The sequence below is a fragment of the Acidisphaera rubrifaciens HS-AP3 genome, assembly GCF_000964365.1.
Lineage (GTDB): Bacteria > Pseudomonadota > Alphaproteobacteria > Acetobacterales > Acetobacteraceae > Acidisphaera > Acidisphaera rubrifaciens.
This window is the reverse complement of record NZ_BANB01000165.1, coordinates 1-49852: the sequence shown is the minus strand read 5'-3', so window position 1 is coordinate 49852 and position 49852 is coordinate 1. Positions and strand designations below refer to the sequence as shown.

General features: G+C 70.5%; 42 protein-coding genes, 1 pseudogene and 1 riboswitch. Of the genes and pseudogenes, 21 read left to right on the top strand and 22 right to left on the bottom strand.

Annotated elements, in window-relative coordinates; genetic code table 11:
* Positions 1–161 precede the first annotated feature (161 nt).
* Positions 162–1481 carry a cobyrinate a,c-diamide synthase gene (locus B8460_RS06240; RefSeq protein ID WP_048860715.1) on the bottom strand — a complete coding sequence of 440 codons (1320 nt, stop codon included), beginning with the start codon at positions 1479–1481 and terminating at the stop codon, positions 162–164.
* Between the two features lie 50 nt (positions 1482–1531).
* Between B8460_RS06240 and B8460_RS06235 the strand changes: the two genes are divergently transcribed.
* Positions 1532–2641 (top strand): cobalt-precorrin-5B (C(1))-methyltransferase, encoded by a 1110-nt coding sequence (locus B8460_RS06235; protein ID WP_241771124.1) that lies wholly within the window; start codon positions 1532–1534, stop codon positions 2639–2641.
* Here the strand turns inward: B8460_RS06235 and cobM are convergent.
* Genes cobM through cbiE form a run of 3 tightly spaced genes read right to left on the bottom strand, consistent with a single transcriptional unit; the run spans position 2608 to position 4951 of the window.
* Positions 2608–3372, bottom strand: coding sequence for a precorrin-4 C(11)-methyltransferase (gene cobM / locus B8460_RS06230; protein WP_048860713.1), 765 nt, complete (start codon positions 3370–3372; stop codon positions 2608–2610). The genes B8460_RS06235 and cobM overlap by 34 nt on opposite strands.
* Complete coding sequence (locus B8460_RS06225; RefSeq protein WP_052945150.1) at positions 3369–3761, bottom strand: cobalamin biosynthesis protein; 393 nt, start codon at positions 3759–3761, stop codon at positions 3369–3371. The genes cobM and B8460_RS06225 overlap by 4 nt, the downstream gene beginning before the upstream one ends.
* Positions 3740–4951, bottom strand: a complete 1212-nt coding sequence (gene cbiE, locus B8460_RS06220) for a precorrin-6y C5,15-methyltransferase (decarboxylating) subunit CbiE (RefSeq protein ID WP_048860712.1) — start codon at positions 4949–4951, stop codon at positions 3740–3742. Before cbiE ends, B8460_RS06225 begins: the two co-directional genes overlap by 22 nt.
* Before the next feature lie 23 nt (positions 4952–4974).
* On the opposite strand from cbiE, the gene B8460_RS06215 reads away from it, so the two are divergent.
* Positions 4975–5730 (top strand): cobalt-precorrin-6A reductase, encoded by a 756-nt coding sequence (locus B8460_RS06215; RefSeq protein ID WP_048860721.1) that lies wholly within the window; start codon positions 4975–4977, stop codon positions 5728–5730.
* On the opposite strand, the gene cobJ is transcribed toward B8460_RS06215, so the two are convergent.
* Genes cobJ through B8460_RS06180 form a run of 7 tightly spaced genes read right to left on the bottom strand, consistent with a single transcriptional unit; the run spans position 5706 to position 13519 of the window.
* Positions 5706–6458, bottom strand: coding sequence for a precorrin-3B C(17)-methyltransferase (gene cobJ / locus B8460_RS06210; protein WP_048860711.1), 753 nt, complete (start codon positions 6456–6458; stop codon positions 5706–5708). The two genes, B8460_RS06215 and cobJ, sit on opposite strands and share 25 nt — an antisense overlap.
* On the bottom strand, positions 6455–7183 hold the full coding sequence (locus tag B8460_RS06205) for a precorrin-2 C(20)-methyltransferase (protein ID WP_048860710.1): 729 nt from the start codon (positions 7181–7183) through the stop codon (positions 6455–6457). The genes cobJ and B8460_RS06205 overlap by 4 nt, the downstream gene beginning before the upstream one ends.
* The gene (locus tag B8460_RS06200; protein ID WP_048860709.1) at positions 7180–7803 is read right to left on the bottom strand and encodes a precorrin-8X methylmutase; all 624 of its coding nucleotides are present in this window, start codon (positions 7801–7803) and stop codon (positions 7180–7182) included. Before B8460_RS06200 ends, B8460_RS06205 begins: the two co-directional genes overlap by 4 nt.
* Positions 7800–8876: a hypothetical protein gene (locus B8460_RS06195; protein ID WP_148360402.1), complete on the bottom strand. Its 1077-nt coding sequence runs from the start codon at positions 8874–8876 to the stop codon at positions 7800–7802. The genes B8460_RS06200 and B8460_RS06195 overlap by 4 nt, the downstream gene beginning before the upstream one ends.
* A complete protein-coding gene (cobN, locus tag B8460_RS06190) occupies positions 8873–12112 on the bottom strand; it encodes a cobaltochelatase subunit CobN (RefSeq protein WP_048860707.1) in 3240 nt (1079 codons plus the stop codon). The genes B8460_RS06195 and cobN overlap by 4 nt, the downstream gene beginning before the upstream one ends.
* 4 nt (positions 12113–12116) lie before the next feature.
* Complete coding sequence (cobW, locus tag B8460_RS06185) at positions 12117–13154, bottom strand: cobalamin biosynthesis protein CobW (protein ID WP_048860706.1); 1038 nt, start codon at positions 13152–13154, stop codon at positions 12117–12119.
* Positions 13151–13519, bottom strand: a complete 369-nt coding sequence (locus tag B8460_RS06180; RefSeq protein ID WP_241771123.1) for a DUF1636 family protein — start codon at positions 13517–13519, stop codon at positions 13151–13153. Before B8460_RS06180 ends, cobW begins: the two co-directional genes overlap by 4 nt.
* 128 nt (positions 13520–13647) lie before the next feature.
* Positions 13648–13861, bottom strand: a riboswitch (cobalamin riboswitch).
* Position 13862: 1 nt separating this feature from the next.
* On the opposite strand from B8460_RS06180, the gene cobU reads away from it, so the two are divergent.
* From cobU to B8460_RS06165, 3 genes are read left to right on the top strand one after another with little or no spacing between them, the layout of a single operon-like run.
* Positions 13863–14381, top strand: coding sequence for a bifunctional adenosylcobinamide kinase/adenosylcobinamide-phosphate guanylyltransferase (gene cobU / locus B8460_RS06175; protein ID WP_048860705.1), 519 nt, complete (start codon positions 13863–13865; stop codon positions 14379–14381).
* Positions 14378–14977, top strand: a complete 600-nt coding sequence (gene cobO, locus B8460_RS06170) for a cob(I)yrinic acid a,c-diamide adenosyltransferase (protein WP_048860704.1) — start codon at positions 14378–14380, stop codon at positions 14975–14977. The genes cobU and cobO overlap by 4 nt, the downstream gene beginning before the upstream one ends.
* Positions 14977–16371: a cobyric acid synthase gene (locus B8460_RS06165; RefSeq protein ID WP_048860703.1), complete on the top strand. Its 1395-nt coding sequence runs from the start codon at positions 14977–14979 to the stop codon at positions 16369–16371. The genes cobO and B8460_RS06165 overlap by 1 nt, the downstream gene beginning before the upstream one ends.
* Here the strand turns inward: B8460_RS06165 and cbiB are convergent.
* Positions 16355–17341, bottom strand: coding sequence for an adenosylcobinamide-phosphate synthase CbiB (cbiB, locus tag B8460_RS06160; RefSeq protein ID WP_048860702.1), 987 nt, complete (start codon positions 17339–17341; stop codon positions 16355–16357). The genes B8460_RS06165 and cbiB overlap by 17 nt on opposite strands.
* Positions 17342–17358: 17 nt before the next feature.
* Between cbiB and cobD the strand changes: the two genes are divergently transcribed.
* Positions 17359–18372, top strand: a complete 1014-nt coding sequence (gene cobD / locus B8460_RS06155; RefSeq protein WP_048860701.1) for a threonine-phosphate decarboxylase CobD — start codon at positions 17359–17361, stop codon at positions 18370–18372.
* Here cobD and metH read toward each other — a convergent pair.
* Together metH and B8460_RS06145 are read right to left on the bottom strand one after the other, a co-directional pair.
* Entirely contained in the window at positions 18341–21826 is a 3486-nt protein-coding gene (gene metH / locus B8460_RS06150; RefSeq protein WP_048860700.1) for a methionine synthase, read from the bottom strand. The two genes, cobD and metH, sit on opposite strands and share 32 nt — an antisense overlap.
* A 17-nt stretch (positions 21827–21843) precedes the next feature.
* Positions 21844–22818, bottom strand: a complete 975-nt coding sequence (locus tag B8460_RS06145) for an ArsR/SmtB family transcription factor (RefSeq protein WP_048860699.1) — start codon at positions 22816–22818, stop codon at positions 21844–21846.
* A 90-nt stretch (positions 22819–22908) separates the two neighbouring features.
* Between B8460_RS06145 and B8460_RS06140 the strand changes: the two genes are divergently transcribed.
* Positions 22909–23220: a hypothetical protein gene (locus B8460_RS06140; protein WP_148360400.1), complete on the top strand. Its 312-nt coding sequence runs from the start codon at positions 22909–22911 to the stop codon at positions 23218–23220.
* A gap of 153 nt (positions 23221–23373) precedes the next feature.
* Complete coding sequence (locus tag B8460_RS06135) at positions 23374–23604, top strand: hypothetical protein (protein ID WP_048860698.1); 231 nt, start codon at positions 23374–23376, stop codon at positions 23602–23604.
* Positions 23605–23707: 103 nt separating this feature from the next.
* Here B8460_RS06135 and B8460_RS06130 read toward each other — a convergent pair whose 3' ends face one another.
* Positions 23708–24400: a FadR/GntR family transcriptional regulator gene (locus B8460_RS06130; protein WP_048860697.1), complete on the bottom strand. Its 693-nt coding sequence runs from the start codon at positions 24398–24400 to the stop codon at positions 23708–23710.
* A 176-nt stretch (positions 24401–24576) separates the two neighbouring features.
* On the opposite strand from B8460_RS06130, the gene B8460_RS06125 reads away from it, so the two are divergent.
* From B8460_RS06125 to B8460_RS06070, 12 genes are all read left to right on the top strand, one after another.
* A complete protein-coding gene (locus tag B8460_RS06125; RefSeq protein WP_241771122.1) occupies positions 24577–25440 on the top strand; it encodes a fumarylacetoacetate hydrolase family protein in 864 nt (287 codons plus the stop codon).
* On the top strand, positions 25437–26213 hold the full coding sequence (locus B8460_RS06120; protein WP_241771121.1) for an alpha/beta fold hydrolase: 777 nt from the start codon (positions 25437–25439) through the stop codon (positions 26211–26213). Before B8460_RS06125 ends, B8460_RS06120 begins: the two co-directional genes overlap by 4 nt.
* A gap of 81 nt (positions 26214–26294) precedes the next feature.
* Entirely contained in the window at positions 26295–27638 is a 1344-nt protein-coding gene (locus B8460_RS06115) for a metal-dependent hydrolase family protein (protein WP_048860695.1), read from the top strand.
* Positions 27639–27663: 25 nt separating this feature from the next.
* Positions 27664–28662: a branched-chain amino acid ABC transporter permease gene (locus B8460_RS06110; protein ID WP_048860694.1), complete on the top strand. Its 999-nt coding sequence runs from the start codon at positions 27664–27666 to the stop codon at positions 28660–28662.
* The gene (locus B8460_RS06105; RefSeq protein WP_048860693.1) at positions 28659–29681 is read left to right on the top strand and encodes a branched-chain amino acid ABC transporter permease; all 1023 of its coding nucleotides are present in this window, start codon (positions 28659–28661) and stop codon (positions 29679–29681) included. The genes B8460_RS06110 and B8460_RS06105 overlap by 4 nt, the downstream gene beginning before the upstream one ends.
* Positions 29682–29716: 35 nt before the next feature.
* Entirely contained in the window at positions 29717–30961 is a 1245-nt protein-coding gene (locus tag B8460_RS06100) for an ABC transporter substrate-binding protein (protein ID WP_048860692.1), read from the top strand.
* Positions 30962–30968: 7 nt separating this feature from the next.
* Complete coding sequence (locus B8460_RS06095; RefSeq protein ID WP_048860691.1) at positions 30969–31751, top strand: ABC transporter ATP-binding protein; 783 nt, start codon at positions 30969–30971, stop codon at positions 31749–31751.
* Positions 31744–33945 carry an ABC transporter permease gene (locus B8460_RS23690; protein WP_048860690.1) on the top strand — a complete coding sequence of 734 codons (2202 nt, stop codon included), beginning with the start codon at positions 31744–31746 and terminating at the stop codon, positions 33943–33945. The genes B8460_RS06095 and B8460_RS23690 overlap by 8 nt, the downstream gene beginning before the upstream one ends.
* 2 nt (positions 33946–33947) lie before the next feature.
* The gene (locus B8460_RS06085) at positions 33948–34781 is read left to right on the top strand and encodes a phosphoenolpyruvate hydrolase family protein (RefSeq protein ID WP_048860689.1); all 834 of its coding nucleotides are present in this window, start codon (positions 33948–33950) and stop codon (positions 34779–34781) included.
* Between the two features lie 25 nt (positions 34782–34806).
* Positions 34807–37005 carry a flotillin domain-containing protein gene (locus B8460_RS06080; RefSeq protein WP_048860688.1) on the top strand — a complete coding sequence of 733 codons (2199 nt, stop codon included), beginning with the start codon at positions 34807–34809 and terminating at the stop codon, positions 37003–37005.
* 10 nt (positions 37006–37015) lie between these two features.
* Positions 37016–37459, top strand: a complete 444-nt coding sequence (locus B8460_RS06075) for an SRPBCC family protein (protein WP_048860687.1) — start codon at positions 37016–37018, stop codon at positions 37457–37459.
* The gene (locus tag B8460_RS06070; protein ID WP_052945147.1) at positions 37444–37896 is read left to right on the top strand and encodes an SRPBCC family protein; all 453 of its coding nucleotides are present in this window, start codon (positions 37444–37446) and stop codon (positions 37894–37896) included. Before B8460_RS06075 ends, B8460_RS06070 begins: the two co-directional genes overlap by 16 nt.
* Positions 37897–37930: 34 nt before the next feature.
* Here the strand turns inward: B8460_RS06070 and B8460_RS06065 are convergent.
* The 4 genes and pseudogenes from B8460_RS06065 to B8460_RS06050 all read right to left on the bottom strand — a co-directional run.
* Positions 37931–40294, bottom strand: a pseudogene (locus B8460_RS06065) (phosphoketolase family protein); the annotation flags it as partial.
* Positions 40295–40409: 115 nt separating this feature from the next.
* The gene (locus B8460_RS06060) at positions 40410–42347 is read right to left on the bottom strand and encodes an acetyl/propionyl/methylcrotonyl-CoA carboxylase subunit alpha (RefSeq protein ID WP_048860685.1); all 1938 of its coding nucleotides are present in this window, start codon (positions 42345–42347) and stop codon (positions 40410–40412) included.
* Positions 42348–42353: 6 nt separating this feature from the next.
* Entirely contained in the window at positions 42354–43955 is a 1602-nt protein-coding gene (locus B8460_RS06055) for an acyl-CoA carboxylase subunit beta (RefSeq protein ID WP_048860684.1), read from the bottom strand.
* Positions 43952–45880, bottom strand: a complete 1929-nt coding sequence (locus B8460_RS06050) for an AMP-binding protein (RefSeq protein WP_048860683.1) — start codon at positions 45878–45880, stop codon at positions 43952–43954. Before B8460_RS06050 ends, B8460_RS06055 begins: the two co-directional genes overlap by 4 nt.
* A gap of 161 nt (positions 45881–46041) precedes the next feature.
* Between B8460_RS06050 and B8460_RS06045 the strand changes: the two genes are divergently transcribed.
* A complete protein-coding gene (locus tag B8460_RS06045) occupies positions 46042–47229 on the top strand; it encodes an acyl-CoA dehydrogenase family protein (protein WP_084623281.1) in 1188 nt (395 codons plus the stop codon).
* Between the two features lie 10 nt (positions 47230–47239).
* Here B8460_RS06045 and B8460_RS06040 read toward each other — a convergent pair whose 3' ends face one another.
* The 3 genes from B8460_RS06040 to B8460_RS06030 all read right to left on the bottom strand — a co-directional run.
* Positions 47240–47737, bottom strand: coding sequence for a PaaI family thioesterase (locus B8460_RS06040; protein ID WP_048860682.1), 498 nt, complete (start codon positions 47735–47737; stop codon positions 47240–47242).
* 26 nt (positions 47738–47763) lie between these two features.
* Positions 47764–49308, bottom strand: coding sequence for a DHA2 family efflux MFS transporter permease subunit (locus B8460_RS06035; protein WP_048860681.1), 1545 nt, complete (start codon positions 49306–49308; stop codon positions 47764–47766).
* Positions 49305–49852: HlyD family secretion protein (locus tag B8460_RS06030; protein WP_048860680.1), on the bottom strand; the 548-nt coding region annotated here is incomplete at its 5' end. The genes B8460_RS06030 and B8460_RS06035, both read right to left, overlap by 4 nt.

The following is a 49852-nucleotide window of genomic DNA, read 5'->3' as shown; positions in this document are numbered from 1 at the left end:
CGCCAGCGTCTCCAGCCGCCCCAGACTGCCGGGCGGCTTCGTCAGTCGTCCCTGCCGCGCTGCCACGGCCGCCGCCGCCGCCTCGTCACCCGGCGGCAAGTACGCGCAGAGGCGTCGCAGGTCGGCGAGCGATCGGATCGTGAGGGGGGTGGGGCCGGCCGTCATGTGTCGCTCTCCGCCGCAATGACGTGGAAGTAGCTGCCGCTCACCCCGCCGCGCCGGCTGCCGGCAGGCCCGAGGGCATTGCAGGCCGCGTCGTACAGGTCGGCGAGCGGGGCATCGTCGCCGCGATGGGCCAGCGTGGAGTAATGAAACTCGTGTCCGCGGAGCACGCACCCTGCCGCGCCGAGCACGCCGCCGGCCCGGAGGCGGGCTGTCCGGTAGCCGAGCGACAGCCGGCGGGTGCGGAAACTGGTCGCGTGGCCCAGCAGGCCCAGCATCCGGTGTCGGGTGCCCTGCACGTCTTCCAGCCACTGGCCGAGCACCATGTAGCCGCCGCATTCCCCATGCACCGGCCGCCGCGCCGCGAAATCGTGCATGGCCGCACGGAAACGCCCGTTCGCGGCGATCCGGCCGGCATGGAGTTCGGGGTATCCGCCCGGCAGCCAGCAGACATCACAGTCGGCGTCGGGCCCCTCGTCCGCCAGCGGGGAGAATGGCCGGATGACCGCCCCCGACGCGCGCCAAGCGTCTAGAAGATGCGGATAGATGAACCCGAAGGCCTCGTCCCGCGCCAGCGCGATGGCTTGGCCCGGCGGTAGCGGTCGCGGCGGGCTCACGCGACCGACCGGCGCCGTCATCGGGGCGGCCGCCGCGAGGATCGCCGCCAGATCGAAGCCGCCGCCGGCCTCGGCGAGCCGGTCGAGGACACCCGGCAGGCCCGTCTGCTCCCCCGCCTGAACGAGGCCAAGATGGCGGGACGGCAGGCCGAGCCCAGCATCGCGCCGCAGCACGCCGAGCACGGGCATGCCCACCGCCGCGAGTCCCGCGCGTATTCCGGTCTCGTGGCGGGGGCTGGCGACCCTGTTGAGGATGACACCCGCGACACGCACGGCGGGATCGAATCGCGCGAACCCGGCGGCGGTCGCAGCCGCCGACTGCATCTGTCCGGCGACGTCAAGGACGAGGATCACCGGCAGGTCGAACAACGCCGCGAGGTCCGCCGCCGCCCCGGTCCGGCGGGGCGTGGTGCCGGCCCCGTCGAACAGGCCCATGGCTCCCTCGATGACGAGCAGATCGGCGCCGGATGCCGCGGCATTCAGCGTCGCGCCCAGCGTGTCGGGCGGCATCGCCCAGGTGTCGAGGTTGAGCGCCGTCATGCCGCACGCGGCCGCGTGGAAACCGGGATCGAGATAGTCGGGCCCGCTTTTCGCGCCGCGGACGCGCAGGCCCTGCCGCCGGAACGCCGCCAGGACGGCGAGCGTCGCCGTCGTCTTCCCGGTACCGGAGGCCGGCGCGGCGATGATGACGGCGCGGGTCATCGTGAGGCCGGGTTTGGCGCCGGCATGTCGGCGCGCCTATATCCGTGCGCGTGGATGAGAGGTCGCCTCTGCGCCGCGGATGGACCACCGGCGCCTGCGCCGCCGCCGCCGCCAAGGCCGCGTATGCGGCGCTGCGTTCCGGCGTCTTCCCGGACCCGGTCGAAATCACCCTGCCGGGCGGCCAGCGACCGGCCTTCGCGCTGGCGGAGACGCGCCTGTCCGCCGGTGCCGCGACCGCCGGCGTTATCAAGGATGCGGGGGACGACCCGGACGTCACCCACGGCGCGCTTGTCCGCGCCACCATCTCGGCCGCCGCTCCTGGATCGGGCCTTATCTTCCGGGCCGGACGCGGGGTCGGCACCGTTACCCGCCCCGGCCTGCCGCTGCCCCCGGGCGAGCCGGCGATCAACCCGGTGCCGCGCCGGATCATTGCCGGCGCGCTCGCCGATATCGGGCCGGCGCATCCCGATCTTGTCGTCGAAATCGGCATCGAGGGCGGCGAGGCGCTGGCCGAGCGGACACTCAACGGCCGGCTCGGCATTGTCGGCGGCCTGTCGGTGCTGGGGACGACGGGCATCGTCGTGCCCTATTCCTGCGCCGCCTGGATCGACACCATCCGGCGCGGCATCGACGTCGCGCGCGCCTGCGGGCTGGATCACGTCGCCGGCGCCACCGGCCGCGCGTCCGAGGTCGCGATCCGGGCGCGTCACGGCCTGTCGGAGATCGCGCTCATCGACATGGGCGATTTCGTGGGCGGCATGCTGAAATACCTGCGCACGCATCCGGTGCCGCGCGTCACCATCGCGGGCGGCCTCGCCAAGATGACGAAGCTCGCGCAGGGGCGTCTCGATCTTCATGCCGCACGCGGCGGCGCCGATATGGTGGCGCTCGGCGAGGTCGCCGGGCGTCTGGGCAACGGCGCCCTGGCGGCCCGCATCGGCGGGGCGAACACGGTCGCGGAGGCGTTCGCGCACGCGGACGCCGCCGGCGTGGCGCTCGGCGACGCGGTGGCGAGAGCGGCGTGGCAGACCGCGGCCGAGGTGCTCGACACGCCGCGCATCGCGCTGGAAGTCGTGCTGTTCGACCGCGATGGCCGACCTTGCGGCGCGCACGGCTTCGCACCCGCTCACGATCCGTCCCGCCCGCGGAACCGTCGCTGATAGCCGGGGTCATAGAGCCGGCTTTCGCTGAAATCGTCCCCCGACAATGCCGGCCCGACCATGATGAGCGCCGTGCGCTCCATCGGCCGCGCCGCGAGCTGCGCGACGATGTTGCCGAGCGTGCCGCGCACGATGCGCTCGTCCGGCCAGGACGCGCGCTGCACGACCGCGACCGGGCAGGCGGCGCCGTACAGCGGCACGAGTTCGGCTACGATGTCGGGCAGCGCCTGCACCGCGAGATGTAGCGCGAGCGTCGCGCCGGTCGCGCCGTAGGCGGCGAGGCGCTCTGCCGCCGGCATCCGGGAGGCGCGACCGGGGACGCGCGTCAGCACGACCGTCTGCGCGACCTCCGGCAGCGTCAGTTCACGCCCGAGCGCGGCGGCGGCGGCGGCAAAGGCCGGCACGCCCGGCGTGAGCGTGTACGACAGCCCAAGCCGGTCAAGGCGGCGCATCTGCTCGGCAACCGCGCTGTACAGCGACAGGTCGCCCGAATGCAGCCGCGCCACGTCCTCGCCGCGCGCATCGGCCTCCACGAAGGCGGCCTCGATCTCGTCGAGGCTCATCGGTGCCGTGTCGATGACGCGCGCGCCCGGCGGGCAATGCGCGAGCAGCGCGCGCGGGACGAGAGAGCCCGCATACAGACACACCGGACAACGCGCGATCAGGTCGCGCCCGCGTACGGTGATCAGGTCCGGCGCGCCGGGGCCGGCGCCGATGAAGTGCACCGTCATGAACGGACATCCCCGGCCAGGGCACAGGTCGCGCCGCCCCGGACGATGCGCGGCTGCAACAGCACGGCGTCCGGGCCGGCGGCGGCGAGCGCCGCACCTTCCGCGACCGAGGCGATGCCGGTCGCCCGCAGCGCAGCCTCCGAGCGGGTATGGCACCGGGCCTGCGCGTCCAGCAACGCGCGACGCGTCACGCTGACAAGCGGCAGCACGAGCATGTCCGCCGCTTCTGCGACCGCCGGCAGGTCGGCACGGAAGCACGGCACGGCGAGCGCGTCCGCCGCGCGGGTCGCCATCGCGAGGCAGGCGCGCACGGCCGCCACGATGTCGGTGCCCGAGCATCCGGCGCGGCAGCCGATCCCCGCCACGATCATGGCTTCGTCGCGGCCCATTGCGTCACCGTCATCGCGGGACGGAAGCCGTGCTGTCCGCCGATGGCGGAGAGCCGCCCCACCGATTGGCGCGTGACCTCGCCGCCGAGGCGTTTCCAGGCGTCGAACAGGACGGCCTCGCTGTCCCAGGTGACGGCGTTGACGACGATCCGGCCGCCGGGCCGCAGCGCCGACCATGCCGCATCGAGCAGGCCAGGGGTGGTGATGCCGCCCCCGACGAACACGGCATCGGGCCTTGGCAGCCCGTCGAGCGCCGTCGGCGCCGCCCCGGTGCGCACGTCCAGCCGGGGCACGCCGAGCGCCATGGCGTTGCGGGCGGCACGGGCCGCGCGGTCGGGACGCGCCTCGATCCCCGACGCGCTCAGCGACGGATGACGCAGCAGCCACTCGATCGCCACCGATCCGGACGCGCATCCGATATCCCACAGATAGTCGCCGTGCCGCGGCGCCAGTTGTGCCAGCGTCAGCGCCCGCGTCTCGCGCTTGGTGATTTGCCCGTCATGCTCGAACAGGCTTTCCGGCAGGCCCGCCGCGTAGGGGATCGGCTGCGCCCCCGGACCCGCGACGACCTCCAGCGCCAGCAGATTGAGCGGATCGACGTCGTCCGGTGCCGCGTCGCCAGCCGTCCAACGGCGGATGCGCGCGCGCGGGCCGCCCAGGGCCTCCAGCGCCGTGATGCGCGTTGGTCCGTATCCATGATCGCGCAGCAGGGCACCCACCGCGGCCGGCGTGGCGGCATCGGCCGACAGCGCGAGGATGCGGGCGCCGTCATGCAGATGCGGCCGCAACAGCGCCGGCGGCCGGCCGCACAACGAGAGGGTTGTGATATCCTGCCGCGCCCACCCGAGCGCCGCGCACGCCCAGGCGAAGGCCGACGGCGCCGGGATCGCGACGAACTCCGCCACCGGTACCGCCTCGGCGAGCAGGCTGCCGATGCCGAAGCAGAACGGATCGCCGGATGCCAGGACGGCCACGCGCCGGCCCCGTTCCGCCAGCACGCCCGCGACCGCGTCGCGCATCGGGCTGGGCCATGGCCGCCGCGCGCCGGACGGCAGATCGCCGGCCAGCTTCAGGTGCCGGGGCGCGCCAAATACGATTTCGGCGTTGGCGAGAAGGCTCCGCGTGGCGGCGGACAGGCCCTGGACGCCGTCCTCGCCGATGCCCAGGATCGACAGCCAATGCATGCTCATCGCCCTTCGGCTCCGTCATGCCTCTGCGCGTCCTGATCCTCGGCGGCACCACGGAGGCGAGCTTGCTGTGCCGCGCGCTGGCTGGCGACGGGCGGTTTGCGCCGACGCTTTCGCTCGCCGGACGCACCAACGTCCCGGCGTTGCCGCCGATCGACTGCCGTATCGGCGGATACGGCGGCGCGCGCGGCCTCGCCGCCTATCTCCGCGAGCGCGGCGTCCACGCCCTTATCGATGCCGTCCACCCCTATGCCGCGCGCATGTCGCACAACGCCGTCGCCGCCGCCGCATCGGCCGGTGTGCCGTTGCTGGCGCTGCGCCGTCCCGCGTGGACCCCGGTCGAGGGGGACAAATGGACCATCGTCGCCGATCTTGCCGCGGCATCCCGTGCGCTCGGCGCGCTGCCGCGTCGCGTCTTTCTCACGGTGGGGCGGCAGGAACTCGGGCCGTTCCGCGACGCGCCGTGGCATCGGTACGTGGTGCGCAGCGTCGATCTGCCGGCAAGCACCGACCTGCCGCCGGACTCGGTCGCGATCGCGGCGCGCGGCCCGTTCGACGTGGCGGCCGAGGGCGCGCTTCTGGCCGCACATGCGATCGACGTGATCGTGACCAAGAATGCCGGCGGCGAGGCGGTGCGGGCCAAGCTCGACGCGGCACGCGCGCTCGGCATCGCGGTGATCATGACGGAGCGGCCGGTCAAGCCGCCGGCGGAGACCGTCGCGACCGCCGACGCGGCGCGGCGGTGGCTGATCGCCCGTCATTGCGCGCTGCGCGGCGCATAGATGCGCGGCGGGCGACCCTCACGCGCGATGAGGCGCGTCGCCGCCGAGCCGATCAGGAGGATCGTGCGCATGTCGGCCTCGGCCGCATCGGCCTCGCCGAGCGGCACGATCGCGATCCGCTCCCCCGGCCGGGCGACATCGCGCGCGAAGACGACGGGCGTCGTGGGCGGCAGGACCGTCCGCAACATGTCGAACGCGGCCGCGAGCTGCCAGGGGCGCGTGCGCGACGCGGGATTATAGAGCGCGATGACGAAACCCGCCTCCGCTGCCGCGCGCAGGCGACGGCAGATCGTGTCCCAGGATTTCAGGTTGTCCGACAGGGAGATCGCGCAGAAATCGTGACCGAGCGGCGCGCCGACCCGTGCGGCGGCCGCGAACATGGCGGAGACGCCGGGCACCACGTCGATGTCGAGCGCGGCCCAGGATGCGGGGCCATGCTCGACGGCCTCGTACAGCGCGCTCGCCATGCCGAACACGCCGGCATCGCCACCCGAGACAACCGCGACGTGGCGTCCCTCTGCGGCGAGCGTCAGCGCGAGACGTGCCCGTGCCAGCTCCGCCCCGTTGTCCGAGGGATGCCGTCGCTGTCCCGCGCGTGGCCGGACGCGATCGAGATAGGGACCGTAGCCGATCAGATCGTCGGCGGCGGCCAGCGCCGCATCGGCCTGCGGCGTGCGGAGCGCGTCGTCCCCCGGCCCGAGGCCGATCACGGTGACACGCCCCGTCATCGCCGCCGCCGCCGCCCGGGAACCAGGATCAGCGAAAAATACGGTGCCGCGTCGTCGTCCTTGTCGTCGAGCGCGATGATGCGCTCCCCCGCCATCGTGCCCCGCTCGACATACATGGCGTGCTTCAGCCGGCCGGCGCTGGCGAGGGCCGCGCGCACCTTTGCCAGATTGCGGCCGAGCTTCATCACCACGGCCGCGTCGGTGGCCGCAAGGCGCGCGGCCAGGGTCGGTTCGTCGAGCGTGCCGGGAAGCACGGAGAGCACGTCATCGCCGTGCACCATGGGCAATCCCGCCCGCGTCCAGCAGCCGCTCATGCCCGTCACGCCGGGGACGATCACGGTCGTGTAGTCACGCGCGAGACGGTCGTGGACATACATGGCCGAGCCGTAGAAGAACGGATCGCCCTCGCACAGCAGCACCACCCGTCGGCCGAGCGCCAATTCACCGGCGATGCGTGTCGCCGCGTCGTCGTAGAATACGGCGAGCCCGTCCAGATACGACGGGTCATCGACGGCCACCTCGGTCGTATAGGGATAGTCCAGGCGCAGTTCGCGCACGCCCCCCGGCAGATGTGCGGCGGCCGCCGAGCGAGCATGGCCCGGCCGACCGCGCTTGGCGAAATGCGCCACCACCTCGCAGTCCGCCAGGACGCGGGCCGCCTTCAGGGTGATCAGCTCGGGATCGCCCGGTCCCATCCCGACGATGTGCAGCACGGCGCCGCTCATTCGATCGGGCTCGCCAGGGCGTTGACGGCCGCCGCCGTCATCGCGCTGCCGCCGCGGCGGCCGGTGACGATCAGCGAGGGCACCGCGTCGAACGCCGCGAGCGCCTCCTTCGATTCCGCCGCGCCCACGAAGCCCACGGGCATGCCGATGATCGCCGCCGGCGGCGCCGCACCCGCGGCGAGCCGGTCGAGGAGGTGAAACAGCGCCGTTGGCGCGTTGCCGATCGCGACGACCGCGCCGGCGAGCGCGTCGCCCCACAGATCGACCGCCGCCGCCGACCGCGTGGTACCGAGCGCGCGGGCGAGGTCCGGCGTGCGCGGATCATCGAGCGTGCAGATCACCGGGTTCGCGGCGGGCAGCCGCGCGCGGGTGATGCCGTCCGCCACCATCCGCGCGTCGCACAGAACGGGCGCCCCGGCGCGCAACGCCGCCGTCGCCGCCACCGCGAAGCCGGCGGAGAAGCGAAGATCACGAACGATGTCGACCATGCCGCAGGCGTGGATCACCCGGACCGCGACCCGTTCCTCCAGCACCGAAAACCGCGTCAGGTCCGCTTCCGCGCGGATGATGGCGAAGGATCGCGCATAGATCGCCGCACCGTCGCGGAGATAGTCGCTCATCGCATGCCCTCGCGCAGCGCGGCCACGCAGGCATCCGGCGTCAGCGACCGCAGGACAGGCATGTCCCACGCCCGGCCGTCGCGCACGAGGGCATAACCTTCGTCCTCGCCGACGAGCGTGACGTCGGCCCGGCCGGGCTGCCCGCAGCCTTTCGCGCAGCCCGACACATGCAGCCGCCCCGCGATCTGTCCGGCGAGCCGGTTGGCGAGGGCGTGTGTCGCCTGCCGCGCGGACGCGCAGCGTGGCGCCCCCGCGCACGCCGTCGTCCGCAGGCGCGGATCATCCGGCTCCGTCACAAATCCAGCGTCCCTCGCGCGTCGCAGCAATGCAGGGGTCGCATCCGCGATCACCATGCGGCGTCCCGGGGCGAGATGCAGCGTCACCGACCCGCCGATGGCACGCAGCGCGGCCGCGTCGGTCTGGCCGAACGCCGGTGTCAGCACCAGGGCATGCCCCGTCCCATATGACAGCAGGCCCGCCCCGGTCGTCTCGGCGTCTCGGTCAGCCTCGCCCCGGACGACGACAAGACGTGCGGCGATCGCGCGCGCGAGCGCGTCGACGAGAGCCGGTGGCGCCGCGTCGCCGGCATCGATTGCGCACACCTCGCCGCGCAGCGAAAGCGTGACGCCCCCCGCCTGTCGGCCCAGCACGAACGCACCCCCGCCGTCGACGACGACGCCGAGCTTTGCGGGCAGCCCCGGCGTGCGCAGGCACGCAGCGGTTGTCTCGGCGACCCAGCGCGTCGCCGGATGCACCGTGGCGTCGATGCCGGCGAGCGGCGAGACGGCCAGGTTGCGTTGCGCTTCCTCGACCGGGTCGGGCGACGCCGCGCCGCACGCAATCAGGCACGCCCGCGCGGCGTCGAGCCGGTCGGCCGCGATGCCGCGCAGTTGCAGGTTGCCGCGCGACGAGACCTCGATCACGCCGTTACCCCACCGGGCCGCGACATCGCAGATGTGGTCGGTCATCGCCGGCGGCAAACGACCGAAGGGCGGTTTGACGCGCAGCAGCCAGCCATCCCCGGCCTCCAGCGGCGCATGGATGTCCGGGCACCAGCCGCGGCGCGCGCTCATGACGCAGGACCCGTCGGCTGTCGCACCGAATTGCGTCGCGGCCGCCACAGCCCGCGCTCCATCGCCTCGTCGAAACGCCGCAGCATCGCGTCATGCGCCGCCGCGTTCGCGGAGTGCAGGAACGCCGCCACATCCTCGTCGCCGAGGGTCGCGTCGAACAAAAGATCGAACTGCCGGTCCAGCCGCACCGGCAACGTCGCCGCGTAGGCGAGCAGGACGTCCGCCGTCCGCGCGATCTCGGCGGCGCCGCGATAGCCGTGTCGCATCATCCCGGCGATCCAGTCGGGATTGGCGGCCCGGCCGCGGACGATCCGCGCGAGTTCGGTCCCGACATCGCGCGCGCGCGGCGCCTCGGGCATCGAGGTGTCGAGGTGGTGCAGGGCAGGGGCGGCGCCCATCAGGGCGGCGGCCGCGGCAAAGCCGCCGATATGCGCGGCGCTGTCCGGACCGTCGAGCAGATCGGTGCCAGCGTGATCCTGTATGTGCACGAACGCATCGGCCCCGCGCACGCGGCTGGCAAAGTCGGCTCCGGTGCCGTCGCCGAACGCATGGCTCCCGGCCGCGAGATAGGCCCGGCCAAGGTCCTCGCGTGTCAGCCAGTCGCCGCGGTTGATGCGGGCATCGACGCCCGCGCCGTAGCGTCCGGGCGCCGGGCCGTAGATGCGCGCCGCGCGACCTTCGTCGGCGACGAGGGGATTGTCTTCGGCGGACTCCCCGCGTCGCCCCACGGCCCGCACGGCAAGGTCGAACAGCCCGATCTGATGCGCGAAGGCGTCGCGAAAGACACCCGAGATGCGCAGGGTCACGTCCACGCGCGGACGATCCAGGAGCGCCAGCGGCAGTATCTCGATGCCGATGACGCGGCCGGTCGCGGCGTCCCATTCCGGCAACGCGCCCAGCAGGATCAAGGCGAGCGCGAGATCCTCGCCGCCGGTGCGCATCGTCGTGCTGGCCCACAGGTCGAGGACCATCCGCCGGGGCCAGTCGCCGTGGTCCTGCATGTGCCGGGCGATCAGCGCATCGGCCGTCGGCCGGGCGAGGTCCACTGCGGTGCGCGTCGGGATCTGCCGCGGATCGACCGTGTAGAGGTTGCGCCCGGTCGGGCGTATGTCGCCGCGCGCACGTTCGGGCGCGCCGGCGGGACCGGGCGGCACGTGCCGTCCATCCAGGGCCAGACGCAGCCCGGCCTGTTCGCCCGTCGCGCAGGCGGTGTCGGCGCCGCGCCCGAAGACGTGCAGCCCGTCGCGTATGCGCAGCGCCTTGATGTCGCACAGATACGCATCGAGCCGCGCCAGCCGTTCGCCCTCGGTCGCCGCGGTATCGAGCCTGCACTCGGCATCGAGCCCCGCCGCGCCCGCGCGGTCCAGTATTTCCCGGCCGAGATGCGCCGCGCGACGACGGTCCAGACCGTCGGCGGACGCGTATTCGTCCAGCAGCGTCTCGATCTCGCGCACGCCGCCGTGCAGCCGCGCGTCGCGCAGCGGCGGCGTCATGTGCCCGATGGTGACGGCTGTCGTGCGCCGCTTCGCGACCGCCGCCTCGGCCGGGTTGTTGACGATGAAGGGATAGATCAGCGGCAGCCCGCGCAGCAGGGCGGCCGGCGCGTCCGTCGCGGCCGGCGCCAGCGCCTTGCCGGGAAGCCATTCGAGCGTGCCGTGCGTGCCCACATGGACGAGGGCATGCATGTCCTGAACCTGGCGCAGCCACAGGTAGAACGCCACATAGGCGTGCCGCGGCGGCAGCGCCGGGTCATGATAGTCGGCTCGCGCATCGCGCCCGTCGCCGCGCGCCGGCTGGATCGCGATCCACGCGTTGCCGCAGGCCAGCACGCGATGATGAAACCAGCCGTCGCGGCAATCGGGGTCATCCGCGGGCGCGCCCCACGCCGCTTCGATCGCCGCCCGCAATCCGCCCGGAAGCGTGGCGGCGAGGCGTCGATATTCATCGAGCGCCAGTGTCGGCGCGGCCGGTGCGGTGCAGACGGCCTTGGCGCCGCCGGGCGGCAAGGCACCGACGGTGTAGCCGTCGCCGGCGAGGTCGCTCAGCATCGCGTCCACGCTCGCCAGCGTATCGAGGCCGATCGCGTGCGCCATCTGTCCGGCCTCGCCCGGATAGTCGGACAGGACGAAGGCGATCCGCCGACCTGCCCGAGCGGTCCGCGCGAGCCGGCACCACCCGGCGGCGGCATCGGCGACCAGCGCGATGCCCTCCGGATCGGGGACATGCGTGGTTGGCGTGTGCCCGCTCCCCGGGCGCTTGGGAGCTTCCGCCTTGAACGACACGATGCCCGCGAGCAGGCGGCCGTCGAGTTCGGGCAGCACGACCTGCATCGCCAGATCGGTCTGTCCCAGCCCCCGCGGCGAGGCCTCCCACGCCTCGCGCCCGGCGCCGCACAGCACGGTCTGCAGAACCGGCGCCCCGGGCAGGTCGAGCGCCGTGCCGGCCGCGTCATCGCGCCGCGCCGAGAACGCCGTGCAGGACAGGACGACGTCCGCGCGCCACTGGCGCAGCCGTTCCGCGACGAAGGCCGAGGCCGCCGCATCCTTCAACGTCGTGACGTGCAGGGCGCGCACGCCGAGCCCGCGCGCCGCCAGCGCGTCGGCGAGCGCCATGACCGGGGCGATGTCGTCGGCCAGCAGATGCGCGCGGTAGAAGACGATCGCGGCGACGCCGGCGCCCGGACGGGCGGCGGGCGCATGGTCGCCGAAGGGCGGCAACGGTGCCGGCGGCGCGCCCGGATCATCGCGCAGTCCACCGGCCCAGCCCATCAGGGCGAGCGCGTGCTGCATCTGCGCGGGACCGCCGGCGCTCATGCAGGCATCGAGCCGCGCGCGCAACGGGGCGTCCACCGTTCCCAGGGCAGCCAGCGCCGCGTCGTCGCGGCCGTCGCCCGGCAGCAGGGCGAGGGGGATGCCATGGGTCCGGCAGGCGGCGGCGAGTTCCTCGGCTCCGTAGCGCCAGTAGCCCAGACCGCCGAGGATGCGGGCGACGACACAGCGCGCGCCGGCGATGGTGCGCTGGATGTAGAGATCGACGGACAGCGGATGGCGCAGCCGCGCGAGATGCGTCAGCGCCAGCGTCGGCGCGTCGTCAACCAATTGCTGATGCGCGGCGGCGGCGGCGGCCAGATCGCTGTCGGCGAACGACAGCACGACGAGGTCGGCCGGCGGTTGTTCGAGATCAACCGCTTCCTCGGCCGCATCGAGCGCGTGCGTCTCGCGGACGAGGAGATGCATCTGATCAGCCCCGCAGCATCGCGGCGATCGCCGCCTGATCGAGGCCGGTGCGGCCGATCACGACGATCCGTCCCTCGCGCCGCTCGTCGCCGCGCCACGGCCGGTCGTATGTCGCGGCGGTGCGCGGTCCCACGCCCTGCAGCACCGCCCGCAAAGGCCGCCCGCGCACCGCGACGAAGCCCTTGATGCGCAGAAGGTCGTGCGCGACCGTGGCGTCGTGGACGCGCTGCAGCAGGGGGTCGAGCGCGTCGATCTCCGGCACGGCGACGACGAAACTCTCGAAATCGTCGTGCTCGTGTTCCTCCAGCGCGCCGTCGTGATGGGACGGGCGCCGGTCCAGATCATCCTCGGCCCCGGCGGTCAGGCCGAGCAGCACGTCGGGCGCGACATGGCCGGCCTCGGCGGCCACCACGCCGACGCCCGGCCGCGCATGCGCCGCGATCTCCGCCCGAACGCCGGCGAGCGTCGCCGCGTCCACCAGATCGGCCTTGGACAATACCACCAGGTCCGCTGCCAGAAGCTGATCGTCGAACACCTCGGCCAGCGGGTTGTCATGCTCGATCGCCGTGTCGGCCGTGCGCTCGCGGTCGATCGCCTCCGGATCGTCGGCGAAGCGGCCGGCCGCCACGGCGGCGGTATCGATGACGGCGACGACGCCATCCACCGTGGTGCGCGCGCGCAGCCCCGGCCAGCCGAATGCCTTCAGCAACGGTTTCGGCAGCGCGAGGCCGGACGTCTCTATGACGATGTGTTCCGGGGCCGGGACACGGTCGAGCAGCGCGGACATGGCCGGCACGAACTCGTCGGCGACGGTGCAGCACAGACAGCCGTTGGCCAGCTCGACGATGTCGGACGGCTCACATCCCGGAATACCGCAATCGCGCAACAGGGCGCCGTCGATGCCGACCGAGCCGAATTCGTTGACGATCACGGCAATCCGCCGCCCGCCCGCGTGCGTCAGCAGATGGCGGAGCAGCGTGGTCTTGCCGGCCCCGAGGAACCCGGTCAGCACCGTCACCGGAACGCGCGCGGCGGTGGTCATGGCAGGTCCATCGCGGCGCCCGGCACCCGGCCGAGCACGACGTTGCGCAGCGAGTCGGGGCGGCGCGAGGGCATCAGCATGCCGTTCGTCGACTGCGCATAGGCGCGGGCATAGACGAGCAGATCCCCGGCCTGCGGCGCTGTCAGCCGCCCGAGCAGGACGCTCCATTTGCGCGGCATCGTCAAAGCCGCGCTGCACCCGCGGTCGCAGTTCGCGAGGCACGACAGCGGCCGCACGGTCACCCCATCGGGCGCCGGCATGCGGCTTGCGGCTTTGAACAGACGCTCACCCTCGCCGGGCGCGCCGGTCTGCGGGTCGCGGCAGGTGATGCAGATATCGAGACAGGCGGCTTGCGGGTCCGGCACGACGCTCCCTTCCATGGCCGGTCGCATGGACCGCCGGCCAAACACGCGGGTGCGACGTGCCGTCCGGCACCCGGCCGGCGGCATCGGCGCCAAATGGCGCCGCCGCTCCCGGTGCACCCCGCCCGGCAACGCGCTGATCGCTGATGGCAGGTCTCCTGGCTCGCGGGTCGTCGCGTCCCTGCCGCCTTCCCGCCCTGGACTCGATCCAGGACAGTGGCATCATCGGCAGAGCCGCTCGCCGCTGACAGTTGCGGGGGCAGCTGCGGATTTGACGCCCGGGGGCATCGCACCGCATTCCCTTTTCAGCTTCCGCTCGGAAGCACCATCGGATTTAGTAAGACGCGTGAGCCCCCCGCAAGTCAACCACGTCACGCTCGTCCTCGGCGGCGCGCGCTCCGGCAAAAGCCGTCATGCCGAGTCGCTGCTCACCGCCGGGCCGCCCCCGTGGTGCTACGTCGCGACGGCCCAGGCCTTCGACGCCGAGATGGCCGACCGTATCGCCATCCACCGCGCGCGGCGGACGGAGGGGTGGCGCACGTTCGAGGCGCCGCTGGACATCGACAGGGCCCTGGCCCGCGCGGCCGGGCTGCCGGTGCTCATCGACTGCCTCACGCTGTGGGTGAGCAATCTTCTGCTGGGGGAGCGGGATATCGACGCCGCGGGCGCGGCGCTGCTCGCCGCGATCGACCGGCACGCGGCGCCGATCGTCCTCGTCGCGAATGAAACCGGTCTCGGGATCGTGCCGGACAGTGCGCTTGCCCGCCGGTTCCGCGACGCGGCGGGGTGGCTCAATCAACGCGTGGCGGTGCGCGCCGACAGGGTGCTGTTCATGGTGGCCGGACTGCCGATGGTGGTGAAATGAGCGACACCGAACGGCACCGCGCGAAGATGGCGCACCGCAAATCCGTCCAGGACGCGGAGGTCGCCGCCAAGACCATCGAAAAGGGATTGCTGATCGTCCACACCGGTGCGGGCAAGGGCAAGTCGACCGCCGCGTTCGGCCTGCTGCTGCGCATGCTCGGCCACGGACGGCGCTGCGGCGTGGTGCAGTTCATCAAGGGGGCCTGGAACACCGGCGAAAGAACGGCGCTGTCCGCCTTCGGGACGCAACTGGAATGGCACACCCTGGGCGAGGGCTTCACCTGGGAGACGCAGGACCGCGCGCGCGACATCGCGGCGTGCCGCCACGCGTGGGACGTCGCGCGCGGGTTGCTGGCGCGCGAGGATGTCGCGCTGGTGATCCTCGACGAGATCAACATCGCGCTGCGTTACGACTACCTGCCGCTCGACGACGTCCTGTCCGCGCTTGCGGCCCGGCCGGCGATGCAGCACGTGATCGCGACCGGGCGCAACGCGAAGCCCGACCTGATCGCCGCCGCCGATCTCGTGACCGAGATGACGGCGGTGAAGCATCACTTCGCCGGCGGCGTGCGCGCGCAGGCGGGTATCGAGTTCTGATGCGGGCGATCATGTTCCAGGGCACCGGCAGCAGCGTCGGCAAGTCGCTGATCGTGGCGGGCCTCGCACGCGCCCTCCATCGGCGCGGCCTCGCCGTGCGGCCGTTCAAGCCGCAGAACATGTCGAACAACGCGGCCGTCACCGCCGACGGCGGCGAGATCGGCCGCGCGCAGGCCCTGCAGGCGCGGGCCGCCGGCGTGGCGCCGAGCGTTCACATGAATCCGGTGCTCCTGAAGCCGCAGAGCGAGGTCGGCGCGCAGCTCGTCGTGCAGGGGCGCGTGCGTCGCAACGCCGATGCCCGTGCCTATCAGACCATCAAGCGCGCGCTGCTGCCGGTCGTGCTCGACAGCTTCGCGACGATCGGCCGCGACGCCGACATCGTGCTGGTGGAAGGGGCGGGGAGCGCGTCGGAGATCAACCTGCGGCCGAACGACATCGCCAACATGGGCTTCGCGCGTGCCGCCGACGTGCCGGTCGTCATCATCGGCGACATCGATCGGGGCGGCGTGATCGCCAGCGTCGTCGGCACATGGGCGGTGCTGGAGCCCGGCGACGCCGCGCTGGTGCGGGGATATGTCATCAATCGCATGCGCGGGGACGCGACGCTGTTCAACGACGGCCTGACCGCGATCACCCGCCATACGGGGTGGCCGTCGTTCGGGCTGGTGCCGCATTTCGCGCCTGCCGCCCTTCTGCCCGCCGAGGATGCCGCCGACCTGACGCCGTCGGCCGGGCGGCGTGGCGCGGGCCTGCGCGTGGCCGTCCCGCTGCTGCCGCACATCGCCAATTTCGACGACCTCGACCCGCTGGCGGCGGAGCCCGACGTCGCACTGGCGCGCGTGCCGCGCGGGCATCCCCTGCCGCTCTGCGACGTGGTCATCCTGCCGGGATCGAAGGCGACGCGCGCCGATCTCGCCGTGCTGCGCGAGGAGGGCTGGGACATCGACCTGCGGGCTCATCACCGGCGCGGCGGCGCGATCCTAGGGATCTGCGGCGGGCTGCAGATGCTCGGGCGGACGATCGACGATCCGACCGGCGTGGAGGGCGCGCCCGGATGCAGCGAGGGACTCGGCCTGCTCGACGTGACCACCTGCCTCACGGGGCAAAAGGTGCTCGCGATCACCGGCGTCGGCGGTTACGAAATGCATGTCGGGCGTACCGAAGGCGCGGACTGGCACGACGGTCACGCGGTCTCGTCGTGCGGGCGCGTGCGCGGCACCTACCGGCACGGCCTGTTCAACGACGACGCCGCGCGTCGTGACTGGCTCGCATGCCTCGGTGCCTCACCATCGGATGCCAGCCACGAGGCGCGAATCGACGCGACGCTGGACGCCCTGGCCGTGCATCTCGAGGCGCATATCGATGTCGATCGGCTGCTCACCATTGCGCGATGAACGCCATGACGATCGCGACCGCGAGCGTCGCCGCGATCTGCAGGGCGCAGACCCGGCGATAGAGGCGCAGCGCGCGATCGAGATCTACGGGCGTCGCCTCCGTCCGTCCGTCACCGAGCCACACGCCGGCGACGACCTCCTCGCCATAGACACGCGGACCGCCGAGGCGAAGCCCCAGCGCGCCGGCCATCGCGGCCTCCGGCCAGCCGGCGTTGGGCGAGCGGTGCAGGCGGCCATCGCGGCGCATGACGCGCCACGCCCCGTGTGCCGTCGCATCGCGCATCGTCGCCGCCGCGAGGATCAACCACACCGCCGACAGGCGCGCCGGGATCAGGTTCACCGCGTCGTCGAACCGCGCCGCCGCCCGGCCGAAATCCGCATGGCGCGCGTTGAGATGGCCGATCATGCTGTCGGCCGTGTTGGCGACCTTGTAGGCGACGATGCCCGGCAGCCCGCCGATCGCGCACCAGAAGGCGGGCGCCACCACGCCGTCGCTGGCGTTCTCCGCGAGGCTTTCGATGGCGGCGCGGAGAATGGCCGCCGTGTCCAACTGCTCCGGGTCGCGGCCGACGATGTGGGCGACCGCGATCCGTCCCGCCGCCGGGCCGCCGGCCATCAGGGCGGCGCCGACATCGGCGACGTGGCGGTGGAGGCTGCGGCTGGCCAGCAGCGTGGAGGCGAGCAGGCCGAGGGGCAGCCACGCATACCGGCCTGCCGCCGCACGCATCACGGCCGTGATCATCGCGGCCTGGATCAGACCGGCGGCAAGCGCGAGCGCGAGCGTCGCGACCCCGGCCACGCGCCGCCGCCGTGCGGTGGCGGCGGAGTCGTTGAGGCGACGGTCGAGGGCTGCGATCAACGCCCCGACCCACATCACCGGATGACCGATCCGTCGCAGCAGCGCGTCGGGGTAGCCGAACGTCGCTTCCAGGATCAGCGCGGCGGCAGTGATCGCCGGGCCATCGGTCATGGCAGCGACATCACGCCATGAGCGGGCCGCTGTTGCATGGCGGCCAGCTTGGCGACGCGATGCGCCATTACCCTGACGCCCCGCGGCCGTTCATCGATCTTTCGACCGGCATCAATCCGCACGCCTATCCGATGCCGCCGCTCGATGCGGCGGATTGCACGAGGCTGCCGGAAGCGGCGGCGCTCGCCGATCTCGAGGCGGCAGCCGCCCGCGCCTACGGGATTGCCGATCCGGCCTGCGTCGTGGCCGCTGCCGGCACGCAGCCGCTCATTGCGCTGCTGCCGCGCCTGCGGGCGCGTGCCAGCGTCGCCGTGGTCGGCCCGACCTATGCCGAGCACGAAGCAGCCTGGCGCCTTGGCGGTCATGCGGTGCGCGAGGTTGAGGCGCCGACGGACGAGGCCGAGGTGCTCGTGGTTTGCTCGCCCAATAATCCCGATGGGCGCGTGGCGGCGGTCGCGACGCTTGCCGACATCGCCACGCGCGTCACGGTGCGCGGCGGGTGGCTGGTGATCGATGAGGCGTTCATCGACCTGAGCGGGCGGGAGTCGGCGGCGCGGCTGATCTCCTTGCGCGGGGTCGTCGTGCTCCGGTCCTTCGGCAAGACCTATGGCCTCGCGGGCCTTCGGCTTGGCTTCGCGCTCGCCCATCCCGACCTTGCCCGGCGATTGCGGGCATCGCTCGGGCCGTGGCCGGTGAGCGGTCCGGCCATCGTCGCCGGGCGGGCCGCCTTGCGCGACGATGCGTGGCGCGCCGCCGCGCGGGCACGCCTCGAGGTCGAGGCGGCGGGGCTGCGCGCGGTACTGACCGAGGCGGGACTCGACATACGCGGTGGCGCGCTGCTGTTTCATCTCGTCGAAGTCGCCGATGCCGCGTCGCTGCATCATCATCTCTGCACGCACGGCATCCTGACGCGACGCTTTCCGGCGCAGCCGCGCTGGCTGCGCCTCGGATTGCCGCCGGACCCGCCGGCGCTGGCGCGGCTGCGCCATGCGCTCGCGGTCAGACCGAGAAATACTTGGCGCGCGGATTGAGGACGACGATCGCGCTGGTGCTCTGTTCGGGGTGCAGCTGCGATTCGTCGGACAGGCTGATGCCGATCCGGCCGGCGTCGAGAAGACGCAGCAACTGCGCCTGGTCCTCCAGCTTCGGGCAGGCCGGATAGCCGAACGAATAGCGGCTGCCGCGATAGCCCTGCGCCAGCATCTTCTCCATGTCGCGGTCATCCTCGCCGGAAAAGCCGAGTTCGGCGCGGATACGCTTGTGCGTGTACTCCGCCATCGCCTCGGCCATCTCCACGCCCAGCCCGTGCAGGTAGAGATAATCCTGATACCGGTTGTCGTCGAACCATGTCCGCGCGACGTCGCTCGCGCGCTGGCCCACCGTGACGACCTGCAGGCCGATGACGTCACGCTCCTCGTCGTCCACGTCACGGAAGAAGTCCGCGATGCATTCACCGTCCTCGCGCGGCTGGCGGGGCAGCGTGAAGCGGGCGACCTCGGTGGTGCCGTCGGCCTCGAACAGGATGAGATCGTTGCCCTGGCCGGCGGCGCGCCAGTAGCCATAGATCGCCTGCGGACGCAGGATCTCCTCGGCCTCGGCGAGGGCGAGCATCCGCTTCATGACCGGGCGCAGCTCCTGCTTCGCCCAGCCCAGGAAGTCGTCCAGGCTGCGCCCCTGCTTCCGGAAACCCCACTGAAACTGATACAGGCTGCGTTCGTTGACGAACGGCACGATCGCCTTCGGGGCCGCTTCGATGACGCGCGCGCCCCAGAAGGGCGGCGTCGGCACCGGCACGTCCCGCGTGATCCGCTGCCGGCGGGCGCGCACGGCGGCCACGTCGATCGGGCGAAACGCCTTTGCATCCGCCTGCCCCAGCGTGCGCGTGGTGTTGCGCGCCTTGCCGGCACGCTTCGCCTGGATCGCGGCGAGATAATCGTCGAAGGCGTTGCCCGTGACGCGGTCCATCAAATGCAGCCCGTCGAAGGCGTCGCGCGCATAGGCGACGCGGCCGCAGGCATAGGCGCGTGCGCAATCGTCCTCGACATAGCCGCGCGTCAGCGCGGCGCCGCCGAGCAGGACCGGGATTTCCAGCCCCTGCCGCGTCATCTCCTCGAGATTCTCGCGCATGATCACGGTGGACTTGACCAGCAGGCCCGACATGCCGATCGCGTGCGCCCGGTGCTCGCGCGCCGCCGTGACCATGTCGGCCAGCGGCACCTTGATACCAAGATTGACGACCTTGTAGCCGTTATTCGTCAGGATGATGTCGACGAGGTTCTTGCCGATGTCGTGCACGTCGCCCTTGACGGTGGCGAGGACGATCGTGCCCTTCTGCTGTCCCTCGACCCGCTCCATGTGCGGCTCGAGATGCGCCACGGCGGCCTTCATCGTCTCGGCCGACTGCAGCACGAAGGGCAGCTGCATCTTGCCGGCGCCGAACAACTCGCCCACCGTCTTCATCCCGTCGAGCAGGATGTTGTTGATGATGTCGAGCGGCGGATGCGTGCGCATCGCCTCGTCGAGCTCGTCGGCCAGGCCCTTTCGGTCGCCGTCCACGATGCGGTCGCGCAGGCGTCCCTCGACCGTGTCGGCGCGCACCTTCTTGACCGCGTCGGCCGCCTTGCGATCCGCGAACATGTCCAGCAGGTGCGCCAGCGGATCATACTCCTCGCGTCGGCGATCGAAGATCAGGTCCTCCATGACCGTGACCTCGTCGGCCGGGATCAGGTGCAGCGGACGGATCTTGCTGACATGCACGATCGCGCCGGTCATGCCGGCCTTCACCGCATGATCGAGGAACACGCTGTTCAGCACGGCCCGCGCCGCCGGATTGAGCCCGAAGCTGATGTTCGACAGGCCGAGGATGATCTGGATCTCGGGAAATGCCTCCCGGATCAGGCGTATGCCCTCCAGCGTTTCCTCGCCGAGCTTGCGGTCATCCTCGTTGCCCGTCGCGATCGTGAAGGTGAGGGGATCGATCAGCAGATCCGATTGTGGCAGTCCGTGGCGATTGCAGGCGAAATCGACCAGCCGTCGGGCGACGTCGAGCTTGCGGGCGGCGGTCTTGGCCATGCCCTCCTCGTCGATCGTCAGCGCGATGACCGCCGCGCCGAACCGCCGCGCCAGCACCAGCCGGTCGGCCGCCGCGCGCTCGCCGTCCTCGAAATTGATCGAGTTGATGATCGGCTTGCCGCCATGCAGCTTCAACGCCGCCTCGATCACCGGCGTTTCGGTCGAATCGATCACCAGCGGCGCGTTGACCGTGCTGGTGAAGCGGCGGATGACCTCGGTCATTTCACCCATTTCGTCGCGGCCGACGAAGGCGGTGCAGATGTCGAGGGCGTTGGAGCCTTCGCCTATCTGTTCCCGGCCCATCGCGACGCATCCGTCCCAGTCGCCGCGTTCCTGCAATTCGCGCCACTTCTTCGAGCCGTTGGCGTTGCAGCGCTCGCCGATCGAGAAATAGCTGTTCTCCTGGCGCAATGCCGTCTGGCCGTACAGGCTTGCGACCGAGGGCATCCAGACGGCGCTGCGCGCGACGGGCACGGGCCGGTGGCCGCCGCGCCGGCGCAGCATGGCGTCGAGGGCAGCGATATGCGGCGTGGAGGTGCCGCAGCAGCCGCCGATCAGGTTGACACCGTCCTCCGTCACGAAGCGTTCGACCCAGCCGGCCATCTCCTCCGGTCCCAGCGGGTAGCGCGTCTGCCCGTCCACCAGCTCCGGCAGACCCGCGTTCGGCTGCACGGAAATCAGGCCGGGCCAGTTGCCCGCGAGCCAGCGGACATGCTCCGCCATCTCCTGCGGCCCGGTTGCGCAGTTGAGGCCGAGGAGCGGCACATCGAGGGCGCGCACCACGGTCGCGGCCGCCGCGATATCCGGGCCGACGAGCAGCGTGCCCGTCGTCTCGACCGTGACCTGCACGAAGACCGGCACGTCGCGCGCCGCCTCCGCCCGTGCCCGCTTCGCGCCGTTGACGGCTGCCTTGATCTGTAGCGTGTCCTGGCAGGTCTCGATCAGGATCGCGTCCACGCCGCCCGCGATCAGACCCGCGCACTGCACCGCGAGGGCATCCTCCAGCGTGTCGTAGTCGATGTTGCCCAGGCTCGGCAGCTTGGTGCCCGGCCCGACGCTGCCCACCACCCATCGGTCGCGCCCGTCGGCGAACGTCTCGGCCGCCTCGCGGGCAAGTTCGGCGGCGATGCGGTTGATCTCGTGGGCGCGGTCCTGCAGGTCGAACTCGGCCAGGGTGATGGGCGAGCCGCCGAAGCTGTTGGTCTCCACCATGTCGGCGCCGGCCTCGTAGTAGCCGCGGTGGATTTCGCGCACGAGGTCCGGGCGCGCGAGGTTCAGCACCTCGGTGCAGTTCTCCCGCCCCCAGTAATCGCGGTCAACGTCGAGCGTCAGCGCCTGGACACGGCTGCCCATGCCGCCATCGCACAGCAGCACGCGCTCACGCAGGGCTTCGAGCAGAGGGGGACGGGACATGCGGGGCCTTTCTCGGGTCAGACGGCAAGCGCGGACAGGCGGGCGGGCAGGGCCTCGGCGCTGCGCCGCGCCGGGCAGACGAGGATGGGAAGCGGCGCATCGACGAGGGCCGGCGGCTCCGCCAGCAAGGCGTTGGCGCCGAGCAGGGCGGCCAGTTGCGCGGGCGAGAAGCCGGACCACCGATGGGCGAAACGCTCGATGACGTCGGCGCGGTCATGCGCCGCGAGTTCGACGATGATCAGCCGCCCGCCCGGCCGCAGCACGCGCGCGGCCTCGGCGATCGCGCCGGCCGGGTCCTCGGCGTAGTGCAGGACCATGTGCATGGTCACGAGGTCGAAGGACGCATCGGCCAGCGGCATGCGGTACATGTCGCCCTGGCGGACGGAGCAGTGACCCAGCCCCTCGCCGGCCAGCCGCGTGCGGGCGAGCGCCAGCATCGCCTTGCTCGCATCGATGCCGAGACCGGCGGCGACGCGCGGGGCCAGCACCTCCAGCAGACGCCCGGTGCCGGTGCCGATGTCGAGCAGGCGCCCAAGCCCGTGGTCAGGGAGCAGGTCCAGCAGCCGCTGTTCCACGGCCGCGGCGGGCAGATCGAGGGCACGCATCTCGTCCCAGTCCGCGCCCTGCCGGCGGAACGTCTCGGACGCGGCGCGGGCGCGTTCGGCCAGGACCCGGGCGGCCTGACGCGCGTCCGCCGCCAGCACGGCGTCGTCGTCCGGCAGCCGCGCCGCGAGATCGCGCGCGAGCCCCGTCGCGGCCGGATCGCCGGCGTCGCCGGACGGCAGGGCATACCAGGCATTCGCGCCCTCCCGCACCCGCTCCAGCAGGCCGGCTTCCGTCATCAGCTTGAGGTGGCGCGACAGTCTCGGTTGCGATTGGCCCAGAATCTCGCAGAACTCGGTGACGCAGAACGCGCCCCGACCGGCGAGCGCCAGCAGGCGCAGCCGGGTCGGCTCAGCGGCGGCGCGCAGGGCGGCGAGGAGACTGTCCATGCTTTGTCTATCACATAAAGATATCCTTATGTCCAGATGATGTCGTATGTCGATGCCAGGGTTCTGGTCCGCTTCACGCTGCCGGCCGTCGTGCCGGAGGGTGCCGTCGTGCTGATTGAGGAAGGCTTGCCGGCGGCCGCACCGACGGCCACGGTTTTCTCGTTTCCGGCCATGCCGGCCGCCGCGTCCGGCCCGCATCCGGCCGGCTGTGCCTGTTGCGTGTCCCGTACGCCGGCCGCCGAGGCGCTTCGCCGCCTGTTCCTGGCCCGCGTGCGCGGCGAGACGGCGTTCTTCAGCGAAGTGACGGTCCTCGGTCGGCCGACCACCGTGGCCGCGTTGCGTGACGCGCTGCGCGATGATCCGGGGCTTGCCGGCTGGTTCCGGGCGGCCATCCCCGACTGACGCCCCCGACATACCTGTCATTCATGCCCCGGGGTGCATGACAGATACGATCCGACCCGTCCTCCCGCCACCCGACCGCCGACGCGATATCGGGTGGGCCGAAAACGAGAAGCCCGGTTTGGCAGGCTCGTTCATCGGAGGAGGACCAGAGTCATGACACGCACGACCATCATCGCCGCCGCCATCCTCGCCCTGAGCGCGGGCAGCGCCCTCGCGCAATCCGCAGGTCCGTTCGAGGCGGCCGGCAGCTGGCACGGCATCGACGGCAACCGCGCCAGCATATGGGTGCCGGCGGTGGCCCCGCAGACCGCGCACGGCGTCGTCGTCGCCCCGAGCCCGGGGCAGTACGCCGCCAACGCCTCGTCCGGCATCGCGATCCGCTGATCCCGCGCGACGGCGATGCGCCGATCCGGCCCGCAGCCTGTTGTCGCGGGCCGGATCGTGCGTGGGCTGGCGCGCTGCGCCGCCGACGCTGACGCCGGGGGGCCTATCGCCGCAGAATATTCGTCTCGACAGTCTTGAGATGCGCGTGCATTGCCCCACGCGCCCCCTCCGGGTCGCGGTCGAGCAGGGCGGCGAGGATCGCCCCGTGTTCCTGGCAGTAGGCCAGGCGCCGCGTCTCGGAGAACGAGCGCTTCTTCATGTCGAACCAGGGCGCGCGGTTGCGCAGCACCCGCACAAGCGCGTGGAACTCCCGCAGCAGCTCGTTGCGGGCGCAGGCGAAGATGCGGTGATGGAACTCCGCGTCCCAGGTTTCGAAACCGGGCATGTCGTCGGCCGCCACGGCTTCGCGATGCGCCGCCTCGACGGCGGCAAGATCGCCGATGCTCGCGTCCGTCGCGGCGAATGCCGCCGCTGCCGGCTCCAGCAGCAGCCGGATTTCCATGATGTCGGCGGGGCTCGCCCCCTCCATCCGCGCGATCGTGCCGGCGAGATCGTCGGTCCCGTCCACGTCCGGCCCGGCCGGTGGCGCGGTGACGACGAAGGTGCCGCGCCCGACATGGCGCGTGATGGCGCCGTCGGCGGAGAGCAGGCGCATCGCCCGGCGCACCGTGTTGCGGGCGACGCCCAGTTCCGCGGCGAGGGCCCGTTCGGGCGGCACGCGGCGATCCGCCCAGTCGCCGGACATGATGCGCTCGCGCAGCGTGCGGGCGACGTCGGAAGCTACCAGACGGGGCATCGATCGCAGCCTCTTTCTGAGCCGATCGTGAACCAATTAGCCTGTTTCGTCGGAACGGTCGAGCACCTATCGCCCCATTGGCCCTATTTTGTGCCTTGTCCGAGGCCAAGGCTCCGTTCTAGGCTGAGCCAATAACAAGCCGCGGCACGGATCGCGGACAGGGCAGTCTCGTGCGGGTGGCGACCTTTACGATCGGCGATGAGCGGCGTGTGGGGCTGGTGGACGCCGATGCGGGTTCCGTCGCGCCGTTCGACCTGTCGGCGGATGCGGCCCGGGCGGGCGTCGTCGCGCTGATCGGGCGTGCGGTGCCCGCGACCCTGTCGCCGCTGCCGTTGGACCGCGTCCGGCTTGATGCGCCGGTGCCGCGCCCGGCGCGCAACATCTTCTGCGTCGGCAAGAACTACCATGACCACGCCCATGAGTTCTCCCGCAGCGGCTTCGACTCCAGCGCCGCGGCCGGGGCAGTGCCGAAGCATCCGATCATCTTCTCCAAGGTGCCGGAGACGGTAATCGCCCACGGCGAGCCGATCCGGATCGACCCGTCGGTGTCCGCGGCGGTGGATTACGAGGCCGAGCTTGCCGTGATCATCGGGCGGGGCGGCCGCGGCATCCGTGCGGCGGACGCGCTGGATCACGTCTGGGGCTATACGATCGTCAACGACGTGACCGCCCGCGACCTGCAGGGCCGATACAGCCAGTGGCTGATCGGCAAGTCGCAGGACACGTTCTGTCCGATGGGCCCGTTCGCCGTCACGCGCGACGCGCTCGACCTCGGCGATACGGTCATCCGCTGTCTGGTGAACGGTGAGTTGCGCCAGGAAAGCAACACACGCCACCTGATCTTCGACGTCCCGACGATCATCGCGACGCTTTCCGCCGGCATCACCCTGCAGCCTGGCGACGTGATCGCGACCGGCACGCCCGCCGGCGTCGGGATCGGCTTCGACCCGCCGCGCTATCTCCGCGCGGGCGACGTCGTGCGCATCGAAATCGGCCCCATCGGCGTCCTTGAGAACCGCGTCGAGGAGATTGCCCGGTGACGACCGTGCGCGTCGGCGCGATGGTTGCCGATGTCGAGGGCGATGGTGCGGCCGTGGTCATGCTGCACGGGTTGGGCGGCACGTCGAACACGTTTCAACCGCAGATGGCGGCGCTGTCGTCGTTCCGGACGGTGCGTTTCGACCTGCCGGGTGCGGGCCGTTCGCCGGTGCCGCACGAGCCTCTTTCGGTCGGCGGGCTCGCCGCCGCGGTGATCGCCGCGCTGCCGAATCTGGGCGTCGGGCGGGCGCATTTCGTGGGTCACTCCATGGGCACGCTGATCTGCCAGCATATCGCGGCGATGGCACCCGGGCTCGTCGCCTCGCTCGTCCTGTTCGGCGCGATCCTGGAGCCGGCGCCGGCAGCCCGCGAGGGGCTCGCCGCCCGGGCGCGTCTCGCCCGTCACGAGGGGATGGCTCCCATCGCCGATCAGATCATCCAGGGCTCGATCGCGACGGCAATCCGCGAAGAGAACCCGGCGGTGGCGGCGTTCGTACGGGAATCGGTGATGCGACAGGACGCCGAGGGCTATGCCCGCCACTGCGAGGCGTTGGCGGCGGCAGAGGCGGCGGACCACCGCCTGATCACCGCCCCGGCGCTGCTGGTGACGGGCGAGGAGGATGCTGTGGCGCCGGTCGGCATGGCGCGCGACCTCGCGGACCGGCTGCCGTCGGCGCGGCTGCGTACGCTGGACCGGTGCGGCCACTGGAGCACCCTCGAACGCCCGCGTGCCTGCAACGAACGGATGGGCGACTTCCTGTTGCGCGTGTCATGATGGCGCGCTGAGCAGGCGGGCGAGGACCAAGACGCCGGACAGGCGCTGCCCGGATCGGACGGCAAGCTGGGGGAGGATCGGATGGCGGACGGCAATGGCTACGGCGCGTCCTTGGGCGGCAGCGGACGCGACGCGCAGTCGGTTCTGTTCACGAACGTGCGCGTGCTCGACGGCACCGGCGAATATCCGTACACGGGCGAGGTGCTTGTGCAGGGGAACCGCATCCGGCACGTCACGCGCGGCAGTTCCCGCTTCGCCCCGTCGGGCGCCACGCCGGGGGGCGCCACCGTCATCGACGGCATGGGCGCCACGCTGATGCCCGGCATGATCGACGCGCATCTGCATCTGTCGTGGAACAATGCCCCGGGCATCGAGCCGATCCAGATGATGCCGCCCGAGGAGCACATCCTCGTCACCGCCGAGATGGCCAAGCTGGTGCTGGATGCCGGCTTCACGGCCGGGCGGGGGGCGGCGGCGGCGAAGCCGCGCCTGGATGTGGTGATCCGCAACTTCATCAATGCCGGGCGCCTGCCCGGACCGCGCTACACGGCGGCCGGTCCGGAGATCACGACGGTGGGCGGCCTCGGTGACTCCGCCCCGTCGCATATCCCGCACGAGGGCCTCAACCTCGGGATCGTCGTCTCCGGACCCGAGGAGATCCGCCGCGTCGTGCGGACGCTCATCAAATACGGTGTGGACAGCATCAAGCTGAACCTGTCCGGCGAGGAGATCACCGGCATGCGGGCCGAGGAGACCCCCATGTCCGACGAGGAGATCACCATGGCGGTCCGCGAGGCGCGTGCCCGCGGTAAGGTCCTAGCCGCCCACGCGCGCTCGTCCGAAAGCGTGAAGCAATGCGTGCGGCACGGGATACAGAACATCTATCACGCCTCCTTCGCCGACGAGGAGGCGCTCGACATGCTCGAGGCGGCGAAGGACCGCCACTTCGTCGCACCCGGCCTCGCATGGCTGATCCGCACCGCCCGGCATGCGGACGAATACGGCATCAAGCGCGGCTCGTCGGTCGCGATGATGTACGAGCGCGAGCTGGAAATGGCGGTGGAGACGATGAAGAAGATGCATCGTCGCGGCATCCGGGTCCTGATCGGCGGCGACTACGGCTTCGCCTGGACGCCGCAGGGCACGAATGCCAAGGATATCGAATATTTCGTCGACCTGCTCGGCTTCACGCCGATGGAGGCCATCCTCGCCGCGACGAAATACGGTGGGCAGATCATGGGCATGGGCGACGAACTCGGCCAGATCCGCGAGGGCTTCCTCGCCGACCTGCTGCTGGTGGACGGCGATCCGGTCGCCAACGTGCGCGTGCTGCAGGACCACGACCGCCTGCTTGCCATCATGAAGGACGGCCGCTTCCACAAGCGCCCGGCGATGCACGAACAGCGCCGACGGCTGACCGCTTGATCACGCGGACGCCGGGCAACGTGGCATGAGACATCCGGTCACGGTCGTGGCGGCAGCCCTTGCCGCCGCCATCCTGCTCTGGATGTTCCTCGCCGTGTGGCCGGCGTGGCTGGTGGCGCTGCTCGGGCCGAAGAAGGTGTTCGTCATCACCATCTTCAACGGCATCACGCTGGCCGGGCTGTATTTTCTGGTCGCGAGCGGCTTCACCCTGGTGTTCGGCCTGATGCGCAACGTCAATCTGGCGCATGGGTCGCTGTATCTGTTCGGCGCCTATGTCGGCTACGACGTCGCGACGGCGAGCGGTTCCTGGCTGCTGGCCGTGGCCGCCGGTTTCCTCGCGGCGGCGGTGATCGGCGTGCTGATGCAGATCCTGATCTTCCGCCGCATGGAAGGCGACGAGCTGCGCCAGACGCTGGTGACCATCGGCATCTCGATCGTCGCCGCCGATCTCATGCTGTGGTTCTGGACCGGGACGACCTATCAGTTCACCGTGCCGTCCTGGCTCGACGGCGCGGTCTCCACGCCGATCATCACCGCGGTCCGGCACGACGGGCGGGCCGTGTTCATGATGTATCCGCTCTACCGCCTCGCGGTGCTGGTCGCCGCGGTGGCGATCGGTATCGCGCTGTATGTCTTCCTGAACCGGACCCGCGTCGGGATGATGATACGCGCAGGAGTCGACGATCGCGGCATGCTGGCGGCGACGGGTGTGAACGTGCATCTCGTCTTCGCGGCCGTGTTCGGCGTGGGCGCCGGCCTCGCCGGGCTTGCGGGCGTGATCGGTGGCACCGCGCTGTCCGTCGCGCCGGGGGAGGATGTCCGCTATCTGCTTGCCTCGCTGGTGGTGGTGATCGTCGGCGGCATGGGCTCGATCACGGGTGCCGCGGTCGGGGCCCTCCTGGTCGGCCTCGCCGAGCAGATCGGCCTCGCCTATTTCCCGACGTATGGCGTCGTGCTGACGTTCATCATCATGGTGGCCGTCCTCGCCGTGCGCCCGCAGGGGCTGATCGTGCGCGCCGCATGAGCCCCAGAGCCGCGACGCATCTGGTCGCAGGGCTGCTGCTGCTGGCGTATCCGCTGGTGGCATCGCCGTTCTTCGTCTTCCAGATCGGGGCGTATTCGCTGATCCTGGGGACGATCGCGCTGTCGCTGATGATCCTCGCCGGATACGGCGGCATGGTCAGCCTCGCGCAGATGATGGTCGCGGGCGTGGCCGGCTACCTGGTCGCGATCCTCGGCACCAACGAATCCGGTCTGCTCGGCTTCGGCTGGCCGTGGTGGCTGTATGTGCCCGTCGCCGTACTGATCGCATCCGTGGTGGCAAGCCTGATCGGCCTGCTCGCGGTCCGCTCGGCCGGGATCTACATGATCATGATCACGCTGGCGGTCGCGACGGCCTTTTTCTATTTCGCGCGACAGAACTACGCGGTGCTGAACGGCTTCAACGGTTTCCACGGCGTCGTGCCGCCGCATGCGTTCGGCATCGCGTGGCGCAGGCCGATTCCGTTCTATTACCTCTGCCTCGCGGTCGCCGCGGCTTTCTATGCGGCCGCGCTGTACGGCGAGCGATCGACCTTCGGCCTCGCGCTGCAGGCGGTGCGGGACAATCCGCGCCGGATGCGCGCCCTGGGCTTCAACGTGCCGGCGCTGCGCGTCTTCGCGTTTTTCCTGGCGGGGGTGATCGCCGCGACGGCCGGTGTGCTTCTGGTCTGGTTCAACAGCCAGATCTCGCCGGGCACGATCAGCGTCGCCGCGGCCATCGACACGCTGGTCATCGCGGTCGTCGGCGGCATACGCCGGCCGGCGGGCCCGTATTTCGGCGCGCTGCTGTTTGCCGTGCTGCAGAACTTCGCCATCGACCTGATCGATCCCGAGCGTTTCAACACGGTCATCGGCATCGTGTTCCTGGCTGTCGTCCTGCTGTCGCCGGACGGTTTGCTCGGCTTGTTTGCCCGGCTGCGCAACGCCGTGCCCACGCGCAGTTTCGCCGAGCCCGAGCCCGCGCGACCCGCCGGGGCCGTCCCGCAGCGGTCACGGATATGACCAAGAACCAGAATATATCCAAAGGGAGGATATCGATGCTCACCAAACGACGCACCGTTATGGCGGCGGCGCTGGCGGCCGCCTGTCTGGCGCAGCCGGCGCGGGCGGAGGACGTCATCAAGATGGGCGGCCTCGCGACGCTGGAAGGCGCGTTCACCGTCCTCGGTCAGGACGGGCTTCGCGGCATGAAGCTCGCCCTGCAGGAAGTCAATTACACCGTCGCCGGCAAGAAGATCGTCGTCACCTATGGCTCGTCCGACGCGACGCCGGACAGCGCCGTCAAGGCCGCGCGCAAGCTGGTGGAGCAGGACGGCGATCAGATCCTGATCGGTCCGCTGTCCGGGTCGGAAGGCATCGCGATCAAGGACTATGCCAAGACGCAACCCAACGTGACGTTCCTCAACGGCTCGTCCGCGGCGCAGGACACGACGCTCTACAGCCCGGCGCCGAACTTCTTCCGCTTCTCTACCGACGGTGTGCAGTGGATGGCCGGCCTCGGCGAGTATGTCTACAAGGTCAAGGGATACCATACCGTCGCGACGGTCGCGGAAGACTATTCCTTCCCGTACAGTCAGGTGGAAGGCTTCATGCTGCCGTTCTGCAAGCTCGGCGGCCATGTCACGGCGAAGTTCTGGGTGCCGATCGGCAACAAGGACTACTCCTCGGTGATCGCCGCGCTGCCCGACGACGTGGACGCCGTCTATGTTGCGCTCGGCGGCGCCGATGCGATCAACTTCCTGACGCAGTATCAGCAGTCCGGCGGCAAGGCGCATCTGATCGGCGGCTCGATCACGGTCGATCAGACCGTGCTGGGGTCCAAGGGCACCATACGCAATGCCGTGATCGGCACGCCGGCCGCAGGTCCGACCGCCGACACGTGGGACGATCCGCGATGGAAGGCCTTCACCGCGGAATACCGCAAGGCCTTCCCGGACGGATTTCCGGTACCGTCGCTGTTCGCGCATGCCTATTACGTCAATACGAAAGCCGCGCTCCTTGCGCTTGCCAAGGTCAACGGCGATCTGTCCGATGGCGGCAAGAAATACCGCGAGGTTCTGTCGACCTTGTCGTTCGACACGCCGACCGGCCCGGTCAAACTCGATCACAACCGCAACGGCATCGCCGATATCTTCGTGACCGAGGTGACGGAGGGGAAGGGCGGCGTGCTGCTGAACAAGGTCATCAAGGTGGTCGACAACGTGAACCAGACCCTGGGCGAGCCGGAGGCGGAGTTCCTGAAGATCGGCCACCCGAGCCGCGACAACCCGAGCTGCAAGTAGGCTGCGCATGTCCGATGCCGTCGCGCTGTCGCTGGATGAGGCCGGGGCGCACGCCCTCGACCTCGTCGGCGTCGGCCGGCGGTTCGGGGCGCTCACCGCGCTGGCCGACATCACCTTGTCGGTCCGCGCCGGTGAGCGCCGCGCCATCCTTGGCTCGAACGGGGCCGGCAAGACCACGCTGTTCAACACCATCACCGGCGACTTTCCGCCCTCGTCCGGCCGTATCCGCTTCTTCGGCGAGGACGTGACGCATTTTCCCGCGCACGAACGTATCCGCCGCGGTCTGCGCCGGACCTATCAGATCTCGCTGCTGTTCGACGGGCTTTCGGTGATCGACAGCATCTTCCTCGCATGCCGGGGCGTCTCGCGCCGGCGCTTCTCGCTGCTGCGCCCGCGCCGCGACGACGCCACACGCGCGCAGGCGGAGCAATTGCTGCATGCCGTTCGCCTTGATGATGCGCGGGATGTCGCCGTGGGGCAGCTCAGCCATGGGCAGAAGCGGCAGGTCGAGATCGCGCTCGCGCTGGCCGGCGCGCCGCGTTTCATCCTGTTCGACGAACCCGCCGCCGGGCTTGCGCCCACCGAACGCCGTGACCTCGTGGCGATCCTGACGGCGCTGCCGGCGCATATCGGCTACATCATCATCGAGCATGATCTCGATGTCGCCCTGCGCGTCGCGGAGCGGGTGACGATGATGCACAACGGTCGCATCTTCAAGGAAGGCACGCCCGACGAGATCGAGGCGGATGCCGAGGTGCAGGCCATCTATCTCGGCGGCGCGCATGGCTGAACGCTCCGCCGCCCGCCCGCTGCTGCAGGTGCGCGACCTGCACGTCTATTATGGCGCCGGGCACGTCATCCAGGGCATCGACCTGACATTGCCCTCCGGCATCCTGTCCATCGTCGGCCGGAACGGCATGGGCAAGACGACGCTCTGCAACGCGATCACCGGGCTCAAGGCGCCGCACGCCGGATCGATCATGCTGGACGGGCGGGAACTTGCGGGACAGGAACCGCATGCCATTGCCCGCGCGGGCGTGGGCTACGTGCCGCAGGGCCGCCGCGTCTGGCGCAGCCTGTCCGTGGACGAGCATCTGCGTCTGGCCGCGCGCGGCGGTCGCGACGCCGCATGGACGGTGGAGCGGGTCTATCAGGCCTTCCCCCGCCTCGCCGAACGTCGCGGCAACGGCGGCGCGCAACTGTCGGGCGGCGAGCAGCAGATGCTGGCCATCGGCCGCGCGCTGCTCGGCAATCCACGGCTGCTCGTGATGGACGAGCCGACAGAGGGACTGGCGCCGGTCATCGTCGAACAGGTCGAGCACATGCTCACGCGGCTCGCTGACGAGGGCGAGATCGGCGTATTGCTGATCGAGCAGAACATCGGCGTCGCGACCGAGGTGGCTGACACCGTCGCCATCATGGTCAACGGCCGGATCGAACGCACGCTGCCGGCGTGCACCCTCGCGGCCGATCGCGACCTGCAGCAGCGCCTTCTGGGTGTGGGGCGACATGGCGAGGCGCCGGAACCGCCTCCGCCGGCGGCGGAGGCCGCGGCTGGGCCGCCCGTGTATTTCCGCGTCAGCCGCGGCGGCGGCTCCGGCCCCGACGGCGCGCCAACCTTCCGGACCGTGACGACATTACCGAACCGCTGGTCCGCGGCCCACGTCGCAAGCACGACGAATACAACTGCGGGGGAGACCGCCCCGAGGGCGGAGGACGTCACCCGCATCCCGGCGTTGGCTCCGATGCCTCAGGGGCGGACGGCCCTGATTGTCGGCACATTCGATACGAAAGGCCGGGAGCTGCGCTTCCTGCGTGACACGATACGCGACCTCGGCCTGCGCACGCGCACCGTCGATCTGTCCACCAGCGGCCGTCCGTCGAGCGCGGATGTCACGCCGCAGGATGTGGCGAGCCTGCATCCCCGCGGGTCCGGCGCCGTGTTCGGCACCGATCGCGGCGCGTCCGTCGCCGCGATGGCCGCGGCGTTCGAGCGCTGGATCGTGCGACAGCGCGACATCGGCGGCGTCATTTCCGCCGGCGGATCGGGCGGCACGTCGCTGGCGACCGCCGGGATGCGCCGGCTGCCGATCGGGATGCCGAAAGTGATGATCTCGACCGTCGCCTCCGGCGATGTCGGCCGCTATGTCGGACCCGTCGACATCATGATGATGTACGCCGTCGCCGACATTCAGGGTCTGAATCCGATCACCGAGACGATCCTGCGCAACGGTGCCAACGCACTCGCCGGCATGATCGCCCGTGCACCGGCCGCGGCCAACGGCCTGTCGTCGCGCATGGCGGCGCGTCCGTCACTCGGTCTCACCATGTTCGGCGTGACGACGCCATGCGTGCAGGCGCTGACCACGCAGCTGGACAGCGAATATGACTGCCTGGTCTTTCATGCAACCGGGACGGGCGGCCGGTCGATGGAGGCACTCGTGCAATCGGGCATGCTGGCGGCGGTGCTCGACATCACCACGACGGAGATCGCGGACCTGCTGGTAGGCGGCGTCTTCGCGGCAACCGAGGAGCGGCTGGAGGTGTTCGCCCGAACGCCGCTGCCGTATGTCGGATCGTGCGGGGCCCTCGACATGGTCAACTTCGGTGCCCGCGACACGGTGCCGGACCGCTTCCGCGACAGACGCTTCGTGGAGCACAACGCCAACGTCACGTTGATGCGCACCACGGCGTCCGAATGCGCCGCCATCGGTCGCTGGATTGCCGAACGTCTCAACCGCATGGCGGGCCCGGTGCGCTTCCTGTTGCCGGAGGGGGGCGTCTCGATGCTCGACAGCCCCGGTCAGCCGTTTCACGACCCGGCGGCGGATCGCGCGCTGTTCGATGCGATCGAGGCGGCTTTCATTCCCACGCCGCAGCGGCGGCTGATCCGCGTGCCGGCCAATATCAACGACGCCGCCTTCGTCGCGGCCGTGCTCGCCGCCTTCCACGACGTCGTCACCCCCATGCGCAAAAGGGCCTGACCATGCCGCGCTTCGAACGCGCCGTCCTGATGGAACGCTTCCGCGAAATGGCGGCGCGTCGCGAGCCGATCATCGGCGGCGGCGCCGGGACCGGCCTGTCGGCCAAATGCGAGGAGGCGGGCGGGATCGACCTGATCGTCATCTACAATTCCGGCCGCTATCGCATGGCTGGCCGGGGCTCGCTCGCCGGCCTGCTGGCCTACGGCAACGCCAACGACATCGTCATGGAGATGGGGCGCGAGGTGCTGCCGGTGGTGCGCCGCACGCCTGTCCTGGCTGGCGTCAACGGCACCGATCCCTTCTGCCTGTTCGACCGCTTTCTCGACGACCTGAAGGCGGCGGGTTTTTCCGGCGTGCAGAACTTCCCGACCGTGGGACTGATCGACGGCGTCTTCCGGGCGAACCTGGAGGAGACCGGCATGTCCTATGGCCAGGAAATCGACATGATCGCGGCGGCCCATGACCGTGATCTGCTGACAACGCCATACGTGTTCAATGAGGACGAGGCCGCCGCCATGGCGCGGGCCGGGGCCGATATCATTGTCTGCCATCTCGGACTGACCACCGGCGGGTCGATCGGCGCGGATACCGCGCTTCGTCTCGCCGACTGTCCGGCCCTGGTCGACGCCTGGGCCGAGGCGGCGCTGCGGGTGCGGTCGGACATTCTCGTGCTGGTGCATGGTGGCCCGGTCGCGGAGCCGGACGACGCGGCCTACATCCTTGCCAACACGCGCAACTGCCACGGCTTCTACGGCGCCTCCTCGATGGAGCGGCTGCCGACGGAGCGGGCGCTCGTCGAACAGACGCGGCGTTTCAAGGCGATCGGACAGGGCTGAAGCCGATGTCGGGGGAAACGGAGTGATGGGAACGCAGATTCTGGGAGCCGCGATCCTGTGGCTCATCGTTCTGGCGGTGGTCGTCGTGATCGGCGTCTACCTGTTGCGCTGGCTCTATCGCCGCTCGACGAAGGAGGTCGCCTTCGTCCGCACCGGCTTCGGCGGCGAATGCGTGGTGATCAACAGCGGCGCCTTCGTCATCCCCGTCCTGCACGAAGTGTCGCCCGTCAACATGAATGTGATGCGGATCGAGGTGCGCCGCGCCGATGGCGGAGCCCTGATCACGCGCGACCGCATGCGTGTCGATATCGTCGCCGAATTCTTCCTGCGCGTGTCGCCGACGCGCGAGGCGGTCGCGCTTGCCTCGCAGACTTTGGGACGCCGGGCGATGCAGCCCGACAGCATCCGTGACCTGTTCGAAGGCAAGTTCGCCTCCGCCCTGCGCACCGTGGCCGCGGAGATGACCTTGCAGGATATGCACGAGAAGCGCGGCGTCTACATGGCGCGCGTGCGCGAGCATGCGGCGGAGGCCCTGGCCTATAACGGGCTGGAGCTGGAAAGCGTGGCACTCGTCGACATCGACCAGACGTCGCTCGATCACTTCGATCCTTCGAACGCGTTCGACGCCGAAGGGTTGACGCAAATCACGGAGATTATCGAGTCGCGGCGCCGCGCCCGTAATCAGATCGAGCAGCAGACGATGCTCGACATACGCAACCAGAACCTCGATTCCGAACGGCGCGTGCTGGAGATCGAACGCGAGACCGAATATGCGCGTCTCGAACAGGAACGCGAGATCGAGGTCCGCCGGGCGATGCAGCGGGCGGAACTGGCCCGCGAGCGCGCCATGCGCGACCATGAGGCCCAGCAAGCGCAGATCGAGGCGAACGAGGCGACCGAGCGCACGCGCATCGCCCAGGACCGTGCCCTGACCGAATTGCGGATCGAGAATGAGGAAGGCATCCGACGGCGCGAGATCGCCCGGCGGCAGACGCTGGAGGTATCGGAACTCAAAAGTCGCGAGGCGACGGAGCGGGAGGAGATCGCCCTCGGTCTCGCGGTCGAGCGCGAGCGGATCGAGCGCCAGCGTGCCCAGGAGGCGCTCGAGGTCGCGCGACGGCAGGCCGTCGAGCTGGCGGAGCGTGAGCGTGAGATCGCCCTGTCGCGCAAGTCGGTGGAGGTGATCGCCGCCGACATCGAGGCGCGTCGCGCCGAGATCGCGTCCCGCGCGGAAATCGAGCGCGAACGGCTCGCCGGGGAACGCAGTGTCGACGAGGCGCGCATCGAACGCGAGCGCGCCGTCCAGGCTCTGGAGATCGGCCGGCGGCAGGCGTTCGAGGAGGCGGAAATCGTCTCCGGCGAGGAGATCGAGCGGGCCCGCATCGCGGCCGAGCGTGGGGTGCGCGAGGCGCATCTGCTGCGCGAGCGTGACCTGCGGCGGCTGGAGATCGACCGCGACCGCCTGGTCGAGCTTGCGGAAATCGAACGCGCGGTCGAACTCGCGAACCGCTCGAAGGAACGGTCGGAGGCAATCGCCGGGGCCGAGGCGGCGCGGGCGCATGCGGTGCAGGCCGAGGAACAGGCGATGACCACGCGGGAGCGTGCCATCGCGGAACGGCGGAAGATGGTCGAGTTGATCGCGACCGCACGCGACACGGAACGTGAACGTCTGCGCCTGATCGCGCGCGCGGAGGCCGAGCGGGAGGCGGCGATGAGCTTTGCCGAGGCGCAACGGATCGCGGCGCAGGCCGAGGCCGACGCCACCGTTATCCGTGCCGATGCCGAAGCGACGCGCCAGAGGGTGGATGCCGAGGGCGCGCGGCTCGCCAACGAGGCCGATAACGTGCTGAGCGGCGAGGCCCGCGCGTCGCGCGTGCGCATGAAGCTGCTGGACAAGATCGAGGGGATCGTGCGGGAAAGCGTGCGCCCGATGGAGAAGATCGAGGGGATCAACATCCTGCATGTCGACGGCCTCGGCGCCGGTCAGGACGGACGCCGCACCGTCACGGACGAGGTGATCGACAGCGCGCTGCGCTATCGCGTGCAGGCGCCGATGATCGACAGCCTGATGAAGGAAGTCGGCATCGAGGGCGGCAGCGTCGGGCGGATGACGGACGTGTTGCGTGATGCGAAGGACATCGACGCGCTGACGCGCAACCGACAGAAATCCCCTGGCGCCCCCGCCGGCGGTCCGCCGCCACGCGACGACGATCGCGATCGCTGAAGGGTCGGACGTGGCCGAGGTCTACGTCTCCGCCGTGATCGATGCGCCGGCGGGCGCGGTATGGGGCGTGATCCGCGACTTCAACGCCTTGCCGGCCTGGACGCCTTTCGTCGTGGAGAGCCGCATAGAACGCAACCAGCCGGCCGCACAGGTCGGCTGCGTCCGCGTCTTCCGTCTGCGCGACGGCGGAATGATCCGTGAACGTCTGCTGGCCCTGTCCGACTACGAGTTTTCGATGACGTACTCGATCCTCGAAAGCCCCATGGCGGTCGAGGGCTACGTGGCGACGCTGCGGCTGCTGCCGGTGACGCAGGGAAACAAGGCCTTCGCGGAGTGGTCGGCGTCATTCCGCTGCGCCGAGGCACGGGAGGGCGAACTGGTGGACCATATCGGCCGCAACGTCTTCCTCGCCGGCCTGGTCGCGTTGCAGCGCCGCCCATGGCCGGCAGCCTAGTCCGTATCGAGCGAAGCGGCGTGATCCCGGCGCCGGCCGCGTCGGTTTGGCGTCTGCTGCGCGACTTCAACGCGCATGCGCTGTGGCATCCGGCGGTCGACGCGAGCGCGATCGAGGATGGCGATGCGGCCGACGTCGTGGGGGCGGTGCGGGCGTTCCGTCTCGCGGGGGGCGGTCATCTCCGCGAGCAGCTGATTGCCCTGTCGGACCGCGAACGCTCGTTGACCTACTGCCTGCTGGAAGCGCCGGTGCCGCTCTACGATTACGTCGCGACGATGCAGGTGCTGCCGGTGACCGCAAGCGAGGAGGCGCTTGTCGTCTGGCGCGCGCGCTTCGCCCCTCCGGCCGCGCAGGAAGCCGCGTTGATCCACATGGTGCAGGCCGATATCTACGAGACGGGCCTGCGTGCCCTCGCGGATCGCTTCGCCGCCGTCTGAAGGCCGGGGCCGGTTCGGTCATTCGGCGCTGCGTTCAGCCGCCCCACCGCCAGCCCGCCACGTCCGGCATATCCTCGCCGACTGCCCGGACATAGGCATGATGCTCGGCGAGACGGTCGCGCAGGAGTTGCCGCAGATGGCCCGACTTCGGCTGCAGACGCGGCGCGTGATCGAGCACGTGTCCGGCAAGATGAAATCGGTCGATGCCGTTCAGCACCGTCATGTCAAAGGGCGTGGTGGTCGTCCCTTCCTCGCGGTATCCCTGCACGTGAAACCGCGAGGGCTGGCTGCGCCGGTAGATCAGCCGGTGGATCAGCGACGGATAGCCGTGGAAGGCGAAGATCACGGGGCGGTCGCGTGTGAACAGCGCGTCGAAGTCCCGGTCGGACAGACCGTGCGGGTGTTCGCTCGGCGATTGCAGCGTCATCAGATCCACGACATTGACAAAGCGGATGCGTGCCTCCGGCATGTGCCGGCGCAAGAGGTCGGCCGCGGCGAGGGCTTCCAGTGTCGGCACGTCGCCGGCACAGGCGAGGATGGCATCCGGCTCCTGATTCAGATCGGTGCTGGCCCAACTCCAGACGCCGAGACCCTGGGCGCAGTGACGTTCGGCCGCCTCCATGTCCAGCCATTGCGGCGAGGGTTGCTTGCCCGCGACGATGACGTTGACATAGTCGCGCGACCGCAGGCAGTGATCGACCACCGACAGCAGCGTGTTCGCATCGGGTGGCAGATAGACCCGTGCGATCTCGGCCTTCTTGCTGACGACGTGATCGAGGAAGCCAGGGTCCTGATGGCTGAAGCCGTTATGGTCCTGTCGCCACACGTGCGAGGTCAGAAGATAGTTGAGCGATGCAATCGACGCGCGCCACGGTATCTGGCGGGTGACCTTCAGCCACTTGGCATGCTGGTTGAACATCGAATCGATGATGTGGATGAATGCCTCGTAGCATGAAAAAAAGCCGTGCCGGCCGGTCAGCAGATAGCCCTCCAGCCAACCCTGGCATAGATGCTCGCTCAGGACTTCCATCACGCGGCCGTCAGTCGCGACATGCTCGTCGCTGGGGCGGATCTCCGCCGCCGACATGCGATCCGTCACCTCGAATACCGCGTCCAGACGGTTGGATGCGGTCTCGTCCGGGCCGAACAGCCGGAAGCTGCGATCGTTGCGGGCCATGATGTCACGCAGGAAGCGCCCGGCGGCGCGCGTGGCCTCCGCATCGACGCCACCCGGCCGATCGACCATCACCGCGTAGTCGCGGAAATCAGGCATGTCGAGGCCACGCAGCAGCAGGCCGCCGTTGGCGTTCGGGTTGGCGCCCATGCGCCGCGGTCCGACCGGGGCCAATGCGGCAAGGTCCGCCCGCAACCGGCCCTCGTGGCCGAACAGGTCGTCGGGGCGATAGCTGCGCATCCAGGCTTCGAGCTGCGCGAGATGCGCCGGATTGCTCCGCACGCCGCCGAGCGGGACCTGATGTGCGTGGAACGTGCCTTCGACAGGGTGGCCATCCACTTCCTTGGGGCCGGTCCAGCCTTTCGGCGTGCGCAGCACGATCATCGGCCAGCGGGGACGGCGTTGAAATCCGTGCGCGCGCGCCTCGCGCTGGATCGCCGCGATGTCGTCGAATGCGCGGTCGAGCGCAGCGGCCAGGCCACGGTGGACCGTCGCGGGATCGTCGCCGGCGACGACGACCGGTGCGTGACCATAGCCGGCGAGCAGCTGCAGCAACTCGTCTTCCGGCAGTCGGGCGAGGACCGTGGGACCTGCGATCTTGTACCCGTTGAGGTGCAGGATCGGCAGAACGGCGCCGTCGCGTGCCGGATTGATGAACTTGTTGGAGTGCCAGCTCGCCGCGAGCGCGCCGGTCTCCGCCTCGCCGTCGCCGACGACGCAGGCGGCAATCAGGTCGGGATTGTCATAGACCGCGCCATAGGCATGCAGCAGCGAATAGCCCAGCTCGCCGCCTTCATGGATCGAACCGGGCGTCTCCGGTGCCGCATGGCTCGGGATGCCGCCGGGAAACGAGAACTGCCGGAACAGCGCGCGCATCCCGTCGGTGTCGGGCGTGACGTGAGGATACAGCTCCGAATACGTGCCTTCCAGATACGTGTTGGCGACCACGGCCGGACCGCCATGTCCGGGGCCCGCGATGAAGATGACATCGAGGTCGCGCGCCCTGATGATGCGGTTGAGGTGGGCGTACACCAAATTGAGGCCCGGCGTCGTGCCCCAATGGCCGAGCAGGCGCGGCTTGATGTCCTCGGGACGCAGCGGGCGCTGCAGCAGGGGATTGTCGAGCAGATAGATCTGGCCGACCGACAGGTAGTTCGCCGCGCGCCAATAGGCGTCCAGCAGCGCCAGATCGGTATCCGCTCCGGATGTGTCCGTCATGCCTGCTCTCTCCTTGCCGGCGCCCGGCGGGTTCGTCCGGGGGCGAGGGTGTGCGGGGAGATTGGCACTGGCGTGGCGGGGCGTCGCGCTGATCCAGATCAAACACGCGTGCGGCCGGCGATCACGCCGGCGTCAGCTCCACCAGGACCGTGCCGCCCGCAATCGTGTCGCCCGCCGCGACATGCACGCCCGCGACGATCCCGTCGGCCGGCGCGGGGAGACGCAGCACGACCTTCATCGCCTCCATGGTGACGCAGACGGCACCGGCGGCGACGTGGGCGCCCGCGACGACATCGACGCTCGTGATGAGGCCCGGCATCGGTGCCGCGATCCGCCGCGAATTGTCTGCGCCGCCGGCGCGGGTGAGGGCCGCGTCGCCCGCGTGCCGCACGACATGTGGCCAGGCACCGCCGTCGCGCATCACCCAGATTGTCTCGTCCTGCCGTGCCCAGGCATAGCGGTGCCGCGGCGCGTCGGCGATGTCGAGCAGGACGCTGTCGCCGGTGACCGCGGCACGGACATGCCAGCCCCCGGCTTCGAACGCGGCGGCGTCGCCGATCACGGGGATTTCCTCGTCATCGACGGTGGCATAGATGCGGGCCGGCCGGACCAGCCGCCAGGCGCCCAGCGTCCCCCACGGGCCGGATGCTGTCGCGTGACCTGCCAGCCAGACCGCGAGCGCGGCGAGACGTGTCTCGTCCGGCACCGGGGGGCGCCAGCCGTCGGGGAAAGTGTCCGCGAGAAAGCGCGTCGTCAGGCGCGCGTCGATGAACGCCCCCGCGCCGAGCACGTCGCGCAGAAAGCCCTGGTTCGTCGCGACGCCCGCGACTGTCAGCGCGGCCAGCCCGGCGACCAGCCGCATGCGGGCCTGTTCGCGGTCATCGCCATGGGCGATGAGCTTGGCGAGCAGGCTGTCGTACCACGGTCCGACGACGCTACCCGCCGCGATGCCGGCATCGACGCGCAGATCGCCGGGCGGGTCGAAACGCAGCACGGTGCCGGTGGCCGGGCGATAGTCCTCGGCCGGCTCCTCGGCGTTCAGACGCGCCTCGATCGCGTGGCCGCGAAAGCCGATCGCCTCCTGCGTGAGGGGCAGGGGCTCTCCCGCGGCGATGCGCAGCTGCCATTCGACGAGATCGAGACCGGTGATCGCTTCGGTCACCGTGTGCTCGACCTGCAGCCGCGTATTCATCTCAAGGAAGAACGGCGCGCCGCTGTCCTCGTCGAGCACGAACTCGACCGTGCCGAGACTGTCATATCCGATCGCCCGCGCGAGCGACACGGCGGCCGCATGCAGGGTCGCGCGCTGCGCGGACGTCAGGCGCGGCGCAGGCGCCTCCTCGATGAGCTTCTGATAGCTGCGCTGGATCGAGCACTCGCGGTCGCCGAGATGGACCACGTTGCCGTGCCTGTCGCCGGCGATCTGCACCTCGATATGGCGCGGGCGGGTGATCAGGCGTTCGATCAGCAGCTCGCCGTTGCCGAAAGCCGCGGTCGCCTCGGCGCGTGCCGCCGTGATCGCCTCGGCCAACCCGTTCTCCGCATCGACCCGGCGCATGCCGCGTCCGCCGCCGCCGGCGCTGGCCTTGATCAACAGGGGATAGCTGATCCGCGCGGCCTCCTCGGCCAGCCGCCGGTCGGATTGGTCGTCGCCGTCGTAGCCGGGCACGCACGGCACGCCGACATCACGCGCCAGCGCCTTCGCCGCCCGCTTCGATCCCATCGCCTCGATGGCCGCGACGGACGGCCCGACCCACGCGATGCCGGCCGCCACAAGCGCGAGCGGCAGGGCCGCGCGTTCCGACAGGAAGCCGTATCCCGGGTGAACCGCCGCCGCCCCGGTCATGCGGGCCGCGGCGACGATGGCGTCGACGTCGAGATAGCTGCGCGCCGCCTCGGCCGGCCCGATCGCCACCGCGTCATCGGCCGCCCGCACATGCGGCGCGTCTCGATCCGCCTCGGAGAACACCGCAATGCTGCGTATGCCGAGGCGACGGCACGTGCGGACAATGCGGCAGGCGATTTCGCCGCGATTGGCGATCAATACGGACGGAAACACCGGCGCCTACATGCGATACACGGGCGCGCGCCGTTCCTGCCGCGGTTCGGCGGCAGCGAGCGCGAGACACAGGCCGAGCACGTCGCGCGTCTGATGCGGCGCGATGATGCCGTCGTCCCATAGCCGGGCGGTCGCGTAGTAGGGATCGCTCTGCTCCGTGAACTGCTGGCGTGTCCGTGCTTCCAGTGCCGCCAGCTCGGCGTCGGCGGCGACGTCCTGCTTGATGCTGGCGCGGCGCAGCTCCAGCAGCACGTTGGTCGCGACATCCGGGCTCATCGTGGCGATGCGCGCGTTCGGCCACGCGAACAGGAAGCGCGGCGCGAAGCCACGGCCGCACATGCCGTAATTGCCCGCGCCGTAGCTGCCGCCCACGATTACCGTATAGCGCGGCACGCGGGCACAGGAGACGGCATAGACCATCTTCGCGCTGTGCTTGGCGATGCCGCCGCGCTCGGCTTCCGTGCCCACCATGAAGCCGGTGATGTTCTGCAGGAACACCAGCGGGATATGGCGCTGATCGCACAACTCGATGAAGTGCGCGCCCTTGGCCGCGCTTTCGGAGAACAGCGGGCCGTTGTTGGCGAGGATGCCGACCGGATGGCCGTGGATATGCGCGGTCACGCACACCAGCGTGGCGCCCCACTCCGGCTTGAACGCCTGGGCCTCGCTGCCGTCCACGATGCGGGCAATCACCTCATGCACGTCATAGGGCTCGCGCGGGTCGTCCGGCACCAGCCCGGCGATCTCCGACGGATCAAGCCGGGGCGGGCGGGGCGGCACGGTCGCCTGGTGGTTCGGCCGCACGACGTTGAGGCCCGCGACGATGCGGCGCAGCTGCGCCAGCGCCGCCGCCTCGTCATCGGCCAGATAGTCGCTCACGCCGGAGACGCGGGTGTGCATCTCCGCGCCCCCCAGCGTCTCGCCGTCCACGTCCTCGTTGATCGCCGCCTTGACGATGCTGGGGCCGCCGAGATGGATGCGCGCGTTGCCCCGCACCATCACGACCTCATCCGACAGCGCCGGGATATAGGCGCCGCCGGCGGTGCAGCCGCCGAACACCGCGCTGATCTGCGGGATGCCGTCGGCCGACATGCGGCACTGTTCATAGAACGTGCTGCCGAAATGGCCTCGGTCGGGGAACACGCGGTCCTGCTCCGGCAGGTAGGCGCCGCCGCAATCGACGAGATAGAGGCACGGCAACCGGTGCTCGCGCGCGATCTCCTGCGCGCGCAGATGCTTCTTCACCGTCTCGTGGAAGAAGCTTCCGCCCTTCACCGTCGCGTCGTTGGCGATCATCATGCAGGGTGTGCCGGCGACGATGCCGATGCCGGTCACGATGCCGGCGGCGGGCACCTCGTTGTCGTACAGCCCCCAGCCGGCGAGCGGCGAGAGTTCCAGAAACGGCGTCATCGGGTCCACCAGCCGGTCGATCCGGTCGCGGGCCAGCATCTTGCCGCGCGCGTGATGGCGGCCGACGTGACGCGCCCCGCCGCCCGCGAGCGCCCAGTCGAGGCGTGCGTTCAGTGTCGCCAGCAGCTCGCCGTGATGGGCGGCGTGGCGCTGAAAACGTTGATCGTGGCGCGGCGCCGGCGTGCCGATCGGTCTCATGCGGTGGTGACGGCAGCGAGCACGGCATCCAGCGCCGACGGGTCCTCGAGCCCGGTCAGATCGCCGCGCACGCCGCGCGTCTCGGCCGCCTCGCGCAACAGCCGGCGCATCACCTTGCCCGCCCGCGTCTTCGGCAGCGATGCCGTCACGTAGACGGCGCCAAGACGCGCGTAGCGGCCGATCGCCGTCTCCACCGCCTCCGCCACGCCCCGACGCGCGTCGTCGGCATCCACGCCCGCGCGCAACGTGACGAAGGCGACCGGCATGGTGCCGCGCAGCCGGTCCGGCACGCCCACCACCGCGGCTTCGGCCACACCCGGCCACGCCGCCGCCGCGCCTTCGATTTCCATCGTGCTTATCCGGTGCGCGGCGATGTTGATCACGTCGTCGGCGCGGCCGAGCACCCAGATCTGACCGTCATCGTCGATCACCGCCTCGTCGGACGTCGCATACCGGCCCGGGAAACGCGCGAAATACGCGGTGCGGTAGCGTTCGGGATCATCCCAGATGGTGCGGGCAAGCGTGGGGAAGGGCGCGGTGAGGACGAGATTGCCGCGCGTGCCGGCGCCGACCTCGCGGCCCTCATCGTCCACCACGGTGCAGGCATGTCCCGGCACCGGCGTGCCGCAACTGCCGTATTTCAGCGCATCGACGCCATAGACGGGATAGGTCCAGGTCGATCCCGTCTCCGTCTGGCCATAGGCGTTGACGACGGGCACGTCGAGGACGCGCTCGGTCCATTCGGCGGTCTCCGGATCGAGCGGCTCGCCCTGCGTGGTGATCAGACGCAGGCCCGACGGCCGCTCGCGGCCCACGACCTCGTCGCCGGCCGCGCGCAGCATGCGCAGCCCGGTCGGCGCGATCAGGATCTTGGTCACGCCATGCCGTCGCGCCGTGGTCAGCAGCCGCGTGCGATCGGGAAAATCGAGCGCGCCCTCGTAGCAGAACAGCGTCATCCCATGGGCAAGGCCGCCGATTACCGCCTGGATCGGGAAGGTCAGCCAGCCGACATCGGCGGCGCACCAATAGACGTCGTCCGGCTGCGGCCCGACCTGCCATTGCACGTTGGCCCAGGCACCGATGAGAAAGCCCGCCGTGCTGTGGACGACGCCCTTCGGCCGGCTTTCGGTGCCGGACGTGAAGATCAGGAAAGCGGGATCGTCGGCGCCGAGCGGCTCGCACGGGCAGTCGGGCGCCGCATCGGCAAGCAGCCTGTCCCATGCGATCTCGCCCCGCTCCGGCGCGGGCGGGTCGCCCGTCCGGTTGACGACGATCGCATGCTCCAGCGCCGGCACCCCCGCGCGCGCGGCGCGGAGATTTGCCAGCAGCGGCACCCGCTTGCCGCGCCGCATCGCCGCGTCGGCGGTGACGATCACGCGCGCCCGCGCCGCCTGCAGCCGCAGCCGGATCGCGTCGGGGGCGAAACCGCTGAACAGCACCGTATAGATGGCGCCGATCCGCGCGCAGGCATGGATGGCGATGAACGCCTCCGGCAGGTTCGGCAGATGGATGGCGACGACATCCCCGCGCGTGACGCCAAGCGCGCGCAAGCCGTTCGCGCAGCGTGCGACGGCATCGTGCAGCTCGCGATAGGTCAGCGTCCGCACGTCGCCGTCCTCGCCTTCCCAGATCACGGCGCGCCGGCCGCCATGCGCGGCGTCCGCGGCATAGCGGTCGATGCAGTTGGCCGCGACGTTCATCCGCCCGCCGACATAGCAGCGCAGGTCGCCGAAACCGCCTTCCATCGCGGTTTCATAGGGTGTCATCCATGCGAAGCGCCGGCCGGCCCAGTCCCAGTAGCCGGCGGGGCCGCCCGCATGCTCCGCCGCCCGCGCCTCGGCGAGAAGCGCCGCCTGGCTCGGCACGCGCCAGCGTTCGGGCAGGGGTTGCAGCGGGGCGGATGTCAGGGCGGTGATCGTTTCCATCTCTTGACCCTTTGCGTTGCGCCGGGCAGCCGGCCGGCCGTGCGAGCCGTGCCGATTGACGCCTCCCTCGCGCCTGCCTAGCGTCGATCACGGTATACGCGACCGGGCCGGCGGTAAACGCATGGCGGTCGTCCCGCAGCACCGACAGGGGGATACGCGGCATGGACACGGTGGAACCGGTTGCGCGGGAGGCACCGGCCTGTCTCGATCATCCCGCCTTCCGCCCCGAGCACGTGATGCTCCGCGATCAGCTGCGCCGTTTCGTGGAAACCGAAATCAAGCCGGTGGCCGCCGCGTGGGAGAACAAAGGCAGCGTCCCGCGCGAGGTGCTGCGCCGCATGGGCGCGCTGGGCTTCCTCGGCATCCGCTACGAGGAAGCGCATGGCGGCGCCGCGCTCGACACGCTGGCGACCGCCATCCTGGCGGAGGAGCTTGGCCGCTCCACCTACGGCGGCTTCGCGATCACCGTCCTCGTCCACACCGACATGGCCTCGCCGCATCTGGCCAATGGCGGGACGGAGGCGCAGCGCGCGCGCTGGATGCCGGGAATCATCGCCGGCGAGATCATCACCGCCGTGGCCGTGACGGAGCCGGACGCCGGGTCGGACGTCGCCGGCATGCGGACCTCCGCACGGCGCGACGGGGACGACTACCTCCTCAACGGCACCAAGATGTACATCACCAACGGCGTGCTCGCCGATCTGGTGTTCGTCGCGGCCCGCACCGACCCGCAGGCCAAGGGCAGCCGCGGCATTTCCATCTTCGCCGTCGAACGCGGCACGCCGGGCTTTTCCGTCGGCCGCGCGCTCGACAAGCAGGGGTGGCGGTCATCCGACACGGCCGAGCTGGTGTTCGACGACTGCCGCGTGGCCGCGGCGAACCGGCTGGGCGCGGAGAATCGCGGATTCTATGCGATCATGCGCAACTTCCAGAACGAGCGCATCGTGCTCGGCGCGCAGGCGATGGGCGAGGCGCAGGCGATGATCGCGCTCGCGCTCGACTGGGTGCGCCAGCGCCGGGCCTTCGGCGCCACCCTCTGGGAGAAGCAGGCGATCCGCCAGCGGCTCGCGATGCTGAGCGCCCGCGTCGCGGCGGCGCGGCAGCTTGTCTATCACGCCGCTTGGCTCGACAGCCTCGGCCATGACTGCACGCTGCAGGTCAGCCAGGTGAAGGCGCTGTGCGGCGAACTGGTCAACGAGGTCGCCTATGCCTGCCAGCAGTTCCACGGCGGCATGGGCTATCTGCGCGAAAGCGCCATCGAGCGGATGGTGCGCGACGCCCGCGTGCAGTCGATCGGCGGCGGCGCGACCGAGGTGATGCTGGAGGAAGTCGCCAAGCGTCTCGGCTGACGGGGCGCGGTCAGCGCGGCGGCAGGTCGAACACCAGGCAGGTCGTGCTCGCCGTCGCATACAGGCGTCCGCCCGCGTCGGTGAGCCGCGCCTCCGCGACGGCGGAGCGGCGGCCGGCATGGACGACGCGCCCCTCGCCGCTGACGACGCCGACCTCCTTGGTCAGCGCGCGCACGTAGTTGACCTTGATCTCGAGCGTCGTGTAGCCGCGTCCCTTTTCGAGCGTGCTTTGCACCGCGCACCCCATCACGCTGTCGAGCAGGGTCGCGATCACGCCGCCATGCACGGTGCCGAGCGGGTTGTAATGCTGTTCGGCGGCGGTCATCCGCATCACGACGCGGCCGTGCTCGACCTCGGTCAGGTCCGTGCCGATCAGCGCCGCGACCGGCGGCCGCGGTATTCGCCCGTCGCGCAGGGCGCGCAGGAAATCGAGTCCGGCCATCTCCCGCCCCGCCTGCGCGATGATGTCGGCGTCTTCCCACTCGATCAGGACGGAGCGTGTGGTCATGCCGAAAATCCCTTCGATATGTGACGTCAGTGCGCGGCGGGCGCCGATGCGGCGGGCTGCTGTGCCACTTTGCGCATCAGTGGAACGAGCAGCGTCGCCACCACGAAAGCAAGCATGATCGCCCGGAACGCGTCCGCGAAGGCAAGCGTGGACGCTTCGCGATACGCCATATGCCACAACTGCCGCAGCGCCGCATCCATGCCCGCGCCCTGCGCTCCCGGCAACGTGCCATAGCGCGCGGCGACGCCGGCCAGCAGTCGCTGTGCCGGCCCGCTCGCCGGTGTCAGATGCTGGGCGATCATGTCGAAATGGATGTTGGTGCGGTCGTTGATGATCGCGGCGCTCGCGGCGATGCCCACGGCGCCGCCGAGGTTGCGCATCATGTTGAACAGGCCGCTGGCGTATTTGAGCCGCTCCGCCGGCAGGCTGCCGAGGCCGAGAAGGACACTCGGCGCCACCGCGAACACCTGCGGAAACCCGCGCAGAACCTGCGGCACCATCAGCTCCGACCCGCTCCACTGGCTGGTGATCGCGGAATATGTCCACATCGCGAGGCCGAAACTCGCCAGCCCGAACATCATCAGCCACCGCCCGTCATAGCGCCGCGCGAGCACGATGTACACCGGGACGCCGACCAGCGACGCCACACCGGTCGAAAAGATCGCCAGCCCCGTCTGCCACGCGCTGTAGCCGCGCACGTAGCCGAGGAACAGCGGCGTCAGGTAGATCGTCGTGAACATGCCGATGCCGGTGACGAAGGACAAGAAGCAGCCCAGCGCGAAGTTGCGGTTGCCCAGGGCACGCAGATCGACGACGGGATTGCGGTAGGTGAGGCTGCGGATGGCGAAGGCGATCAGCGCGCCGCCGGCGATCCAGGCGCACACGCGGATCGTCGTGTCGTCGAACCAGTTCCACCGCGTGCCTTCCTCCAGCACGTATTCAAGCATCCCCAGCCCGACCGCCATCAGCGCGATGCCCGGATAGTCCGCGCCGCGCAGCAACGACAGATCCGGCTCGTCGATGCGCACCAGCAGCGGGACCAGGATTGTGATGAGGATGCCGGGCGCCACGTTGACATAGAACAGCCAGTGCCAGTTGAGCGTATCCGTGATCCAGCCGCCGATGACCGGGCCGAGCGTCGGCGCGACCGATGCGATGGTGCCGATCACGGCGGCGGAATAGACCCGCCGCTTGCCCTGGAAGAAGTAGAACGACGACGTGAAGACCGTCGGGATCATCGACGCGCCGAGCAGGCCCTGCAGCGCGCGGAAGACGATCATGCTCTGGATGTTCCAGGCGACCGCGCACAGCAGGCTGCTCACCGTGAAGCCCGCCGCCGACAGGGTGAACAGCCAGCGCGTGGAAAACACCCGCGTCAGCCAGCCCGACAGCGGGATCATCACGATCTCGGCGATCAGGTAGGCCGTCTGCACCCAGGAGATCTCGTCCTGCGCCGCCGACAGACCGCCGCCGATGTCCTGCAGCGAGGAGGCGACGATCTGGATGTCGAGCAGCGCCATGAACATCCCGGCGCACATCACGACGAAGGGCAGCAGCGGGGGGTTCTTCACGGCACGCGCGTATCGACGGTGACGGTCGTGGACAGGCCCGGCCGCAGGCGGGACGCCATCGGGTCGTCGCCGTCGATGACGACGCGCACGGGGACCCGCTGGACGATCTTGGTGAAGTTGCCGGTCGCGTTCTCCGGCGGGATGACGCTGAATACCGCGCCGGTCCCAGGCGCGAGGCTCGTCACGTGTGCCGTGAATACATGCCCGGGCAGCGCGTCCGCGCGCACCGTCGCCGGCTCGCCCGCGACCATCCGGTCGAGCTGGTCCTCCTTGAAGTTGGCGTCCACCCACAGCCCGCGCGACGGGATGACCGACAGCAGATACGCGCCGGCCGCGACATAGGCGCCGACCTGCGCCGCGCGGTTGCCGATATAGCCGTCCACCGGCGAGCGTATCTCCGTGTAGCCGAGATTGAGTTCGGCCGTGCGCAGCGCGGCGCGCGCCTGCGTCACCGCCGCCTCGGCCTGCACGATGTCGGCCGCGAGGACGCGCAGCTGCTCGCGCGCCGCGTCGAGGCTGGCGGTCGCGGCGACGACGCCGGCCT

Bases quoted from the DNA above. Each gene is read 5' to 3' on its own strand.
- B8460_RS06240 (WP_048860715.1), bottom strand. From the start codon at position 1,481: ATGACCCGCGCCGTCATCATCGCCGCGCCGGCCTCCGGTACCGGGAAG.
- cobM (WP_048860713.1), bottom strand. From the start codon at position 3,372: ATGACGGTGCACTTCATCGGCGCCGGCCCCGGCGCGCCGGACCTGATC.
- B8460_RS06225 (WP_052945150.1), bottom strand. From the start codon at position 3,761: ATGGGCCGCGACGAAGCCATGATCGTGGCGGGGATCGGCTGCCGCGCC.
- cbiE (WP_048860712.1), bottom strand. From the start codon at position 4,951: ATGAGCATGCATTGGCTGTCGATCCTGGGCATCGGCGAGGACGGCGTC.
- cobJ (WP_048860711.1), bottom strand. From the start codon at position 6,458: ATGACGGGGCGTGTCACCGTGATCGGCCTCGGGCCGGGGGACGACGCG.
- B8460_RS06205 (WP_048860710.1), bottom strand. From the start codon at position 7,183: ATGAGCGGCGCCGTGCTGCACATCGTCGGGATGGGACCGGGCGATCCC.
- B8460_RS06200 (WP_048860709.1), bottom strand. From the start codon at position 7,803: ATGAGCGACTATCTCCGCGACGGTGCGGCGATCTATGCGCGATCCTTC.
- B8460_RS06195 (WP_148360402.1), bottom strand. From the start codon at position 8,876: ATGAGCGCGCGCCGCGGCTGGTGCCCGGACATCCATGCGCCGCTGGAG.
- cobN (WP_048860707.1), bottom strand. From the start codon at position 12,112: ATGCATCTCCTCGTCCGCGAGACGCACGCGCTCGATGCGGCCGAGGAA.
- cobW (WP_048860706.1), bottom strand. From the start codon at position 13,154: ATGACCACCGCCGCGCGCGTTCCGGTGACGGTGCTGACCGGGTTCCTC.
- cobO (WP_048860704.1), top strand. From the start codon at position 14,378: ATGAGCGACACCGAACGGCACCGCGCGAAGATGGCGCACCGCAAATCC.
- B8460_RS06165 (WP_048860703.1), top strand. From the start codon at position 14,977: ATGCGGGCGATCATGTTCCAGGGCACCGGCAGCAGCGTCGGCAAGTCG.
- cbiB (WP_048860702.1), bottom strand. From the start codon at position 17,341: ATGACCGATGGCCCGGCGATCACTGCCGCCGCGCTGATCCTGGAAGCG.
- cobD (WP_048860701.1), top strand. From the start codon at position 17,359: ATGAGCGGGCCGCTGTTGCATGGCGGCCAGCTTGGCGACGCGATGCGC.
- metH (WP_048860700.1), bottom strand. From the start codon at position 21,826: ATGTCCCGTCCCCCTCTGCTCGAAGCCCTGCGTGAGCGCGTGCTGCTG.
- B8460_RS06145 (WP_048860699.1), bottom strand. From the start codon at position 22,818: ATGGACAGTCTCCTCGCCGCCCTGCGCGCCGCCGCTGAGCCGACCCGG.
- B8460_RS06135 (WP_048860698.1), top strand. From the start codon at position 23,374: ATGACACGCACGACCATCATCGCCGCCGCCATCCTCGCCCTGAGCGCG.
- B8460_RS06130 (WP_048860697.1), bottom strand. From the start codon at position 24,400: ATGCCCCGTCTGGTAGCTTCCGACGTCGCCCGCACGCTGCGCGAGCGC.
- B8460_RS06115 (WP_048860695.1), top strand. From the start codon at position 26,295: ATGGCGGACGGCAATGGCTACGGCGCGTCCTTGGGCGGCAGCGGACGC.
- B8460_RS06110 (WP_048860694.1), top strand. From the start codon at position 27,664: ATGAGACATCCGGTCACGGTCGTGGCGGCAGCCCTTGCCGCCGCCATC.
- B8460_RS06105 (WP_048860693.1), top strand. From the start codon at position 28,659: ATGAGCCCCAGAGCCGCGACGCATCTGGTCGCAGGGCTGCTGCTGCTG.
- B8460_RS06100 (WP_048860692.1), top strand. From the start codon at position 29,717: ATGCTCACCAAACGACGCACCGTTATGGCGGCGGCGCTGGCGGCCGCC.
- B8460_RS06095 (WP_048860691.1), top strand. From the start codon at position 30,969: ATGTCCGATGCCGTCGCGCTGTCGCTGGATGAGGCCGGGGCGCACGCC.
- B8460_RS23690 (WP_048860690.1), top strand. From the start codon at position 31,744: ATGGCTGAACGCTCCGCCGCCCGCCCGCTGCTGCAGGTGCGCGACCTG.
- B8460_RS06085 (WP_048860689.1), top strand. From the start codon at position 33,948: ATGCCGCGCTTCGAACGCGCCGTCCTGATGGAACGCTTCCGCGAAATG.
- B8460_RS06080 (WP_048860688.1), top strand. From the start codon at position 34,807: ATGGGAACGCAGATTCTGGGAGCCGCGATCCTGTGGCTCATCGTTCTG.
- B8460_RS06070 (WP_052945147.1), top strand. From the start codon at position 37,444: ATGGCCGGCAGCCTAGTCCGTATCGAGCGAAGCGGCGTGATCCCGGCG.
- B8460_RS06055 (WP_048860684.1), bottom strand. From the start codon at position 43,955: ATGAGACCGATCGGCACGCCGGCGCCGCGCCACGATCAACGTTTTCAG.
- B8460_RS06050 (WP_048860683.1), bottom strand. From the start codon at position 45,880: ATGGAAACGATCACCGCCCTGACATCCGCCCCGCTGCAACCCCTGCCC.
- B8460_RS06045 (WP_084623281.1), top strand. From the start codon at position 46,042: ATGGACACGGTGGAACCGGTTGCGCGGGAGGCACCGGCCTGTCTCGAT.
- B8460_RS06040 (WP_048860682.1), bottom strand. From the start codon at position 47,737: ATGACCACACGCTCCGTCCTGATCGAGTGGGAAGACGCCGACATCATC.